This is a genomic window from Zobellella taiwanensis (assembly GCF_003012795.1).
Lineage (GTDB): Bacteria > Pseudomonadota > Gammaproteobacteria > Enterobacterales > Aeromonadaceae > Oceanimonas > Oceanimonas taiwanensis.
In genome coordinates this window covers 169,456-227,126 of record NZ_PXYH01000003.1, presented here as the reverse complement: position 1 = coordinate 227,126, position 57,671 = coordinate 169,456, and the positions used below count along the sequence as shown (strand labels likewise).

Genomic DNA, 57,671 nt, shown 5'->3' with positions numbered 1-57,671 from the left:
CCTTCATGTGCAGCACGTTCGGCAGAATGTGGAAGATTTCCTGAAAGAACTTGATGCCCAGCGCCAGCAGCACCAGGCTCAGGCCCAGGTAGATGGGCGCCATGATCCAGCGCGCCCCGTACATCAGTTTTTCTATCAGTCTTTCCATGGTCGTGGCTCGCTCCGCCGTCAGTCTTCGGCCAGGTTTTTCAGCCGGTGTTTCCAGCGTCGCTTGGCATAGCGGCGCATGTTGGGAATGTCGTCGGTTTCGTCCATGATCGGCTTGCCGATAATGGTTTCAATCACGTCTTCCATGGTCACCAGTCCCAGCCAGCTGCCGTATTCGTCATACACCAGGAACATGTGCTGGCGTTCGTGCATGAACTGGGTCATCAGGTTTTCCACGTTGATGGTATCGCTGACGATGGTCACCGGCTTGGCCAGGGCAGACACCGGCAGCGCCGGATCGGCATTGATGATGTCGTAGCGGAACACCAGTCCCAGCGGGTTTTCGTCCTTGTCGATCACCGGGTAGCGGGAAAATTGTCCGCTTTGCACATGGAGGGCGAACTCGCCTATGGTCATGTCGGGCGGCAGCACCTCGCACACGGTGCGCGGGGTCATGATGCTGCGTACATTGATATCGTGCAAATCCAGGATATTGGCAATCACCCTTTGCTCGTCTTCGTCGAGCTTGTTCAGTTCGCGGCCGAGGATAGACAGGGCCTTTATCTCCTGGCGCAGGTCGTGCTCGGGAGCGTGGCCGCCAAACACCTTCATGATCTGATCGGACACCCAGATAAAGGGCTTGAGCACAAAAATCATGCCGTTGAGCAGGCGCGGCAGCGTCGGGGCCAGGCTGCGCCAGTAACGGGCGCCGATGGACTTGGGCAGGATTTCGGACAGCACCAGGATAAGCAGCGTCATCACCGCCGAGGCCAAGCCCAGGTAGCCGTCGCCAAACACCACCGTCACCTGGGCACCCACGCCGGTGGCTCCCACTGTATGGGCTATGGTGTTGAGGGTCAGGATGGCGGCCAGGGGCTGGTCGATTCTGTCCTTCAGCTCTTTCATGTTTTCGTGCAGCCTGGGGTTGCTGAGCTTGAGCTGGGCAATATAGCTGGGGGTGATGGAGAGCAGCGCGGCTTCCAGGATAGAACAAAGAAAGGAAATACCGATGGATAATATAGCGAACGCTATTAACAGGCTCATTGAGCGGATGGTTACCTCTGTGGCTTAGAAGCGCTCATCATAGCCGGGCCGGTATCCCGCGGGCAATAAAAACCGCACCCGGCATCGCCGCTCCCCTGGCGGCATGGCGTGTAAAAACATAATCATGCAGCCGCCCCGGGCACTTCTCCCGCCGCCCTTTCTGTGCTTTGCTGTGGCCATGTCGGTACCGCGAGAAGCTTCCATGTCCCAGAATCCCTTTGTTTCCTACCGCCAGGCCCTGCTGGCGGAAATCCGCCAGCACCGGCTCACCGCCTACAGCCTGTTGGCCACCCTGGTGGTAATGCTGGCACTGTTGCTGTTCAACAGCCTGTCGGCCATCGGCTCCTGGCAGGACCCTCGCCTGCAGCACGCCATCGGCGGCGGCCTGGGCGGGTTCGGCTCCACTGCCGTAGGCGCCTTGCTGGCCCTGTTGCTGGGCCGGCTCAGCACCCGCTCCGAAGATACCCTGCTCGGCTTTGCCGCCGGCATGATGCTGGCGGCCAGTGCCTTCGCCCTGATCCTGCCCGGCATAGAGGCGGGCCAGCGGCTGACCGGCAGCCCGGTGGGCAGCCTCGCTCTGGTGTTGCTGGGTCTGGCGCTGGGCGTGGCGCTGATGCTGGGGCTGGATCGCTTTACTCCCCACGAGCACATGGAAACCGGCCCCTGCGGCCCCGACTGCGAGCGGATCAGCCGGGTCTGGCTGTTTGTGCTGGCCATTGCCCTGCACAATTTGCCCGAGGGCATGGCCATCGGCGTCAGTTTCGCCGACGGCGACAACGCCGTGGGCATTCCGCTCACCGCCGCCATCCTGCTGCAAAACGTGCCCGAAGGCCTGGCCGTTACCCTGGCATTGCGCACCACAGGGCTGGGGGCCCTGCCCGCCGCCCTGACCGCCGCCGCCACCGGATTGATGGAGCCCCTGGGCGCCATGCTCGGCATCGGCGTGGCCGCCGGCCTGCCGCTGGCCTATCCGGTGGGCCTGGGGCTGGCGGCGGGAGCCATGATTTTTGTGGTCTCCCACGAGGTGATCCCCGAAACCCACCGCAACGGCCACCAGACCGCCGCCACCCTGGGCCTGATGGGCGGTTTTGCCTTGATGCTGGTCATGGACACCCTGCTGGGTTGAGGAAGTAAGGCGGGCCAGGCAGGCCCGCCTTACGGGGGATTAGTGCAGCTTGAGGCGCGGGCGCAGGTAGCGGTTGATCTGCCCCACCAGCATCATCAGGCCGGTGCGGGTATAGCCGTGCAGCGCCACCTGGTGCATGCGATAGAGGGAAATGTACACGGTGCGGGCAATGCGCCCTTCCACCATCATGGAGCCGCGCATCAGGTTGCCCATCAGCGAGCCGACGGTGGAGTAGCGGCTCAGGTTCACCAGCGAGCCGTGGTCCTTGTACACATAGGGCCTGAGCGGCTTGTTGCCCAGGCTGGCGAGGATGTTTTCATAGGCCAGGCTCGCCATCTGGTGGGCCGACTGGGCCCGGGGCGGCACCGGCTTGCCGTTGTCCTGCAGGCAGAAGGCGCAGTCGCCAATCACGAAAATGGCGTCGTCGCGGGTGGTTTGCAGGGTGCTTTTCACCGCCAGCTGGTTGATGCGGTTGGTTTCCAGCCCGGCAATGTCCTTCATAAAGTCCGGCGCCTTGATGCCGGCGGCCCATACCATCAGGTTGGCGGGGATCAGTTCGCCTTCCTTGGTTTTCAGCCCCTGGTCGGTGGCCTCCACTATCATGGTGTTGACGCGCACGTCCACGCCCAGCTCGCGCAGCTCCTTGTGGGCCATGGCGGAAATCCGCTCGGGCAGCGCCGGCAGTATGCGCGGGCCGGCTTCCACCAGGGTCAGCCGCAGGCAGTCCCGGTTGAGCTTTTTAAAGCCGTAGGCCGCCAGGTGTTCCACCGCGTTGTACAGCTCCGCCGACAGCTCCACCCCGGTGGCGCCGCCGCCGACGATGGCGATGTCCACCTTTTCGTCCACGGTGTCGCTCTCGGCGTACTGCAAAAAGCGGTTCATCAGCTCGTCGTGGAAGCGCTCGGCCTGCTGGGGGCTGTCGAGGAAGATGCAGTGCTCCCGCACGCCCTGGGTGCCGAAGTCGTTGGACACCGAGCCGATGGCCAGCACCAGCATGTCGTATTTAAGGTAGCGCTCGCCCACCATGGGCTGGCCCCTGTCGTCGAGCAGGGGGGCCAGGGTGATGGTTTTGGCTTCCCGGTCGATGCCGGTGAGGGTGCCCAGATGAAAGCTGAAGCCGTGGTTGTGGGCCTGGGAGCGGTAGCTCAGGCCGTCGATGCCCGGATCCATGGCGCCGGTGGCCACTTCGTGCAGCAGGGGTTTCCACAGGTGGGTCCGGTTGCGATCCACCAGGATCACCTCCGCCTTGCCCTTGCGTCCCAGTTGCCGTCCCAGCTTGGTCGCCAGTTCCAGTCCGCCGGCGCCGCCGCCGACCACGATAATCCTTGTCATATTCGACCTCATTCAAAGATAAAAAACCTGCGGCTATGGCGCCTCCATAGCGGCAGATTTTCTGCCCGGCGTCGCCCGGGCCAGGCGACGCCTATTGTAAAAGTCGTGATGATAATCACAACTTCATTTTCACATAAAAATAACCACCGGCTCAGTGCCAGCCCTGCCCGGCACCAATGCGGTGCAGCCGCTCGCTCGCCTCGCGCCAGCGGCGGCTGCCGTAAAGGTGGGCGGCGCCGGCGTTGTCGCGCTTGCGCAGGGGCGCCAGATCCCGCTGCAGATCATGGGGCAGGCTGTCGATGATGCTCACCGCCCCGGCCCTGTGGTTGCAGGCCAGCAGCAGGTCGCAGCCCGCCGCCAGCGCCTGCCGGGCCCGCTCGGGATAGTCTCCGGCCACCGCCGCCCCTTCCATGGTCAGGTCGTCGCTGAACACCAGGCCGCCAAAACCCAGCCGCTCGCGCAACACCCGCTTCAGCCAAAATTCGGAAAATCCCGCCGGCCGCTCGTCCACCCGGGAATAGATCACATGGGCCGGCATCAGGCCCTGCACCAATCCGGCCTTGATCAGCTCGCGAAAGGGCACCAGGTCGGCCTGCTCGATCTCGGCATAGTCCCGCGTATCCACCGGGCTTTCCTTGTGGGAGTCGGCGCGCACGCTGCCGTGGCCGGGAAAATGCTTGGCCACCGCCGCCATGCCCGCCGCCTTCATGCCGCCGATATAGGCGCCGGCCCTCGCTATCACCTGTGCGGGGTCGGTGCCGAAGCTGCGATCCCCTATCACCTCGCTGCCCCGTTCCAGATCGAGCACGGGCGCAAAGCTGAGATCGATGTCGTGGGCCAGCAGCTCGGCCGCCATCAGCCAGCCGGCGTCTTCCAGCAGGGAGGGCAGCTCGGGATGATCCAGGCCCGCCAGCCGGCCCGGCGCCGGCAGCGGGAAAAAGCCCTCGCGAAAACGCTGCACCCGGCCGCCTTCGTGATCCACCGTCAGCAGCAGGCCCGGCCTGGCCTGGCGCACCGCCTGTACCAGGGCCGTCAGTTGGCGGCGATCGTGGTAGTTGCGGCTGAAAAAAATCACCCCGCCCACGGCCGGATGGGCCAGCAGCTCGCGCTCTTCCGCATCCAGTTCGCAGCCGGCCAAATCGAGAATAAAGGGACCCATAATCGTTCGATACTCCACGGTCGCCAGCGCGACCCTTGCTTGTTCACAGGGAGGACAGACTCAGTGCCAGCCGCCGCCGGGCCTGTTCCAGCAGGCCGCCGTAGTCCGGCGTACCATGATATTGGTATTGCAGCGCCGCCCACAAGGCCGTGAGCAGGGCCACCCAGGGCAGCCGGGCCCGCAGCCGGTCGTCGTCCAGCACGCCGCCCGCCGCCCGATAGCAGGCCAGCATCCGTGCCCGACCCGCCCGGTCCAGCCCCCGGTCGTCGGCAATCACCGCCAGGTCGAAGGCCGGATCGCCCAGCCCGGCGTATTCCCAATCCAGCAGCCAGGGCCGCCCGCCCAGCAGGTTGCCGGCGGTCAGGTCGTGGTGGCAGGGCACCGGGCTGAAGGGCGGATTGAGCGCGGGAGCGGAAAACGCCGGCCACGCCTCGGCCAGCCAGCCGGGCACCGGTGCCAGCCGGTCCAGGTATCGGCCGGCATGGGCCGCCAGATCCAGCGGCGCCAGCCCGGCGGGCAAGCGGTGCAGGGCCGCCACCCTCGGCATCAGCGCCGCCAGCGGCCCCGGCGTGCGGCGCCAGTCCGGCTGATCCAGCCAGTCCAGCACCAGCACACCCGAGTCCGGGCAGGCAAACCGGATGGGCGGCGCCAAACCGGCCTCGGCTGCGGCACTGTGTGCCTGCAGCTCCCGCCGGCGGTCGATGCCGAGCGCCTCGGCCCGGGCACAACCCAGCCGCAGCCAGAAGCGGCCGTGGGTGTTGTCGAGCCGGAAACTGCGATTGGTGTGGCCGCCCGCCAGCGCCGTCAGCCGGCCGCGCCAGGCCTCGGGCAGGGCGGCCAGCAGTGGCTCAGCGTCCACTGACGCTGTCGGACCAGAGCACCTCGCCGCTGGCGAGCTCCATCAACTGGCCGCTCAGGCTGAACCCGGCACCGCCCCGGCTCAGGTTGCCGGACAGCAGGTAGGCGGCACCGCTTTGCTTGCCCAGGCGCACCAGCGAGGCCATGTCGGCCCGCCCGCCCTGGTAGGCCAGTTGCTGGCGCAGGCTGCTGACCTGGGCGCCGCCGACAAAGTTCAGGGAGCCGGCCAGGGCCGCCTGCAGGCGTTCGGTCAGGCCACGGGTGTCCACCGGGCTGCCCGCCTGGTTGCGGATATCGTCGAGCAGCACGGGGCCGTTGACCTCGGCCAGGGCCGGGCTGGCCCTGAGCCTGGCCGCCAGGCTGTCGGCCAGGCGTTCCAGATTGGCATTGCTGGCCTCGGGCAGCGGCGCCACCGGCGCCTCGGGCAATTCGATCACCGGCGGCGTCGGGGCCGGGGTGGCCGGCGGCGGCACCGGCGCGGGTGTAACCGGACGCACCGGCGCCGGCTGGGAGGAATAGGGATTGGGCAGGCTGCAGGCACTCAGTACCACAGCCGCCGTTGCCAGGGTGGCAAAACGGAATAGGGACATCGCGGTTTCCTCAGTGGGCCAGCAGGGGTCCGAGCGGCTGGCCGCCCAGCAGGTGCAGGTGGATGTGGTACACCTCCTGGCCACCGTGGCGGTTGCAGTTCATGATCAGGCGGTAGCCGTCCTCGGCGATGCCCGCGTCGGCAGCCAGCTTGCGCGCTACGGTGAACAGCCGGCCCAGGGCCTGCTCGTGTTCGGCTTCCACCTCGTTGACAGTGGGGATCAGCACGTTGGGCACGATCAGGATATGGGTGGGCGCCTTGGGAGAGATGTCGCGAAAGGCGGTGACCAGTTCGTCCTGGTACAGGATATCGGCGGGAATTTCCTTGCGGATGATTTTGCTGAAAATGGTCTCTTCTGCCATGGCCTGTCTCCTTGAGGTAAATCGCCGGGTCGCCTGTCGGCCCCGGACAAGATTCGCTATTATAGCCTTGTTAGCCGCCAAAGGAATGAAGTCACAATGAATAAACTATTGATTAAAAACGCAACCCTGGTCAACGAAGGCCGTGTCCAGGTGCAGGATGTGCTGATCGCGGGCGAGCGCATCGAGCAGATTGGCTTCGGCCTGTCCGCCCCCGCCGACGCCCGGGTGCTGGACGCCGCCGGCAAGCACCTGCTGCCGGGCATGATCGACGATCAGGTACATTTTCGCGAACCCGGCATGCCCGACAAGGGCAACATAGCGTCGGAATCCCGCGCCGCCGTGGCCGGGGGCACCACCAGCTTTATGGACATGCCCAACGTCAATCCGCAAACCACCACCCTGGAGGCGCTGGAAGCCAAGTTCAAGCTGGCCGAGGGCCGGGCCGCCGGCAACTACAGCTTCTACCTGGGCGGCACCAACGACAACCTGGAGCAAATCCAGCGCCTGCAGCCCAACCAGACCTGCGGCGTCAAGGTGTTCATGGGCGCTTCCACCGGCAATATGCTGGTCGACAGCGAAGCCGCCCTGGCCGGCATCTTCCGCGACAGTCCGGTGCTGATCGCCACCCACTGCGAAGACTCGCCCACCATCAAGCGCAACGAAGAGCTGGCCCGGGCCAAGTACGGCGACGCCGTGCCCTTTGGCGAGCACGGCCATATCCGCAGCGCCGAGGCCTGCTACCTGTCCTCTTCCCTGGCGGTGAGCCTGGCCAAGCGCTACCAGTCCAAGCTGCACGTGCTGCACCTCACCACCGCCCGGGAGATGAGCCACTTCACCGCCAGCCACTCCCTGGCCGAGCTGAAGGACAAGAACATCACCGCCGAAGTGTGCGTGCACCATCTGTTCTACAACGAGGCCGACTACGAGCGCCTGGGCGCCCAGATCAAGTGCAACCCGGCGATCAAGACCGCCGCCGACCAGCAGGCGCTGATCGACGCGGTCAACCAGGACATCATCGACATCATCGCCACCGACCACGCGCCCCACACCTGGGTCGACAAGCAAAACTCCTACTTCGGCGCGCCCTCGGGCCTGCCCCTGTGCCAGCACGCCCTGCCGATGCTGATGGAGTTCTACCACAAGGGCATCTTCAGCCTGGAGACCATAGTGCGCAAAACCTCCCACGCGGTGGCCGAGCGCTATCAGATAAAAGACAGGGGCTATATCCGCGAAGGCTATTTCGCCGATCTGGTGCTGTTCGACCTCAACGACCGCATGGCGGTCAGCAAGGACAACCTGCTCTACCACTGCGGCTGGTCGCCGCTCGAGGGCACCACCCTGAAGAGCCGGGTCGACACCACCCTGGTCAACGGCCACATCGCCTACCAGAACGGTGTGGTCAGCGAGCAGGCCTTCGGCCAGCGGATGCAATTTACCCGCTAGTGCGTAAATAGCAGGCAAACGCACCACAGTGGCCGGCACGGGTGTTGACAGCCTCCGGCCACTTCCCTAGAATCCGTCCCCGTCGACACAACGACGATTTCGGCGTGTAGCGCAGCCTGGTAGCGCACTGTCATGGGGTGTCAGGGGTCGGAGGTTCAAATCCTCTCACGCCGACCAAATCATCCTGAAAAGCCCACCGCAAGGTGGGCTTTTTGCTTTCCGGCCTTCTCTGTCTGGCCACGTTCAATGGACCATCCCAACCCGGAGCGCAGGCGGCCCGCCTGCATTCCCGCGAAGCGGGACCCCCGGGCCCGGCACCACCGCCAGACCACAGGCGCAACACCCCATGCGGGCGAGCCGCCCGCGCCCCAAAGGCTCCTTGCAATGCCACCACCCGGAGCGCCCGCGCGCCAAAGGCTTCTTGCAACACCCCTCCCCGGCGTCCCGTACTACACTTTAGGGGCTCAACCACACGGGAGGACCCCATGGCCAGATACAGCGAAGCCACCAAGGATGCCTGGGACGAACTGCAGGAAAAACGGGCAAAACTGAAAGCCGCCAGCGAGCGCTACGATCACCGGGTACAACAGTTCCGGGAAGACGCCTGCTCCCTGGAGGCCGTCACCCAGGCCTTCGACGACAAACAACAGGCCAGCCAGGAGCATGCCGAGGCTTTCCACCGGCTGTTCAAGGCATAAACGTCCGCTAACGTAAGGTAGTCCGCCTTACGTTAGCGTTTTCCCCGGCGCCAGCCGCTGTCACACCGCCGCCGAAACGGATTCAGATAATACCGTTATCGTATAAAATGCAGCTGTACCCTCCCTTATTCTCACAGAGGCAACATCATGGCAGGATTCCGGAAAAAATCGCTGGCCCTGGTACTGGCCGGCGTCATCACCACCCAGCTGGCCGCCTGCGGCACCGTCTTCTACCCCGAGCGCAAGGGCCAGATCAGCGGCCGTATCGACCCCGTAGTGGCCATTGCCAACGGTATCGGCCTGCTGTTTTTCATCGTGCCCGGGGTAGTGGCCTTTGCCGTCGATTTCTCCAACGGCACCATCTACCTGCCCGGCGGCCGGGCCGAACAGCATCCCGACCTCAACCCAGACACCCTTAACGCGCACCTCTACGCCGCCACCGGCACCCGGGTAGACTGGCAGCAGGACGAGGTGCTGGTCGAGCAGCTCCACTCCGTCGACGAAGCCCGGCTGCTGGTCGCCTCCCTGTCCCGTAGCGGCGATTACGCCTCGCGCTGAGCGCGGCTGCGCCAGTGAACCCTGGTCGGCACCACGTGGGCGGCCTGGACCGGGGTTTCCCCCTGCAACAGCAGGCTGCACAGTTCGAAGGCCGCCCCCGCCAGGGCCTCGCAGTCCTGGGCCACCGCATCCACCGCTATCGGCAGGCAGTCGAGCAGCTCGTGATCGTCGAAGGTGCCGAGCCGGATGGGCTCGGCCAGCAAATGATGCTCGTTGAGGTAGCGCAGCACCCCCTCGAGCAGGGTAAAGGAAGCGGTAAACAGGGCCCCGGGCAGCCGGCCCAGCTCCCGGTGCAGCTGCTCCATCATGCAATACCCCGACACCGGGCGATAGTCCGCCATCCAGATCCACTCCGGCCTGGCTTCGATCCCGGCCCGCTGCAGACCCAGCTCGTAGCCCGCCAGGCGGTGGCGGCTGGGCGACAGCGCCAGCTGTCCGCCCAGGAAATACACCGCCTCCTGCCCCAGGGCCATGGACTGCACCAGCTCCGCCGTGGCCCGGCAGGCGTCGGAGATCACCAGCGGCAGGGTCGACTGGCCGATATGGCGATCGAGCTGGATCACCGGCAGCCGCTCGGTCAACTGGCGATAGGCGGCGTCGTCGCTGGCGCTGGAGGCCACGATCAGGGCGTCCACCTGGCGCTGGACCAGCCCCGCCACCACCTGTTGTTCCAGTTCGGGATCGTCGTCGGAACAGGCGATCAGCAGTTGCAGCCCGGCCTGCCGGCAACGGGATTCCAGCGACTTGGCGATGCTGGCAAAGCCGAAGTTGGTGAGATCGGGGATCACCAGCCCCAGGGTATGGCTGCGGCGGGAGCCCAGGGCGCGGGCATGGAGGTTGGGCTGGTACTGGTAGCGCCTGGCCACCGCCATCACCCGTTCGCGGGTTTCGTCGGCAATGCGGTACTGGCCGGCCTTGCCGTTCATCACCAGGCTGGCGGTGGCCTTGGACACGCCGGCCAGCTCCGCCAGCCGGGCGATGGTCAGTTTCTTTTTATCCACGGGCTTGTCGTTATGTCGGCTGTTGCGGTCATTCTACCCAAGCCGAGCCCAGAGGCCAGTAACAAAAGCGGATTTCTCCCGCCCCGCCCCAGCGGATCTCGGGATTGGCCCCCGGGAAATAACGGGCCGACATCGTCGCCTCCCCGCCGTTGATAAAGAGTTCGATGCTGGAGCTGTCGAGCAGCAGCCGCAGATCCGACACCTGTCCGCGCCAGCGCCGGCTTTCCCATTCGCCGCTGCGCCAGTTCAGCCGCCGGAGCTCCAGGCCGTCGGCGTTCAGCGTCAGCACCGCCGCCTGCCCCAGGTAGATCCGCACCTCGCCGCTGACGTCGAGTTCCAGCTCGGCCCGGCCGCCCTGCAGCCGGGGCGCCTGCACCGCCAGTCCCTGCCAGCGGAGCACCTCGCCGCGCAGGGCGGCCAGCTCGGGCACCGGATTCTGGTACAGGTGGCCCTGGCGCCAACTCAACACCCGCGGGCAACTGAGCTGGTTCATCCAGCCATAGTCCCGGGTCGGCTGGGCCGGCTCGTTGTCGTCGGGCAGGCCGAGCCAGCCGATCAGCAGGCGCCGGCCCTGGTCGTCCAGGGTGGTCTGCGGGGCATAGAATTCGAAGCCCAGATCCAGCTCGTGGAAGTCGCCGTGGGCCAGGCGGCCGCTGTGCCAGTCCAGCTCGCCGGCCAGCCAGCCGCACTGGTACAGGTTCTGGTAGCGCTCGGCCTCGGCCGGCAGGCCCTGGGGGCAGCAAATCAACACCTGGCGTCCGCCGAGTTCGAACAGATCCGGGCATTCCCACATATAGCCGAACTCGCCGATATTCCCCTCACCGCTGCCGGCCAGCACCCCGGTTTGCTGCCAGTGGTGCAGATCTGGGCTCCGGTAGAGCAGCACCTTGCCCTGGCCGTCTTCGCTCTGGGCCGCCAGCACCATCCACCAGCGCCCGTCGTGCCACCATACCTTGGGGTCCCGCACATGGCCGCTATAGCCCTCGGGCAGATCCAGCACCGGGCCCAGCTTTTCAAACTCACCGAATTCCCGCTCCACCGCCAGGCACTGGAAGGCGGTGCGCCGTTCCCGGTCGTATTTGACGTTGCCGGTGTAGATCAGGGTCAGCTCGCCGTTGTTGTCCACCGCCGAGCCGGAGTAGCAGCCGTTGCGCTCGTAGTCCTCGGTGGGGGCCAAGGCCAGGCCCAGGTGTTGCCAGTGCACCAGGTCGTCCGACACCAGCTGGCCCCAGGTCTTGGCGCCGTGGGCGCAGGCCAGCGGGTTCCATTGGTAGAACAGCCGGTAGCGGCCGTCGAACTGGATAAAGCCGTTGGGATCGTTGAGCAGGCCCACCGGGGCGGCGATATGCCAACCGGGCCGATGGGGATCCCCCTCGGCCCGGTTCAGCCCCCCAAGCAAGGCCTCGCTCAGCCTGTTCAGCCACTGCTGTTCGGTCATTGCCATATCTCCTCTCAACTTGATGACCAGCCCGCTCCTCGCTCCTGTAGCCGGCGCTTTAGCTGCCGGGAAACGCAACGGCGGGCCCGCAGGCCCCGCCGTTTATCGCCTTGCGCCACGTAAACGGGCGCCTACGGACTATGGGAAGAGCCGGCACGAAACCTTGTCGGCCACCCGACTTTCTCAGTCCAGCTTGTACTTCAGCAGGGTGGAGGCGGTGAAGGCCGCGCCGAAGGCGATGACCATGCCGATGCCGTAGTTCAGCAGCGAGGCTGGCTGCACTATGGCCAGGCCCGGCAGGCCGGTCAGGCCCACGGCGGTCATGCCCACCTTGGAGGCCACCACGTAGGCGCCGCCCAGGGCGCCGCCGAACAGGCCGGCCAGGAAGGGCTTGCCGTAGCGCAGGTTGACCCCGAAGATGGCCGCTTCGGTGATGCCCAGCAGGCAGGAGGCACCGGCCGGCACCGTGATGGCCTTGAGCTTGGCGTCCTTGGTCTTGAAATACACCGCCAGGCAGGCGCCGCCCTGAGCCACGTTGGACATGGCCCAGATCGGCAGCAGGAAGTTGACGGCGATGGCCGGGTTGGTCAGCAGCCCGGTTTCGATGGCGTGGAAGCTGTGGTGGATGCCGGTGATCACGATGGCCGAATAGGTGCCGCCGAACACCAGGCCCGCCAGCCAGCCGGCGTGATCATAGAGGGTGCTGAGCACGAGCGAGATGCCGTCACCCAGGCCGCGGCCGAGGGGCCCCACAAACAGCAGGGCCACGAAGCCGGCGATCAGCAGGGTGAGGAAGGGGGTGACGATCAGATCCAGGGCGTTGGGCACCACCTTGCGCAGGCGTTTTTCCACCTGGCTCATCACCCACACCGCCAGCAGCATGGGAAACACGGTGCCCTGGTAGCCGACCATGCCCACTTCCAACCCCATGAATTCCATGGTCTTGAAGCCGTCGGCCACGGTCCAGGCGTTGGTCAGGGCCGGATGGGTGAGGATGCCGCCCAGGGTGGCGCCCAGGTAGGGGTTGCCGCCGAACTCGCGGGCGGCGGTAAAGCCGATCAGCACCGGCAGTATGATAAAGGCGGCCGAGCTGAACATGTCGAGCATGATGAACAGGGCGCTGTCGGGGGACACCCAGCCGTAGGAGCGCACCATGCCGAGCAGGCCCATCAGCAAACCGGCGGAGACGATGGCCGGGATGATGGGCACGAAAATATTGGACAGGGTCCGGGCCAGGCGCTGGGCCGGATTGAGTTTGGCGGCGGCCGCGTCCACCAGCTCCGCCTTGCTGGTTTCACCCAGGCCGGCGACCTTGGTGAACTCCGCGTACACCTTGTTGACCAGGCCAGTGCCAAAGATCACCTGCAGCTGGCCGGCGTTGGCGAAGCAGCCCTTCACCCCCTCCAGCTCCTGGATGGCGCCCTTGTCGACCAGGCTGTCGTCGCTCAGCACCAGCCGCAGCCGGGTGGCGCAATGGGCGGCACTGACGAGGTTTTCCTTACCGCCCAGCAATGGCAGCAGTCCTTTGGCAATGGCTTCAATATTCATAACAGCGAGTTCCCATTACAAAAACAAGGATGGGGACGATCGCCGTCCCCATAAAGATTAGAACACGTACTTAAAGCGCACCCGGGCTCCGTAGCGGTCGGTGGCGACGGTGGACTCTTCCACATCAAAGTCGGACCAGTAGGCGCCGAGCAGGATGCCGAAGTTGTCCAGATCCAGCACGTTGTCGAACCGGTAGGAGGTATAGACGGTGTTGCTCTTCTGGGTGCCTTCGAGGTACTCGTAGCCGGCGGCGGCCTCGTCTATCTTGTTGCGGCCGTAGATATAGCCCAGGCCGAACTTGTCGAACAGCACGTTGGCGCCCAGGGTCAGGTTCTCTTCGTTCAGCGCATCCAGATAGGCGGCGTTGAGGTTGGCCTTGATCAGGCCGGACTGCCAACCGAAGGTGGTGCCGTAACCGGTGCGGCGGGCCACCTTGCGGCCTTCGGCGTCGATGATGGCGTCTTCCACCAGGTTGTGCTCGGCGCCCAGCGCCCAGCTGAAGTCGCCGGCCTGCCAGCGCAGCGCCGGCCGCACCACGATGGAGTCCTTCTCCTTGGTCAGTTCATGGCCGTGGTAACGGCGGGCGCCGTCGACCACGTTGAACAGGTCGCTGCGATCGCCGAACAGGGTGGCCAGCTCCAGGTAAACATCGCCCAGCTGGCGGCTGACCATGACGTGACCGGCGTCGCCGGCGCGGCCGCGGGCTTCCTTGGCCATGTACAGGTAGGCGGAGCCGTCGGTGTAAAGGCCGGAGGAGGTATCGCCGGAGTGCTCCACGAACACGTCCTGGCCCAGGGGGAACAAGTCCAGCGCTTCGAAGCGGCCGATCTTCATCTCGCCCACGTCGCTGCGGCCGAAGGCAAACCAGGCGTCATCCGAGCCCACACCGCCGCTGCTGCCCAGGGTGGGCTGGGCCTTGAACTTGGCATAGGCGCCGGAGTCGGCGACCCGCTCCCCGGAGATGTCGAGCAGCAGCCGGCCGGTCTGATCCCAGCGGTCGTCACGGCCGTCGTTGCGGTAGAGGTTGCTGTCTTCCTGCTTGTTGGCGACGTTGATGTCGAATTCCACATCGCCGCCCAAGCTCAGGCGGCCCTTGTTGCCTTCCCAGGTCACTTCGGCATTGGCGGTGGCCGCGGTCCCTGCCACCAGTAAACCCAACAGTAATGCTTTCCTTGTCATTTTCTTCTCCTGCAATTAAACGGGAGTGAGGTTGTGGGCGATAAAGGCTTCCATCGCCGCCGTGTCCGGCAGGGCCGCCATGGCACCCAGTCGTAGGCAACACTGGGCGCCACAGGCCTGGGCCTGGGTCAGTACGGTGGCAAATTGCGCCTTATCGGCTTGGGGGTAGGTGGCCAGGCCCGCCAGCAGGCCGGCCATAAAGGCATCTCCCGCCCCCGTGGTGTCGACAGCTTCCACCGCGAAGGCGGGCTGCCACAGTCGCTCCCCCTTGAGGGAGGCCAGTACACCTTCTGCGCCCAGGGAAATAAGCACAAAAGGCAACCGGTATTCGTTTTCCAGGGCCGTCATGGCCAGGTTGGGATCGGCGTGGCCGGTGAGCAGTTCGGCTTCCTCGCCGGACAGCTTGAGCAGGTCCACTTCCGGAATAATGCGTTCCAGCGAGGCCTTGAGGCTGGCTTCATCCGGCCAGCGGCTCAGGCGGATATTGGCATCGAAGCTGACAAAGCCGCCGGCCTGACGGATACGGCGCACCGCCATCAGGGTGGTGCCCCGCGCCGGCTCGGCGGTCAGCGCCAGGGAGCAGAGGTGCAGCCAGTCGCCGGCCTTGAACTCGGGCAGGTCGGCCGGCGCCAGCAGTTGATCCGCCGACTGCTGGGCCAGGAAGAAGAAGCTGCGCTCGCCGCGGGCATCCAGCGCCACCAGGGTGGAGCTGGTGGGCAGCCGCGCATCCTGCCGTACCCAGGAGGTGGCGACGCCCTCCCGTGCCAGGGTGTCGATGATCATGTCGCCGAAGGGATCCTGGCCCAGACGGCCGACGAAGGCGGAGGCCCCGCCCAGCCGGCGGATGCCCACGGCCACGTTGGCCGGTGCTCCACCCACACAGGGCAGCAACTGGCCGCCTTCGGCCGGCAGCAAGTCCATCACACCATCACCCAGGCAATAAATCACAGACATCATTCTCTCCGCTCGTGCTTGATGGATGCACCATAGCTAAACCGATTTAGCCAAACAACGACTTCCAGCTAAAACGTTTCAGCTTTGTGATCCAGCTAAAAAAAGCGGGGGCAAAAAGTGCCAGATGAAGCTTTAAGAGACAAAAAACTAAGCTTTGCCCGGGCAGTCCGATATGGTTGCTGGGTCAGTACCTACTCGAGTGACGTGCAGGCGTTGCCGGCGTATCTCACGCAAAAAACACCCTGAAAGGAAGCCCGATGATTAAAGCCCCCATCTTTGCTGTTTCGCGACACGGTCGCGGCCGGACCTTAGGCCACCCTCTTGCCACCACCCCCGCTGTTTGAGGATATCTTCATGAATGCTTTACGTTTTATCGTCGATATGAGCGTACGTAAAAAGCTGATCTTCGGGTTCGGGGTGGTACTGCTGATCTCCCTGCTCAGCGCCTGGCTCAGTTACGGGCGGATGCAGACTATCCAGCACCTGATCGAACGCCTGGTGAAAGTCGATGAAATCGAGACCCTGGTGGTCGACGCCCGGATGAATGAAAAGAACTACCTGCTGCGCCATGACGAACAATATATCGGGCAGGCACTTGCCCTGACCCAGCAAGCGGCCGAGCTGAGCGAGGAAACCCGCAAGATACTGCGCTATCCCGAGATAGCGGCCCAGATCGGCAGCCTGCAGCAGTACCTCGGCAATTATCGGGACAGCCTGGCCAGCCTGCGCCAGCACCAGCAGAGCGCGATCGACGCCCAGCAGCAGCTGGAGAGCAGCGCCCGCCAGGCCATAGAGCGGTTCGAGGAACTGGAGTTCAGGCTGAGCAGCGAAGCCATCCGCCAGCTCAGGAGCATCGGCGAGACCAACGGCCTGCGGATGCTGGACGTGGCCGGCCAGGCCAATGTGCTGAGCAAGGCGGTACTCATGGTGCGCCAGGCGGAAAAGAACTACGTCAGCAACCGCAACCCGCTCTATGCCGACGAGGTGTTCAAGCAACTGCAGGATCTGGCGACCAAGGCCAATGTGCTCAAGAACAACTACCAGGGCCGCAACCTGAGCGAACGCCTCGGCGCCGATGCCGCCGCCGCCCTGATCGACGCCGCCCTGGCCGAGCTGGGCCGCTACCGGCAGAGCTTCGAGCGGTTGCAGCAGGGCTATAGCCAGTTGCTCGACACCGAAGACGGGATGACGGAGCATGCGCGCCAGATGATGGCTTCGGCCTCGAAAGCGGCGGAACTGCAGGTCGGCATACTGCAGCAAAACGGCGATGAAGCCCGGCTGATCATGCTGGTGTCCACCGGCATTGCCTTTGCCGCCGGCATCCTGATCGCCCTGCTGATCACCCAGAGCATAGTGGCGCCGCTGCACCAGGTGGTGGCGCTGTCCCGCACCATCGCCGCCGGCGACCTGTCCCGCAATATCCGAAGCGATCGCCGGGACGAGGTGGGCCAGCTGATGCAAGCCATGCAGCACATGACCGACAACCTGCGCGACCTGCTCACCCGGCTGACCTCGGGCATAGAGCAACTGGCCACCGCCACCGAGGAAATGTCCGCCGTCACCGAGCAGACCAGCGCCGGCGTGACCCAGCAGAAAATGGAAACCGAGCAGGTGGCCACCGCCATGAACCAGATGACCGCCACAGTGCTGGAAGTGGCCCGCAGCGCCGAGGCCGCCGCCGGTTCGGCGCTGGAAGCGGACGGCCAGGCCCGCCAGGGTGCCCAGGTGGTGCAGCAGGCCATTGCCCGCATCGAAAACCTGGCCGGCGCCATCGAGGAGTCCGCCGGGGCCATAGAGCGGCTGCGCCAGGACAGCGGCAATATCAATACCGTGCTCGACGTGATCAAGGGCATTGCCGAGCAGACCAACCTGCTGGCGCTCAATGCCGCCATCGAGGCGGCCCGGGCCGGCGAGGCCGGGCGAGGCTTTGCGGTGGTGGCGGACGAGGTGCGGGCACTGGCCAAGCGCACCCAGGAGTCGACGGTGGAAATCGAAGGCCTGATTGGCGCCCTCCAGCAAGGTGCCCAGGGCGCCGTGTCCACCATGGACACCAGCCGCCAGCTGGCCGACGGCACGGTAGAGGCGGCCCGCCAGGCGGGCAGCTCGCTGGACGAGATCAACCAGTCGGTATCCACCATCCAGCAGATGAGCCAGCAGATCGCCACCGCCGCCGAGGAGCAGACTTCGGTGGCCGAGGAAATCAACCGCAGCGTGTCCAACATCCGTGACGTCGCCGAACAGTCCGCCGCCGCCACCGAAGAAACCGCCGCCACCAGCGTCAGCCTGGCCCGCCTCGGCGGCGAGCTGCAGGAGCAGATTGCCCGCTTCAGGCTGGCCTGACGGGCGGGAAGCTGGAAGTTTTTCAGGAGCGCAGGCGGCCCGCCTGCCTTCGCGCGCAGCGCGAGCCTTCGGGTTGGCATAGCCCCCACGGGGTTAAAAAGGCTCGATGCCGCTCTTATGCGGGCGGGCCGCCCGCGCCCCAGGAGGTTTCCAGCTTCAGTAGGCTCCGCCGATGGCCGGGCGCAGGTTGTCGTAGAGGGGAATAACGTCGTTGAGTTCGGCCGGGCTCAGGCCGGCGTCCATCCGGGCCAGCCGCTGGCGGGCCCGCTCCATGCTGGGTTCGCGCAGCAGTACCACATTGGGATAAAGCCGCCGGGCCTCGGCCAGCAGGGCGGCGGCGCGCGCCGGCTCGCCCGCCGCCAGCAAGGCCAGGTAGCTGTTGTAATACAGCCCGGCCCTGGGGGTGTGGCCGACAAAACGCCGGGCCCAGCTCACATAGTCGAGCAGCGCCGCCCGGTCCCCCGCCAGCAGTGCCCGCTTCAGTTGCCAGTGGTGACGGTAAAAGGCCATGCGATCGTGCCAGATCAGGGGATTGACCACCCGGGCCAGGGCGGCGGCTTCGCGTCCCTGCTCCCGGGCATAGGCGGTCAGTTGCTGGGTGGCCACCAGGCCGGTGGCCATGAACAGCACCAGGCCAAGGCCCCAGGCCCGCACCGGCCAGCGGCTCCAGGCCGGCGGCGCCGGCAACAGCCGGCGCTGGCCGTATTCCGCGTCGATCACATAAATCAGCACCAGCACCATAAACCAGTGCGGCTGCGAGTGATAAAAGGGAAACTCGGTCTGGCTGTGGATGAAGATGGGCGTGAGGATGCCGACCCAGGCCAGGGCCCGGGCGAAGGGTACCCGGTGCAGCAGCCGCAGCACCAGCAGGCTGATCAGCAGCAGGCCGAGCAGGGGCGCCAGGCCGCCCTCTATGGCCCAGTACAGAAACTCGTTGTGGGGATGGCCCATTTCGGTGAACAGCGCCTCGGCCCCCGGGGTCTGCTCGCGCCAGTCGGCATAGGTCTGGTAAAACGCCGACTCGAAGCCGCCGTAACCGTAACCGGCCCAGGGATGATCCAGCCACATGCGCAGGCCGTGGGCGTAAATATCGAAACGCCCGTCGGCCTGGGTGTAGATGCTCAGGCTGCGCTTGCTCATTTCGAACACCTCCAGCCCGAACACCCCCACCAGGATGCCGAGGGGGATCAGCGCCAGGGTGGCCAGCAGCCGCTTGGAACGGGTTTGCGCCAGGGTCTGCCACACCAGCGGCAGCATCAGCGCCAGCCCCAGCAACAGACCGAGCTGGCCGGCCCTGGACTGCAGCAGCACCACCAGCATGGCGCCGGCGCCCAGTACGGCGGCAAACCAGCAGGACTTGAACAAAAAGGGCCGCCAGGGCGACTTGGCCTCGTTCAGCCACAGATACACCGCCAGTATCATGCCGGTCACGATAAAACTGGCCATGACGTTGCGGTGCTGGAAAATGCCGTAGGGCGAGCGCACCTCGGTGTTGTAGCCAAAGGGGTTGCCCGGCTCGAGCACAAAGAACTGGGCCAGGCCGAACAGCATCTCCACGCTCACCGCCAGCAGCAGGCAATACAGCAGGTAGCGCCGTCCCCGGCCGTTGAAACGGCATTGTTGCAACGCCAGGTAGAACAGCAGGCCGCCGGCCAGGCCCAGCATGCGCGGCAGCGCCTGGCCGGCCACCGAGTTGTTGTGCCAGTAGAAAAAGGGCAGCCACAGCAGGGCGCTGGCGGCCACCACCCCCAGCCAGAAGCGGCTGGTCAGCAGCCGCCGGCGGTGCCAGTGCCAGAGCCCGAGCGTGGTCATCAGCCCCACCCAGAGCCAGCCGGCCACGTTGAACGGCAGTTGCAGGCCGATGCCGAACAGGTGGGGCAGATAGAGATGCATGCCGAACAGGGCGTAGCCGGCCACGCAGACCAGCATGACCCTGGCCAGGCGCTCCTGTTGCAGCAATTGCATGGACATCATGATAGGACGGAAACTCGCAGGCCGGGGCTCATCGACAGACCCCTACTTTACCAGCACAGCCCGGGGGGCGGAAAGCGGGCCGCCCCCCGGGCCGTTGTTTTCCGTCGCATCGGCGCGCCGGCCGGTTAAAATTCGAACCGGTAGAACAGATCGATGGCCTGGTTCAGGCCGCTGGCCGCCTGCAGATACAGCCGGGGCAGCAGCTCATAGCGCAGGCGCAGCTCGCCGATGGCCGAGAAAACCCCCACCCCGTAGCCTATCTGCAGGCCGGGCAGCACATAGGCGCTGATATTGACCTCGGTGCTCTCGCCCGATCCCGCCGTGTCCAAAGACACATCCTGCAGCCCCAGCGCCTCGCCCACCCCGGTGACGATACCGCCCACCTGACCGACGCCGGCACCGATCAGCATGGACTGCACCAGGGCGTTGCCGTCGGTTTCGCCCCCTTCCATGCCCCGCCCCCGCAACAGCCAGGACAATTGCTCCACCTGCGGCATCTGGGGCTCGGAAAACACCTCCAGTGCCGGCTGGGTGGCGCTACCCGATACCCGCACCCCGGCCACTATGCTGCTGTCGGCCATGGTCGAGGGGTTGCGGATGGCCTCCACCCTGAGGTTGGGCTGATCCAGCGGTCCGCTGAACAGTATGCTGCCTTCGCGGATCAGCAGATTCTGGCCGTAGGCACGGAAGTTGCCGTCCACCAACCGGATTTCACCGTTGGCGCGCAGGCTCCGGCCCGGCGGCTGGACCAGGCGCATCTGCCCCTCGAGCCGGGTATTGAGGCCGAAGGCGGCCAGGCGCACGTCCTCCGCCAGCCGCACCTGCAGGCGGATATCGAGGGGCAGTGCCGGGCCGGTTTCCGGCACCAGGCCGGACGGCTGCACAATGACCACGTCGGCGGACTTGGAGACCGCGCTCTCGGGCAGCTCCTTGACCTCTATCCTGGCCCAGGGGATAAGTATTTCGCCCCGTACCCGGGCCTGCTCGCCGAGGGAAATCTGCAGATCCGGGCTGACCCGCACCCGGCCCATGCCCGGATAGCCCGCTTCCAGCTCGCTGCCCTGCAGGCGGATTTCGCCGCTCACCGGCAACTCGCGCCAGTCCAGCTCGCCGCTGATGTTGAGCGGCCCCTCGCCCACCCGGAGCCGGCCGTCCAGGGTGGCGCGGGTGCCGTCCACCGACAGCCGGGTACTGAAATCCCGCACCCGCACCACATCCGAATAGGTGTCCACCTCGCCGCCGGTGAGGCTGATGTCGCCGAACAGCAGGGGCGCGTCCAGGCTGCCCGCCAGCCGGGCCTGGCCGGCCAGGGTACCCTGCAGCCGGGCCACCTCCGGCAGCAAGGGTGCCAGCCAGTCCAGTTTGAGGTCGACGATGGACAGCTCGCCGGCCAGGGCCCGGCGGTCGTCCAGGTCATCCACCCGGGCGTCCAGCCGCAACCGGCCGAGCGGCGCCGAGTCAAACTCCAGCAGGCCGGTCAGGCGGTTGCCGGCCACCTCGCTGACCAGTTGCAGGGTGCGGTAGTCGAGCCGGGTGTCGCCGCTGACAAAAGTGCCCGGCGTGGTATTGATGCGGGCCTGCAACCGGGGCGGCGCGCCGGCCTGCCAGCGGGCGTCCACCCGGCCGCCGAGGATGGCCTCCCAGGCAAAATCCTCCGGCAGGAAGGGCGCCAGCCGGGCCAGATCCAGCTCGCGGATATCCACCCCGGCGCGTCCCTCGCCGCCCTCGCTGACCAGGTCGTCCAGGCACAGCGCCGCCTGGCCGGAACGCCAGCAGTGGGCCGAGACGGCAAGGCGCGCGCGGGCCTGGCGCCAGCTCAGGGCCACCGGCTGCTGCAGGGCCCAGCGCTCGAGCGGCGTGTCCAGGCTCGCCTGGGCCAGCCGGCCCTGCCAGCCCTGCTCGTCCCGCCGGCCGTCCAGTTGCAGCGCCAGCGCCAGGGGCTCGCCCTGGGCCGTCAGGCTGAGCCGGTGGGCCGCCTCGGTGCCGCCCGCATCGAGCCGCAGCGCGCTGAATTCCAGGCCGCCGGCCCTCAGGCTGTCCAGGCCCAGCGTCAGTTCGCCGGCGGGCGCCGGGCCCAGGGTCAGGTCGGCGTCGAGGGACAGGCCGTCGGCCCGGGTCTCGTTCATGCCGGCCCGGACCCCGCGCAGCCGGGCCTGGATAACGGGTGCCGCCCGCTCGCCGCCGACCCGCACCGTGCCGGCGATATCGCCGAACAGGCCGGGGGCATAAACCGACAAATCGGGGGCCTGCACCTCGCCCTCCAGTTGCCAGCGCTCGTCGATGCGGCCATTGACCCTGAGCCGGTTGTCGCCGTTGTGCAGCACCAGATCGTGGATATCGCCCCGCAGGTCCTGATCCAGCGCCACCCGGCCCTGCAGCAGCAGCGGATAGTCCCGCAGCCGGCCGCTGATGTCCGGCTCGGCCTGCAGTTGCCAGCGCTCGCCCGCCAGGGTAAAGCGGCTGTCGAGCCCGCCGTTGAGCCGGCCGTCCAGGCCCGCCACCAGGGCGCCGGGATCGACCTCGTCGAGGGTCAGCCGGCCCTGCCAGTCGATCCCCCCGGCCCAGCCCAGGCGGCCGTCCAGCCGCACTTCCCCCTGGGGCAAGGCCAGGGTCAGGGGCGCCAGCCGGGCCTGCTCCAGATCCCCCTCGGCCTCCAGCCGGATGGCAAAGGGCGGCAGTTCGGGGCCGGCGGCCTCGCTGTCCAGCCGCAGTCGGTAGCCGGCAAGGGAGCCGCTCAGGTCAAGCCGGCCCTGCTCCAGCCGCCATTCGGGCTCGGCCAGGGGCCAGCCGAGCCGTTGCCAGTTCAGTGCCAGGGTAAAGGGCAGATCCGTTTCCAGGGGCTTTGCCGTCAGGCTGGCGGCGGCATTGACCGGCCCGGCCAGGGTCAGTTCGGCCGCCAGATCCGCCAGGCTGTCTTGCAGCGTCAACCCCAGGCTCTGGCCTGCCAGTTGGCCCTCCAGCAAGGGTTCATGCAGGGTCGCCTCCAGCGCCAGATCCAGCGGATAATCGCCGCTTAGGGTCAGCTCTCCCGCCAGCCGGGCATCCAGCAGCTCGTGTTGCAGGGTGATATCGTGCAGCCGCAGTGCACTGTGCTCGCCCTCCAGCGCCAATTGCAGCAACGACAGCTCCCGGCTCACCCCGTCCTGGATCAGGCGGCTGTCGCTCAGCCGGAATTCCTGCAGGGTAATGGGAAACGGCAGTATCACCTCCGGCAGGCTGAGCGGCCCGGCCGGGGTTGCCGGAGCGGTATCGGGGGCCGCCCCGTCCTGGGCCGGCAGTAGGGTGATGGTCAGCCCGGCCATGCGCGGCCCGGTGATCACCATGCCGTCGTCGTCCCAGTGCGCGGCCACCGCCAGGCTCTGCCAGGCGATGGTCTGTCCGGGCAGTTCGATGCGCACCCGGTCGGCGCGGATGTCGTCCAGATCGATGCGCAGCGGCGGGGTCAGGTCGACCAGGGGTTCGCGCTCGGCGGATGCCTCCCCCTCGGGCAGGGAGCGGATGCTGACCTCAATGTCGGCTGCCTCCAGCCGGCGCAGCCAGAAACGGCCGTCGAACAGGGTGCCGAGCTGCCAGTCGATAGTGACGTCGCGGGCACTGAAGGCGAGCGAGTCCTGCTCGTAGCCCAGCTCGGCGAACTGCCAGCCGGTGCCCAATTGGCCCGCCACCAGGGTGCCGCTCAGGCCAGGCACCTGGCGCTTGGCGAGATCCCACAGCCACTGGTTGCCGGTGTGGGTGAACAACAGGCTGACCAGCACCATCAGCAGCAGGCAGAGGCCGACGAAGGTGCCGAGTCCGAGACGTTTCAACCAAATCATAATTCAGGCCCCAGGGTAAAATGCAGCCGCCAGGGGGTATCGTCCTCCGACACCCCGAAGGCCAGGTCCAGGCGAATGGAGCCCACCGGGGTCAGCCAGCGCACACCCACCCCGGTGCCCACCTTCCAGGCCTCGCTGTAGTCGTTGGTGGCGGTGCCGGTGTCGACAAAGGTCGCCAGCCGCCACTTGGGCGCCACCCGGTAGTCGTATTCCAGGCTCAGGGCGCTGGCGTACTTGGCCCCCAGCCGGTCGCCGTTGGCGTCGAGCGGGGTGATCGACTCATAGCCGAAGCCGCGCACGGTCAGATCGCCGCCGGTGAAAAAACGCAGCGAGGGCGGCAGGTCGTAGACCTCGTCGACCCAGACCGCGCCCTGCTCGGCGCGGGCGATCAGGCGGTGGTCGTCGGCCAGGGAGCGCAGCCACTTGCTGCGGCCCCAAAAGCGGACAAAGCGGGTATCCGATCCCCACCAGGGCTCCGAGAACTCCAGGGTCGCCAGTTGGGCATCGCCCCAATGGGGATCCAGGCCGCCGCGCACCCGGGTCCGGCTGTAGGAGATACCGGGGATCAGCAGGAAGCTGTCGTCTTCCTGCTGGCCCTGGGTATAGGATTCGTATTCGGAGCGGATAAAGACGTCCCGGGTCCAGTCATAGGCGTTCTTGTCCCAGCGGTGCACCGAGGCCACCAGCCGGTCGCTTTCGGTGTCGTCCTGATCCAGCCGCTGGTAGCCGCCCTGCAGGGTGTAGTAGTTGTCGAGCGGGTGGCCGCGGGGGATCTTGTAGACGAAGGTGATGTCCTGCTTGGGCGCCGACAGCTTGAGGCTGGTGTTGAAGCTGTGGCCCAGGCTGTTGATCCAGGGTTTTTCCCAGCTCACCGAGGTGCGCGGCCCCTCGTCGGTGGACATGCCCACCCCCAGCTCCACCTCGTTGTCGGCCTTGGCGCGCAGCACCACCGCCAGCGGCACCCGGTATTGCTCGTCCGCCTCGCCGACCTGGGGCAGGACCTCCACCTGGCGGAAATAGCGGGTCGACGACAGGGAGCGGCTCAGCTCGGCCAGGCGCGAGGCCAGGTAGGGTTCGCCCGGACGCAGGTCGACCAGGGGATTGAGCAGCCGCTCGACCGGCCGGTCCGAGTCGACCTTCAGCTCGCCGAAACGGTAGCGCGGGCCCGAGTCGAACGACAGCACCACGTCGGCGGCCCGCTCCCAGGGGTGGACCCGCACCTGGCTCTGGCGATAGCCGGCATCGAAATAGCCCCGGCTCAGGGCCAGGCTGAGCAGGCTGGCCTTGGCGCTTTCGTAGGTTTCGTGGTTGAGCACCTCGCCCTCGCGCAGGGCGAAGCCGTCGAGCAGCAGTTCAAACTGGGCATCGGCGGCGGCGTCGCCATGCAGCAGCACGTCCAGCTGGCGGATGCGTACCGGCTCGCCCGCGGCCACCTCCACCCGCACCTCGGTGGGCCGGTCCGGGTCCTGGACCAGGTTAACCTCGGGATCGTAGTAGCCGAGCGCCTGCAGGCTGTCTTCCACCGCGGCAATGATGTCGCGCCGAAAGCGGGGCAGTTGCTCCGCCTCTATCGCCGGCAACTGGTTGAGGTAGACCCGGGTGTTGTCCGCCAGCGTCCCCTCCAGCCCCGCCAGCCGCAGCCGGACCGGCTCGGCCCTGGCCTCCAGGCCGACGAACAGCATCAGCGCCAGTATTCCCCACCATTTTTTGCTCATAATACCATCCGCTCGTTGTGTTGCTGTTCGGCCAGAGACAGGCCCTTGGGCGCCGGTGCCGGGCGTGGCACACTGGGCGCCCTGATCATTGTTTCGGAGCCAGACCATGACCTCAACCCCCGGCTGCCGCCTGCTGGGCTTTGCCGGCTTCAGCGGCAGCGGCAAAACCACCCTGCTGCGCCAGCTGGTGACGCTGCTGTGCCAACGCGGCCTGCGCATCGGCATCATCAAGCATACTCACCACGACGTCGAACAGGATACCCCGGGCAAGGACAGCTACGAGTTGCGCCACGCGGGAGCCGTGCAATGCCTGCTGGCCGGGCCCGGGCGCAGCATCCTCACCTACGAAAATCCGCTACCCCAGGAGCCCGAACTGGCGCTGTGCCTGTCGCGGCTCGATACCGCCCGGCTCGATCTGGTGCTGATCGAGGGCTTTCGCGACGCCCCCCTGGCCAAGCTGGAAATTCACCGCCCGGCGCTTGGCCGCCCCCTGCTGTGCCGCCGGGATGCGCACATACTGGCGGTGGCCAGCGACCGGCCGGACCTGGAGGCGCCGGTGCCCGTGCTCGACCTCAACGACGCCGCCGCCCTCGCCGGCCTTATCGAGCAATGGTATCGGGCAGGGCGCCTGCCAGCTGTGCCGGGTTGAGCCGCTCTCCCGCCGGATAGCCGCAGCCCCGGCGGTACGCCTGGTACAGCAGCGGCTGGCGGGCGGCAAAGTGCTGGTGGCGTGCCGGGGCGTGCTCGAAGTGCCCGCTAGGCAGGATCCGCACCCGGATCTCGCGCCCGCTTTCCAGCTCCAGGCGGGCCCGGCTTTGCTGGGCCCACTTTTGCTGCAGCGTGTTCTGCACATAGAGCGCCGGCCCGAATTCCCGGCCCCGGTCGCAGTACTGGCCGTCGCCGTCGAACAGGTCGACCGCGTGCCAATAGAGGGTAAGCAGCTCGCCGTAGCCTATCAGGTTGTCGTCGTAGTGCACCCGCACCACCTGGCGCCGCTGGTACTGGCCGCCGCTGTTCATCCAGCCCGCCTCCACCAGCCCCACACCGGGCCGGCCGGCAAACAGGGCCTCCATCACCCAGAAGCTGCCGCCGGCAAACACCGCCTGGCCGGCCCGGGCCCAGCCGGGCGCCAGCAACAACAGGCTCAGCAGAAGGATTCGGTACACGGGCATTACTCCTTTACAAGCGCCGCGCGCTTGCGCATAGTTCTCGCTTCAATATGCTAACCGATTGAAAATGGATGGAAACCTTTTTCTCCATCCGGACCCTGCGATGACCACCACCGAAATCCTGCTGCTGCTCGCCGCCGGCGTCCTGTCCGGCTTTATCAATGTCATGTCGGCGGGCGGCTCCCTGCTGACCCTGCCCTTGCTGATGTTCATGGGGCTGGACAGCGCCACCGCCAACGGCAGCAACCGGGTCGGCATAGTGCTGCAAAACCTCACCGCCATCGGCCAGTACCACAGGGCCGGCTTTCGCGACCTGCGCCTCGGGCTGAAGCTGTCCCTGCCCGCCGTCGCCGGCGCCCTGCTCGGGGCCTGGGTGGCGATCTGGCTGGACGAACGGCTGTTCCAGTGGATACTGATCCTGGTGATGGCCGGCTGTGCCCTGATGATGCTGGCGCCGACCCCGGCCGGGCTGTCGACCCGGCCGCTCGACGAAGGCCACCTCGGGCCCCGGGTCTACCTGGCCCTGGCGGTCATCGGCCTGTACGGCGGCTTTATCCAGGTGGCGGTGGGCATTTTGTTCATCACCCTGTTGTACCGGGTCCTGCACATCGATCTGGTGCAGGTCAACCGGCTCAAGGTGCTGATCGTGCTGGTCTACATGATACCGGCCCTGGCCATCTTCGTGGCCGGCGGCAAGGTGGCCTGGAGCTACGGCCTGGTACTGGCCCTCGGCAGCATGCTCGGCGCCTGGTGCGGCGCCCGGCTCAGCCTCGGCGCCAACGGGGTGCGCTGGATAAAATGGCTGACCCTGGCCATGATCATCGCCATCATCGGTAAACTGGCCGTCGACCTGTGGCGCTAGATCCCGGGCAATCGTCCCCCGTGACGGACAAGGAGCGGACTCCATGACGCTGTTCCGGCAACTGGCCTGGTTCTTCCGGGCCCACTGGCGCACCTACAGCCTGGCGCTGCTGATGCTGGCCGCCGTGGCGGTGATGAACATGGCCATTCCCTACCTTATCGGCCGCGCCGTGGACGCCCTGCTGGCCGCCGAACCAGGACGGGCAGACGGCCGCCTGGCCTGGCTCATCCTCGCCCTGGGACTGGCCATCTACGCCCTGCGCCTGGGCTGGCGGCGCATCCTGTTCGGCACCTCCTACCGGCTCGGCAACCTGCTGCGCCGGCGCCTGTTCGCGCTGCTCACCCGCCAGGGCCAGGGCTTTTTCAGCCGCTACAACACCGGCGATCTCATGGCCAGGGCCACCAACGATATCGACGCCATCGAGGTGGCCGCCGGCGAAGGGGTACTGTCGGGCTTCGACGGCCTGCTCACCCTGCTGCTGGTGCTGGTGATCCTGTTCGGGGTTATCGACTGGCGGCTGGCGCTGGTGGCCCTGCTGCCCTTTCCGCTGATGGGACTGGCCTTCTACCGTATTTCCAGCCGTATCCACCACCATTTTGCCGCCGCCCTGAACCAGTTTTCGGTGCTCAACGACAAGGCCCAGGAAGCCATCGCCGGCATCCGCCTGGTCAAATCCATGGGCCGGGAGCAGGCCGAAAGCGACGAGTTCGCCGCCATCGCCCGCACCGCCGCCGAACGCAACTATGCGGTGGCCCGGGCCGAGGCGCTGTATGAACCGGCGGTGTTTCTGTCCATGTCCGCGGCCCTGCTGCTGACCCTGGGCTTCGGCGCCTGGCGGATATGGCAGCAGCAGCTGACGGTGGGCGAGCTGACCAGCTTTACCCTTTACCTGTCCCAGTTGATCTGGCCCATGTTCGCCTTCGGCTGGCTGCTCAATATCGTGGAGCGCGGCAGCGCCGCCCTGCAACGGGTCGACAGCCTGCTGGCGGAGCCCGACAGCGTGCCCGACCTGGGCCGGGCCGAACCCGCCGGCGCCGCCATCGAGGCCCGCGGGCTCGACTTTTGCTACCCCGGCCAGGCAACCCCGGCGCTGCACCAGGTTGGTTTCAGCCTGGCGCCGGGCCGGGTACTGGGGCTGGCGGGGCCCACCGGCGCCGGCAAAAGCACCCTGTTGCAGCTGTTGATGCGCTACTGGGAAACCGCGCCCGGCCAGTTGCTGCTCGACGGCCGGCCGCTGGAGGACTACCGCCTCGACGCCCTGCGCCGCCAGTTCGCCTATGTCCCCCAGGACGCCTTCCTGTTCAGCGCCAGCATTGCCGACAACATCGCCCTGGCCCGCCCGGACGCCGGCCGCGACGAGGTGATCGAGGCCGCCCGGCTGGCCTGGGTGCACGATGACATCGTGGCGCTGCCCGAGGGATACGACACCCGGGTGGGGGAACGGGGCATGACCCTGTCCGGCGGCCAGCGCCAGCGGCTGGCCATTGCCCGGGCCCTGCTCAGCCGGGCGCCGGTGCTGGTGCTGGACGACGCCCTGTCGGCGGTGGACGTGCACACCGAACAGCATATCCTGCACGGCCTGCGCCGGCGGCGCGGCCAGAGCGCCATTATCGTCAGCCACCGGCTGTCGGCGCTGGAGCACGCGGACCGCATCCTGGTGCTCAACCACGGCCGGGTGCAGCAGGACGGCCACCATGCCGGCCTGGTGGCGGAAGACGGCTGGTACCGGCGGATGTGGACCTATCAACAACTGGAGGCGGGGCTGGATGAAGACTGAGGCGCAGGGCAAGGGCACCTTCGGGCTGCTGCTGGCCTACGTATACCGGGACAGGCCCCTGCTGCTGCGGGCCCTGGCCCTGCTGTTGCTGGCCACCGCCGCCGACGTGGCCGGCCCCCTGCTGGCCAAGGTGTTTATCGACGATTACCTGCTGGCGGGCCGGCTGCCGTGGCTGCCGGTGGCCGGCCTGGCGGCCGGTTATGTGCTGCTGCAGGGCGCCGCCGCCTGGCTCAGATACCGCCAGACCCTGCGCTTTACCGACATGGCGCTGGCGGCGGTGCTGGACATCCGCCAGCAGGTGTTCGCCCACCTGCAGCGCCTGCCGCTGGCCTTTTTCGACCGGGCCATGACCGGCCGGCTGGTGAGCCGGATCACCAACGACACCGAGGCCATCAAGGATCTCTATGTGCAGTTTTTATCGGTGGTGCTGACCAATGTGGTGCTGCTGGCGGGCATCATCGTCGCCATGGCGCTGCTCGACCCCGGACTGATGCTGGTGGCGCTGCTGCTGATCCCGGCGGTGGTGGGCGTGATTTACCTCTACCAGAAGCTGAGCGGCCAGGCGGTGGCCGACAGCCGCCAGCTGCGCTCCGAGATCAACAGCGACATCAGCGAGTCCATCGCCGGCATGGCGGTGCTGCAGGCCTGCGGCCGCCAGCCCGACGCCGCCGCCCGTTTCGACCGCCTCAACCGGCGCTATTACGATGCCCGCATGCGCACCGTCAACATCGGCGCCGCCCTGCTGCGCCCGGCCATCGACCTGCTCAGCGTGCTGGCCCTGGTCGGCATCCTCCAGGTGTTCGGCTGGCAGCAGGTCAACGGGGTGGCCGAGGTGGGTGTGCTCTATGCCTTCCTGAGCTTCCTCGGCCGCTTTACCGAGCCGCTGGCCGAGATCACCCAGCGCTTCAACCTCTACCAGCAGGCCATGGTGGCCGGCGACCGGGTCTACCAGCTGATGCAGGAGCCGGTGGAACACCACGGCGAGCGTCTGGCGGAGATTGGCGCGGGCGCCGTGCGCCTGGAGGCGGTGAGCTTTGGCTACCGCCCCGACCGGCCGGTGTTTCGCGAGCTGGACCTGGACATCCCGGCCGGCGCCTTTATCGGCGTGGTGGGCCATACCGGCAGCGGCAAGAGCACCCTGCTCAGCCTGCTGCTGCAGTTCTACCGGCCCGAGGCCGGCCGCATCCTGATCGACGGCGAGCCCCTGGCCGACTACCGGCAGGCGGCGCTGCGCCAGGGCATGGGGCTTATTCCCCAGGAGCCCTTCCTGCTGGCGGGCAGCCTGCGCGACAATATCGACATGGGCCGCGGCCTGCCCCTGGCGGACATCGAAGAGGCGGCCCGCCAGGCCCACCTGCTGCCCCTGATCGCCGGCCTGGAGCAGGGCTTTGATACCCGCCTGGGCGAGCGCGGCACCCGGCTGTCCACCGGCCAGCGCCAGCAACTGGTGATTGCCCGGGCCCTGGCCGGGCGCCCGCGCATCCTGCTGCTGGACGAGGCCACCGCCAACGTCGACAGCGAAACCGAGCAGGTGGTGCAGCAGGCCCTGGCCCGGCTGCACGGCAAGGTGACCCTGATTGTGGTGGCCCATCGCCTGTCCACCATCGCCGGCGCCGATCGCATCCTGGTGATGCACCATGGCGAGCTGGTGGAAAGCGGCAGCCACCGGCAACTGATGGCCAGGCCCCAGGGCCGCTACCGGGCCATGTACCGGCTGCAGCAACAGGCCCGGCAGGTGGCGATGGCCGAGGCCGGCGCCAAATAATTTTTGCCCGCCATCCCCCAAGACGGCCCCGGCGGCTAAGCTTTTGTTATAAGAAGCCCTATCCAGTGGCGCTGAGGGGACCGATATGAGCGCAATACCGCATTCAGAGCATCCTCGACTCCGCCTCCCCGAACAGGAGCCGGCCATCATGCCGTTACCCAAACCCGCCCGGCGCCGCTGGCGCCTGCTGCTGTGGTTGTTGGTGCTGCTGTTGCTGATTGCCTCGGGCGTGCTGGTCGCCTTCGAGATGCGCACCTCCTGGCTGCAGTCCCGGGAAATTTCCCGCTATGCCGGCACCCTGACCTGGCAGCTCGAGCCCGGCCCCAGCGCCGCCGTGCACTATCCCAGCCATGGCCCCTTCGACCAGCGCCTGGGCTACACCCGTCTGCCCGGGCTGCTCGAACGGCTGCAGCAGCAGAATTTCATCATCGAGCAGCAAGTGCAGTTTTCCCCCGCCCTGCTCGAGTACAGCCGCCACGGCTTTTTCACCCCCTACCAGGAAAAGACCCAGGCCGGCCTGTTCCTGAGCGACTGCCGGGCCGAGCCGGTTTATGACTACCGCTATCCCCAGCGCCACTACCCGGACTTTTCGGAAATACCGCCGCTGGTGCTGAGCACCCTGCTGTTTATCGAAAACCGCGAGCTGCTCAACACCGAGCAGCCCCTGGCCAACCCGGCGGTGGACTGGCCACGCTTTGCCAAGGCGGCCATGAGCCAGGTGGGCAAGGCACTGGATATCCAGGACGACTCGGCGGGCGGCAGCACCCTGGCCACCCAGATTGAAAAATACCGCCATTCCCCGGGCGGCCTGACCCACTCGGCCGGCGAAAAGCTGCGCCAGATGATCTCCGCCAGCGTGCGCGCCTACCGGCTCGGGCCCGAAACCCTGACCGCCCGCAAGCAGGTGGCCCTGTCCTACCTCAACTCGGTGCCCCTGGCCGCCGCCCCGGGCCACGGCGAAGTGCACGGCCTGGGCGATGGCCTGTGGATCTGGTTTGGCGCCGAACTCGACGAGGTCAACCAACTGCTCGACCCGACCCGCAGCGCCGGCCTGGCCATTACCGACCAGGGTCTTGCCCTGCGCCAGGTCATGGCGCTGATGATCGCCCAGCGCCGGCCCTCCTACTACCTGTTCCGCGGCCGGGAGGATCTGGAGCGGCTGACCGACAGCTACCTCAGGCTGCAGGCCCAGGCGGGGCTGATCAGCCCCGCCCTGCGCGACGCCGCCCTCGGCCAGCGGCTGCGTTTTCGCGACTTCGGTGCCGCGCCGGTCACCCAGTTCATCGAGGCCAACAAAACGCTGCAGGTCACCCGCGGCCGGCTCGCCGGCCTGCTCGGCGTGTCCTTCTACGAGCTGGACCGGCTGGATCTTGCCGCCGGCACCACCCTCAATGCCGAACTGCAACAGCAGGTGAGCGACTACCTGCAACGGCTGGCGGATCCGGAGTTTGCCCGCGACATCGGCCTGTACGGTGAGCGCCTGCTGTCGCCGGAAAAAACCGCCGAGGTACGCTACAGCTTTACCCTGTTCGAGCGCACCGGCGACAGCTTCGACGTGAGGGTGCAAACCGACAACACCCAGCAGCCCTTCGACATCAACGAAGGCAGCAAGCTGGAGCTGGGCTCCACCGCCAAGCTCAGGGTGCTGGCCACCTACCTGGAAGTGATCGCCGAGCTGCACCAGAAATACGCCGGCGAATCGCCGGACACCCTGCGCCGGCTGACCCCGGAGCGCAACGACCTGCTCAGCCGCTGGGCCATCGACTACCTGCTGCGCAGCCCGGACCGGACCCTGCCCACCATGCTCGCCGCCGCCCTGGAGCGGCGCTATTCCGCCAGCCCCGGCGAGCGCTTTTTCACCGGCGGCGGCATGCACACCTTCGGCAACTTCCGCAAGGAGGACAACGGCCGCAACCCCACCCTGATCGAGGCCCTGCGCGAATCCATCAACCTGCCCTTTGTACGGTTGCTGCGGGATCTGGTGCGCTACAGCACCTACCAGAGCGAAAACCGCGCCCAGCTGCTGGAAGACGACAAGGATCCGCGCCGCCAGGAATACCTGAGCCGGTTCGCGGATCGGGAAGGCCAGGTGTTTCTGCTGCGCTTTTGGCGCAAATACCAGAACAAAACCACGGAAGAGCGGCTGGATGCCTTTTTCGACGGCCTGCGCCCCACTCCGGTGCGGCTGGCGGCGGTGCACCGCTACCTGGTGCCGGGCGCGGATCCGGACGCCTTTGCCGCCTTCCTGCGCCAGCGCCTGCCCCAGGAACGGCTGACCGACAAGCGCCTGGCAGAACTCTACCTGGGCTATGGCCCGGGCGCCTACAGCCTGCCGGATCAGGGCTATATCGCCCGGGTGCACCCGCTTGAGCTGTGGCTGCTCGGCTACCTGCAGCAGCATCCCGAGGCCAGCTTTGCCGACGCCGCCGAGGCCAGTAAGGAGGAACGCCAGGAAGTCTACGGCTGGCTGTTCAAAACCCGCCATCGCAGCGCCCGGGACAGCCGGCTGCGCATCATGCTGGAGGTGGAGGCCTTCTCCGACCTGCACCAGCGCTGGCAGCGGCTGGGCTTTCCCTTCGACCACCTGGTGCCGTCCCTGGCCACCGCCATCGGCAGCTCGGGCGACAAACCCGCCGCCCTGGCGGAGCTGGTCGGCATCATCCTCAACGAAGGCGTGCGCCTGCCCACGGTACGCATCGACCAGTTGCATTTCGCCGCCGGCACCCCCTACGAAACCCGCCTGATCCGCAATCCCAACCAGGGCCAGAGGGTCATGGCCCGGGAAGTGGCGGCCGCCCTGCGCGACGCCCTGTCCCAGGTGGTGGACGGCGGCACCGCCCGGCGGCTGCAGGGCAGTTTCCAGCTGGAGGACGGCACTCCCCTGGTACTGGGCGGCAAAACCGGCACCGGCGACAACCGCATCGAAACCGTGACCCGCTACGGCCAGGTGATCAAGTCCCAGGCCCGCAACCGCACCGCCACCTTCGTGTTCTTTCTCGGCGACCGCCACTTCGGCACCCTCACCGCCTATGTGCCGGGCCAGGAGTCGGACCGCTTCCGCTTTACCTCCGCCCTACCGGTGCAGGTGCTCAAGGGCATGGAGCCGATACTGCGCCCCTACCTGCAACCCGGCGCCCAGAGCCGCTGCCGCCAGCAACTGGCGGCCGGCCCCGAACCGGCCCGGGACGAGGACGCCGAGACGCCCCGGCAGGGCTGAGGCTTACTGGCCCAGGGCCCACTGCCCGGGCGGCGGCAAGGGCTCGCCCAGGGCACGGCGCCACAGCCAGTCCAGCCCCAGGGACAGCGCCAGCCGGTCGCTGCGCTGCTCGGGCACCGCCAGCGCACGGGCCTCGCCCGCGCCCCGCTCGGCCACCACGAAGTTGAAGCTGTAGCCGGGCTCCTGACCCATGCGCAAATCGGTGATCAGCAGGCGTCCGTCCTGCTCGCTGAGCCGGAAAAATCCCTTGCTGAACCAGGCGATGCGCGCCACATAGGGATTGCTGGCCAGCTCCGGATACAGCGCCATGCCCCTGTCGTAGGCGCTGAAGGTCAGTTCGCCCCGGGCATCGAGCAAGGAGTGAAAGCCTTCGAGGTAGCCGTCGGGCGTGATCACCAGCACCCGCCACAGCAGGGTATTGAAGGCGGTGGGCGTTACCAGCCGCCGCTCCACCGTCATCCCCTGAGCCGCCAGGGCATCGTCCACCTTGAGTCCCACCTGCCACTGGGCCAGCATGCTCCAGCCCAGGTACAGGGTGCTCAGCCCCAGCCCCAGCCGGTTGCCGGCCAGCCCGCGCCCGCCGCGCCGGATCAGCGCCACCGCCAGGCCCAGCAACAAGGGCAGGGTATAGAGGGGATCGATAATGAAGATACTGCCGATGCCAAAAGGGTGATCGGTGAAGGGCTGGCCCAGCTGGGTGCCGTATACCGTCATGTTGTCGAGCAGCACATGGGTAATCAGTATCAGCCAGATGGCGGCCATCCAGCCGCGCCAGTGCCCGCCCTGGCCGGGCAGGCGGCACAACAGCCAGGCAAAGAGCGGCGACAGCAGGCTGAGGTAGAACAGCGAATGGCTGGCTCCCCTGTGGTAGGTCATGTTGCTGACCGGGTCGCCGTAATCGATGAACACGTCCAGATCGGGCAGGGTGCCGAACACGGCGCCGGCCAGCGCCGCCTTGCCGATGCCGGCGCGCCGCCCCATCACCGCCACGCCGATGGCTGCCCCCAGGGTCAGTTGTGAAAGAGAATCCATAGGCAGGAATACCTCGCTGGCTGAAAAGGAAAGGGCGGGATCCCGGCCTGGGCCGTTATCTGATAGCATACGAGTCCTGATTCTCTGCCCGCGATAGCCATGTCTCCTCACCCCGAACAATGCGATACCCTTATAGTGCCCCCCATTGCGGCGCCGGCCAACCCCGAACTGAGTGCCCGGCTGCAGGCGGCCCTGGACAACAAGACCAAGCCCAGGGGGTCGCTCGGGCGGCTGGAAGGGCTGGCGCTGCGCCTGGGGCTTATCCAGGGGCGCCTGCTGCCGGCACTGGAGCAGCCCCAGATACTGGTGTTTGCCGCCGACCACGGCCTGGCCGCCCAGGGGGTCTCGGCCTATCCCAGTACGGTGACCGCCCAGATGGTGCACAACTTTCTGCGCGGCGGCGCGGCCATCAATGTGTTTGCCCGCCAGCACGGGCTGGCGCTGCAGGTGGTGGATGCCGGGGTGGACGCCGACTTCGCCCCCGCCGCCGGCCTGCTTGACCGCAAAATCCGCCGCGGCACCCGCAACGCCCTGCACCAGCCGGCGATGACCGCCACCGAGTGCCGGCAGGCGCTGGCCCGGGGCATGGAACTGCTCGATACCCTGCCCGGCAACCTGCTGGTGGTGGGCGAAATGGGCATCGGCAATACCTCCGCCGCCAGCCTGCTGCTGGCCCGGCTGGGCCGGGTGCCGCTGGCCGAATGCACCGGCCGGGGCACCGGACTCGACGACGCGGCCCTGGCCCGCAAACACCGGGTGCTGGAACAGGTGCTGGCCCGCCACGAGCCGGCGCGCACCCCGCTGGCCGCCCTCGCCGCCCTCGGCGGCCTGGAAATCGCCATGATGGCCGGCGCCCTGATCCGGGCCGCCAGCCAGCGCCGCATCCTGCTGATGGACGGCTTTATCGCCGGCGTAGCCTTGCTGGTAGCCGAACAACTGGCGCCGGGCACCCGCCAGTATGCCATTTTCGGACACCGCTCCGCCGAGCCCGGCCACCGCCACCTGCTGCGCCTGCTCGACGCCGAGCCCTTGCTCGAACTGGATCTGCGCCTGGGCGAAGGCAGCGGTGCCGTGCTGGCCTACCCGCTGTTGCAGTCGGCCTGCGCCCTGCTCGGCGAAATGGCCAGTTTTGCCGACGCCGGCATCCGGCCAGAGGCCTGAGCCATGGCTCATGAACTGCGCCTGTTGCTGGTGGCCATCCAGTTTCTGACCCGGCTGCCGGTGCCCGCCCTCCGCCACTACCAGCCCGACTGGCTGCACCAGAGCAGCCGCCATTTTCCGGCAGTGGGCCTGCTGGTGGGCCTGCTGTGCGCCGCCGTTTACTGGCTGGCCAGCCTGCTCTTTGGCCCGCTGGTGGCGGCCGTGGCCAGCACCGCCGCCGGTGTGCGCCTGACCGGCGCCTTTCACGAAGACGGCCTGGCGGACACCTGCGATGGCCTCGGCGGCGGCCTGACCCGGGAGAGAACGCTGGAAATCATGAAGGACTCGCGGCTGGGCACCTTCGGCACCCTGGGCCTGGTGCTGGCGCTGTTGCTGAAAATCGCACTGCTGGCCGGCCTGCCCCTGCCCCAGGCCGTGGCCGCTCTGGTGATCGGCCACGGCGCCTCCCGCCTGGCCTGCATCAGCCTGCTGGCCCTGCTGCCCTATGGCGGCGACCCGGACCATGCCAAGGCCAAGCCCATGGCCCAGCAGCTCACATCCGGCCAGGGCATGGTGGCCGGACTCTGGTTATTGCCGCCCCTGGCGATACTGTGGTCCGGCTTCCATCCGCTGCAGTGGCTGCTCGCCCTGGTGCTGGCGCTGGCCGTGGTTCGTTACCAGCAACAACTGCTGCGCCGCCGGCTCGGCGGCTATACCGGCGACGGCCTGGGCGCCACCCAGCAACTGAGCGAACTGGCCATCTACGCCGGACTGGCCGCCCAGTGGCCGCTGTGAGCCTTTATATCTGGCGCCACCCCAGGCCAAAGCGCATAGAGGGACGCTGCCTGGGCCGTACCGACGCCACCGTGGACCCGCGCAGGCTGCGCCGCCTGGCCGGGCGCATAGCACGCTTTGCCCGCCGCCACCGGCTGCCCAGGGAAATCCATGTCAGCCCCCTTGCCCGCTCGCGCGAGGTCGGCGAATTGCTGCGCCGACAAGGCTGGTTGTGCCGGGTGGAGCCGGACCTGGCGGAAGTGGACTTTGGCCATTGGGACGGCCGCCCCTGGTGTGACATCCCCCTGGCCGAGCTGGACGCCTGGTGCGCCAATTTCGCCCGCCATGCCCCGGGCGGCGGCGAAAGCCTGGAACGGCTGTTCGCCCGGGTTGGGCACTGGCTGGGCACCCGCCCGCCCGGACCTGTGCTGGCGGTGGGACATGCCGGCTGGATCAATGCCGCCCGCCTGCTGGCAGGCGGCCACCCGCTGCCGGCACAGCCGCAGGACTGGCCGGCGCCGGTGCCTTACCAGGCACTTACGGTGCTGACAACAACTCCAGGCGCACCATCACCACACCGTCGCGGATCATGCCAAGCTCCCGGGCTGCCTGCTCGGACAAATCGATGATGCGGCCCCGGGCATAGGGCCCGCGATCATTGATGCGCACCACCACCGCACGCTGGTTGGCGAGATTGATGACCCGCACCCGGCTGCCGAAAGGCAACGTCTTGTGGGCGGCGGTGAGGGCATGTTTATCGAACCGCTCGCCGTTGGCGGTTTGCCGGCCATGATGGCGGCTGCCGTAAAACGAGGCCTTGCCCTCGGCCTGATACCCCGCGGGCGCGGGCTGATCGGGCACCGGATCGGAACTGCACGCCTTGAGCAGCAGCAGCCAGGGCAGGCACCACAAAAACAGATATTTACTCATGTTGACCTTGTTAACCATCACTGCCGTTCGAGCCAGGCGACCAGCGCCACGGCCTCCGGCGCCGAACGCACGTTCAGCTTGGGAAGACAGCAAATACCCAGCCCGGCCGCAAAGTGCCGCAGCCCCTCGTTCAGTTGCGCCAGGCATACTAACCCCGGCTGCGGGCACCAGTACAGCCCGCCCGACGGCCGCTGCGACAAAACATGCATCCGCCCCCGGCTATCGATAAGGCCGTCCCCCTCGTGCGGCCCATAAGCCGCCAGCGAGGCATTATCCGCCACCCAGGCATACCCCTGCCCGCCGGCAAATTCAATGATCGCCGGCCACGCCACTTGCGCGTTCACCCAACCTCCCTCGTCCAGAAAAAAGCCCCGCCGGCAACCCGGCGGGGCCATCATGAGCCGGTCCGGCTCAAATGCCCAGGATTTTCTCGGCTTCCGCCAGCAGGCGCATGGACTCCGCGTGATCACCGGCCAGATGCCTGGCCTCCCCCTCGGCCCTGAGTTCGGCCACCCGGGCCGCTTCTTCCTCCGACAAAACGGGGTTTTCCGCCAGCCGGGCGTCGATGGCCGCCATGTGCGCCGGACAACTGCTGGCCAGCACACCGCCACTGCCCAGCATCAACACCCCGGCCAACAGCATAGAAAACAAAGCTCGCATAACTCTCTCCTCCAGTGGTTGACTGCTTATTAAGGGTAGTGCAGCGAAGGGGCTTAATCCCGGCCTGACTGACGGTGTGACAATAGGGATTAGTTCATCCCCGCGCCTGCGGGGAACGGTCACCGTCGGCGCCGAAAACCTCAATCTAATCCGGTTTATCCCCGCGCCTGCGGGGAACGGTCCAGCTCTGCCGGGCCGAGCATGACCTCGACCGGTTTATCCCCGCGCCTGCGGGGAACGGCTCAACAGCCGCAAGCTGCTTTTTAGCTGCCTCGGTTTATCCCCGCGCCTGCGGGGAACGGAACATATAACCCACTCACAGCCTCACCTCTCGCGGTTTATCCCCGCGCCTGCGGGGAACGGACGTCCAGACCCTCAACGGCGCGATTCATCACCGGTTTATCCCCGCGCCTGCGGGGAACGGGGCTGATGGTGTAATCGTGAACAAGGATCGCGCGGTTTATCCCCGCGCCTGCGGGGAACGGTCGACCGTAACGGCCAGACGGGCAACTAAACACGGTTTATCCCCGCGCCTGCGGGGAACGGTACACCGGAAAGATCCAGCAACAAGATCCTCTCGGTTTATCCCCGCGCCTGCGGGGAACGGGGCATATCCCTTTTCATCATTAGCCAGGGAAACGGTTTATCCCCGCGCCTGCGGGGAACAGTCGATCATGCGCTCGATGGCGATGATGGAACGCGGTTTATCCCCGCGCCTGCGGGGAACGGGCAATCCCAGTCGCTGGGGCCATCTCGATAATCGGTTTATCCCCGCGCCTGCGGGGAACGGGTGACAGGACGCCATGGAACGGGAATACCCCATCCTTTATCCCCGCGCCTGCGGGGAACGGGTGGATGATGACTGATAACACCGGAGGAAATGCCGGTTTATCCCCGCGCCTGCGGGGAACGGCCACAATGACCACAGAACATAGAATCACCAATCGGTTTATCCCCGCGCCTGCGGGGAACGGAGGTTAACCGACCTGACCACTCCGTCAGTACCCGGTTTATCCCCGCGCCTGCGGGGAACGGGCAACCCCATCAGTCAGCACCAGTGCAAGCTCCGGTTTATCCCCGCGCCTGCGGGGAACGGGATACAGCACAGAAGAAGGGCGAGCACAACGACGGTTTATCCCCGCGCCTGCGGGGAACGGTTAAGTTGCGCGACCGGGCAGGGCAAAATGCCCGGTTTATCCCCGCGCCTGCGGGGAACGGACCGCCAATCTGAAAGGCGCGATTCAAGTAGGCGGTTTATCCCCGCGCCTGCGGGGAACGGGCCGTGGTAGCGCTTGTTCGGCTCGATCTGCTCGGTTTATCCCCGCGCCTGCGGGGAACGGCCGGTCGAGCTGGGCAGCGGTTTGCGTCGCTCCGGTTTATCCCCGCGCCTGCGGGGAACGGGGATGACGGTGAAACTGCACGGTGCATTGAAACGGTTTATCCCCGCGCCTGCGGGGAACGGGGGGGATCGTTGTTCAATCATCGCGTAATCCTCGGTTTATCCCCGCGCCTGCGGGGAACGGCAAAGTCATAGCCTTGCCGTCTGTCTCAATAGCGGTTTATCCCCGCGCCTGCGGGGAACGGGGACACCAACGCGGAAGCGGCAGCCGTCAGCGAGGTTTATCCCCGCGCCTGCGGGGAACGGTTGAACATGAAGAATTCCAGGGTATGACTTAACGGTTTATCCCCGCGCCTGCGGGGAACGGTTTCTCGCAGTGCAGATCCCCCAGAACCATAGCGGTTTATCCCCGCGCCTGCGGGGAACGGTGTTGCTCCCTGCGTAGCGCCAAGCCATAAAGCGGTTTATCCCCGCGCCTGCGGGGAACGGACACCGCACACGAGGGACCAATGGGTCGGAAACGGTTTATCCCCGCGCCTGCGGGGAACGGTGATTTGAAACTGATACATGGTGCGATCCTCACGGTTTATCCCCGCGCCTGCGGGGAACGGGCAATCCTAGTCGAATAAATCGTCTTGATAATCGGTTTATCCCCGCGCCTGCGGGGAACGGAATACCCTGATTGTAACCTTTTGGGCGTCTATCGGTTTATCCCCGCGCCTGCGGGGAACGGCCGACCATCTGTTCGGTCTTTTTTTTAGCCTTCGGTTTATCCCCGCGCCTGCGGGGAACGGTTCGCCCAACGCGATTTCGTGCAAGTGTAGCACGGTTTATCCCCGCGCCTGCGGGGAACGGTGACCATCGACACCGCCAAGGCCATATACAAGCGGTTTATCCCCGCGCCTGCGGGGAACGGTCATAGAAACCCGGCGCAAGGGCATCTTGAGGCGGTTTATCCCCGCGCCTGCGGGGAACGGAAACGGAGCCCAAAAATACACAGCAGCAGACGCCGGTTTATCCCCGCGCCTGCGGGGAACGGCAGCTCGGTTTCGGTGTAGGCCATGTCGGCTCCGGTTTATCCCCGCGCCTGCGGGGAACGGTCGGTGATGGTAGGCCCAGCGAGGGCCGCAGACGGTTTATCCCCGCGCCTGCGGGGAACGGACCATGCTGCCGACAATGTATAAAAGCAAAGTCGGTTTATCCCCGCGCCTGCGGGGAACGGAGAATAAAAACCAAAATATAAGCGACGTGAACCGGTTTATCCCCGCGCCTGCGGGGAACGGGCGCAACAGCAACACGCTGACGGCTAACAGGTCGGTTTATCCCCGCGCCTGCGGGGAACGGTTTGTGTTGTTGGGTGGAAGACTGCGAAGACGCGGTTTATCCCCGCGCCTGCGGGGAACGGTACCCAGCGGCTTAGGCTGCTCATTGAGCAGCCGGTTTATCCCCGCGCCTGCGGGGAACGGTCAGTCCCGCCACGTTCGCGGAATTCCAGCAGCGGTTTATCCCCGCGCCTGCGGGGAACGGCTGCAGGGCCAACATGCCGGCCAGCACTTTTTCGGTTTATCCCCGCGCCTGCGGGGAACGGTACTGGATCACCCGCTCGCGAACGGCTGGGTCCGGTTTATCCCCGCGCCTGCGGGGAACGGTAATGAACGGCGGATTGGTGCGGAGTGCTGTTCGGTTTATCCCCGCGCCTGCGGGGAACGGTCGAGAATAAGGCCGCCCGGTCAACATATCAGCGGTTTATCCCCGCGCCTGCGGGGAACGGGCCGCCTCCCTGTTCCGGCTCTATGCCGACGCCGGTTTATCCCCGCGCCTGCGGGGAACGGACATCCCGGCGAATGGCGGCAGCGCTGGCATACGGTTTATCCCCGCGCCTGCGGGGAACGGGAACTGCACCGGCAGATCCTGTCTGACCAGATCGGTTTATCCCCGCGCCTGCGGGGAACGGTTTGCTTCTCAGCTGATCCACCAAGATCATCGCGGTTTATCCCCGCGCCTGCGGGGAACGGGCCCGTCCAAGCTGCGCAAGCAGTGGAACACCCGGTTTATCCCCGCGCCTGCGGGGAACGGGCCGGGTAACTGTAACCCTTGGTGTCGATATGCGGTTTATCCCCGCGCCTGCGGGGAACGGCTGGGCCAGCGCCTGGCGGTTGGCGTCGTGCGCGGTTTATCCCCGCGCCTGCGGGGAACGGAGCAGCATACCGGTGTATCCGCAAAGCATCCGCGGTTTATCCCCGCGCCTGCGGGGAACGGTATTAGTTGCGAAGTCGATGGTCAAGTTGTAACGGTTTATCCCCGCGCCTGCGGGGAACGGGCATGGTAAGCAATTTTGGCAACTGAGTACCGCGGTTTATCCCCGCGCCTGCGGGGAACGGTGGGGAAGGAAAGGAAGCGCCGAGGCCTGTCCCGGTTTATCCCCGCGCCTGCGGGGAACGGTCATAAATCCATCAAAATATCCCTGCATTTTTCGGTTTATCCCCGCGCCTGCGGGGAACGGTCATGCCCCTAATATTATATCATCAAAGGAAACGGTTTATCCCCGCGCCTGCGGGGAACGGCCAAAAGAGACAAGATTACTAGAGCGATTCGTCGGTTTATCCCCGCGCCTGCGGGGAACGGTTTCCCCCGTGGTGAATGGCCGTAATATCCTGCGGTTTATCCCCGCGCCTGCGGGGAACGGCGATGCCGGCATCCAGATCCACGCTGTACTGGCGGTTTATCCCCGCGCCTGCGGGGAACGGGCCACATCGGCCCCCAGCCAGGCCAGGTCGATCGGTTTATCCCCGCGCCTGCGGGGAACGGAGGCCATCCCCCGGCGCGATGTGCTGATTGCGCGGTTTATCCCCGCGCCTGCGGGGAACGGGACTCCCGGCGCGGATGGTATCAAACATTTCCCGGTTTATCCCCGCGCCTGCGGGGAACGGTAGTTTTGTACGCTGCCCAATCCCAATTGGGCCGGTTTATCCCCGCGCCTGCGGGGAACGGAAGGGCTGGGGGCTGAGCGCCAGAATGGCCTGCGGTTTATCCCCGCGCCTGCGGGGAACGGATCCGGCCAGAAGCCGTCATTGCTGACGGTGGCGGTTTATCCCCGCGCCTGCGGGGAACGGATCTCCAGCTCGGGGATAAACTGCTCGTTGACCGGTTTATCCCCGCGCCTGCGGGGAACGGGTGATCTGCAGCTTGACGCCAAACACCTCCACCGGTTTATCCCCGCGCCTGCGGGGAACGGTTCTATCTTCTCCACTAGCTCCAACATAGCCGCGGTTTATCCCCGCGCCTGCGGGGAACGGCATGGGTTCAGAGTACGGGACTACTGCCCCCGCGGTTTATCCCCGCGCCTGCGGGGAACGGTGGCGGAGCGTCCCGACGATGAACGGGCCTATCGGTTTATCCCCGCGCCTGCGGGGAACGGTTTGAGATTCAATCGTGGTAACAAGCCCAGTGCGGTTTATCCCCGCGCCTGCGGGGAACGGTTTTGACCTGATTCCGAGGGGGGAGTCTGTGACGGTTTATCCCCGCGCCTGCGGGGAACGGTGCACCAGCAGGTGATAATGGATCCTGCCGGACGGTTTATCCCCGCGCCTGCGGGGAACGGTGCTGTGCCCAGTGGATGAAATTTCACCATTACGGTTTATCCCCGCGCCTGCGGGGAACGGGAACTCCAGGGTGACGGGGTTGTGACTACTTCCGGTTTATCCCCGCGCCTGCGGGGAACGGTTGATGTCATGCGGGAAGCCATTTCGGCCATGCGGTTTATCCCCGCGCCTGCGGGGAACGGACCACTGTGACAGACACGTTAGGGCGGCGTTGCGGTTTATCCCCGCGCCTGCGGGGAACGGATTTTCATTAACCCCTGTTATGGTTTCATGTTCGGTTTATCCCCGCGCCTGCGGGGAACGGGTCACCACCGTCAGTTGGTCGAATAAATTGTCCGGTTTATCCCCGCGCCTGCGGGGAACGGCGGTGAACGAGCCCCCAAGAGAACCGGCAGCCCGGTTTATCCCCGCGCCTGCGGGGAACGGCGCTGGTGAAGCTCCACCATGTAAGCCAATTCCGGTTTATCCCCGCGCCTGCGGGGAACGGCCGTTTACCACCTGGACGCAGATCGTGAAGGACGGTTTATCCCCGCGCCTGCGGGGAACGGGTCTGGCTGGTGCTGGCTATGTTTTTTATCAGCGGTTTATCCCCGCGCCTGCGGGGAACGGGTCGATGTTTTTGCGATAGTTGATTTTCATTTCGGTTTATCCCCGCGCCTGCGGGGAACGGGACGAATACCGCTACATTCAGCAACTCATTACCGGTTTATCCCCGCGCCTGCGGGGAACGGGTACTCATGTGCACAAGTAGATTAATGGAAATGCGGTTTATCCCCGCGCCTGCGGGGAACGGACCGTTATGGCTCGCTGGCAATATCCGGGGAGCGGTTTATCCCCGCGCCTGCGGGGAACGGGGCGCGGGCGAACACCGCCTGGCGATAGATCACGGTTTATCCCCGCGCCTGCGGGGAACGGTCGGTGATCGATTACGACGGACCTGCCGACTGCGGTTTATCCCCGCGCCTGCGGGGAACGGATTTGGATTATCAATCATGCCGCAGTATTACCCGGTTTATCCCCGCGCCTGCGGGGAACGGTGGCCTGGAGCTGACCGATAAACAGGAGGTAACGGTTTATCCCCGCGCCTGCGGGGAACGGCTGGCAGTACGGCGGCACCGGCGGCTGGCGCGCGGTTTATCCCCGCGCCTGCGGGGAACGGGTCTCGGTTGCGGACACTGTATCTGCTCTGGCCGGTTTATCCCCGCGCCTGCGGGGAACGGACCTCCCAGGCGTGGTTGGCGATCTCGGTGAACGGTTTATCCCCGCGCCTGCGGGGAACGGGTCAGCGTCCTGCTGCACCTGAGATGCCACAGCGGTTTATCCCCGCGCCTGCGGGGAACGGCTGGCGGTTGATGCGGCATCGAAAACGTACTCCGGTTTATCCCCGCGCCTGCGGGGAACGGAGTTTGCATTCAACTAAAGGTTGAATTATATTCGGTTTATCCCCGCGCCTGCGGGGAACGGGCTTCATCGAGCACCACCGACAGTTCGCGCACCGGTTTATCCCCGCGCCTGCGGGGAACGGCCCATGAGGCCAGCATTCTGGCCCAGGTGGCGCGGTTTATCCCCGCGCCTGCGGGGAACGGGTGCTGGAAAAGCACCACTGGCGGGGGCTCAACGGTTTATCCCCGCGCCTGCGGGGAACGGTTGATCTTGAGGTGCTGCCGCACCTGCCCGGCCGGTTTATCCCCGCGCCTGCGGGGAACGGCGCTCGAAACGGCGGGCGGCGTCTTCCACCGACGGTTTATCCCCGCGCCTGCGGGGAACGGCGGCTGACGGCGTCTACCGTCCACCGCAGCGCCGGTTTATCCCCGCGCCTGCGGGGAACGGACCTTCGGCACCATGGCCGATCTGGCCCGTACCGGTTTATCCCCGCGCCTGCGGGGAACGGTATACCGTCGGCTTTGCGCCGGGCCTCAAATACGGTTTATCCCCGCGCCTGCGGGGAACGGTGAACGGAGTAAGAGTATTACCAGCCACAACCCGGTTTATCCCCGCGCCTGCGGGGAACGGTAGATAAACGTCTGGTCCCCGTCGCGCGGACCCGGTTTATCCCCGCGCCTGCGGGGAACGGGACTCGATCCCGTAGCTGCAGGCGCCGATGGCCGGTTTATCCCCGCGCCTGCGGGGAACGGCCCCATTCCCCGGTTGTTCCGAGGTGGGTATGCGGTTTATCCCCGCGCCTGCGGGGAACGGAGTATCAGCCCGCTGATCAGGTCCACCAGTACCGGTTTATCCCCGCGCCTGCGGGGAACGGACCAGCGGTGGCGTTGAGTACATCGAGGTGCGCGGTTTATCCCCGCGCCTGCGGGGAACGGCTGGGTTACGGCGCCTCCCTGCTGATAACCTACGGTTTATCCCCGCGCCTGCGGGGAACGGTACAAATGATTCCATTAACAATTCAGTTTCTGCGGTTTATCCCCGCGCCTGCGGGGAACGGCGCAGGGTCAGGCGGATTATCTGAATGAGTCGCGGTTTATCCCCGCGCCTGCGGGGAACGGCCATTGCTATTCGTGTCACGGTTATTGGCCTGCGGTTTATCCCCGCGCCTGCGGGGAACGGCGGAGCGCTGAGCGGGTGGCTGTACCTCTTTACGGTTTATCCCCGCGCCTGCGGGGAACGGCGGTGAAGTTCGGGTGTCACTGAATCCCGAACCGGTTTATCCCCGCGCCTGCGGGGAACGGCATCAAAGAAACAAGGTTCAAGCCGTGCCAGCCGGTTTATCCCCGCGCCTGCGGGGAACGGACGTGATTGGTCTGGTTGATCAACTATTAGACCGGTTTATCCCCGCGCCTGCGGGGAACGGCAGCCGCGCGTTCTTGTCGGCCTCCTGACGGGCGGTTTATCCCCGCGCCTGCGGGGAACGGTTGTTTGCCGGTCAGCATTTTGATGAGTTTGCCGGTTTATCCCCGCGCCTGCGGGGAACGGGGTTCGGCCCAGTGGCGGGCCAAGGTAGGCGCCGGTTTATCCCCGCGCCTGCGGGGAACGGCATGAGCAGAGTGTATATTTTGCCGAAAACACCGGTTTATCCCCGCGCCTGCGGGGAACGGACAGCACGGAGTAGCCCCCAAGGGGTGCAGCCCGGTTTATCCCCGCGCCTGCGGGGAACGGCCAACCTTGCTCAGTGAACCCTGAGCGGCAGGCGGTTTATCCCCGCGCCTGCGGGGAACGGAAATAATTGAATCCGAATACCCTGATTGTAACCGGTTTATCCCCGCGCCTGCGGGGAACGGAGCTTTCTCGCAATGGCGACGTTGCCGTTGTTCGGTTTATCCCCGCGCCTGCGGGGAACGGCTGCCGTAGTAACTGGCTCTGCTCATGCTGAACGGTTTATCCCCGCGCCTGCGGGGAACGGCCAGTCCGGCATGATACAGTCCCGGGGCGTAACGGTTTATCCCCGCGCCTGCGGGGAACGGCCCTATATTGCCGGCAATCCGGATGTTGAAGCCGGTTTATCCCCGCGCCTGCGGGGAACGGTCGGGTCGTGTGCAGAGTTCAGTGATACTGCACGGTTTATCCCCGCGCCTGCGGGGAACGGAGCCTACCCAACCTGATATCGTTTTGGCATCACGGTTTATCCCCGCGCCTGCGGGGAACGGGAAGCACAGATCCCGCCAGTAGGTATTGGGCGCGGTTTATCCCCGCGCCTGCGGGGAACGGTATATATGCCAGTTCGAAGATCCGTTAAATGCCGGTTTATCCCCGCGCCTGCGGGGAACGGGACCCCGAGAACCTACCCGCGCCTTACGCCACCGGTTTATCCCCGCGCCTGCGGGGAACGGGACGATATGGCGTATTTGCCATGGGAAAGGCGCGGTTTATCCCCGCGCCTGCGGGGAACGGCATTACGCCGGAGAGATAATACACCTCTAACGCGGTTTATCCCCGCGCCTGCGGGGAACGGCCCTATTTCACCGTGCCGGCCGAGGGCTGGGGCGGTTTATCCCCGCGCCTGCGGGGAACGGTCGATGGCCATGGGGGTCCTTTTTTAGTAAGCCGGTTTATCCCCGCGCCTGCGGGGAACGGTTGTTAACGGAAAGGAGGCGAATCGAGTTATACGGTTTATCCCCGCGCCTGCGGGGAACGGCGGGTGCGCCCGCCAGCCGTCCGGCCTAATCACGGTTTATCCCCGCGCCTGCGGGGAACGGGAGCTGCTGCACGCCACCTGGCACGAGATTGACGGTTTATCCCCGCGCCTGCGGGGAACGGACGGAGGATAGCGCCCGGCGCTCGCTGGAGTACGGTTTATCCCCGCGCCTGCGGGGAACGGGGGGGCGCCTCATGTGGGGTCTTTGGCTCCCACGGTTTATCCCCGCGCCTGCGGGGAACGGGTGGCCGGGTTATCCATGATCATGCGATAACCCGGTTTATCCCCGCGCCTGCGGGGAACGGTTCGAGGGTGGCGAGGGTCGGGGGGATTCCTACGGTTTATCCCCGCGCCTGCGGGGAACGGCAAAATTCTATTTAGAAAATACTCTCGTATTTCGGTTTATCCCCGCGCCTGCGGGGAACGGGGAGGTTTTGGCAAAGACCTTGCCGACGCTGAACGGTTTATCCCCGCGCCTGCGGGGAACGGCAGTTCGGCTCCCGGCTGGTGGGCACGATGATCGGTTTATCCCCGCGCCTGCGGGGAACGGACTAAATGTATATAACTGATTTAGTTGGCTTTTTCCAGGAAAGAAAAAGCCACCAATAATTCCGCTTTGTTAAAGATCACTAACTCATTGATTTTCAATAGGATAGAATGAGACCAACCGCAGGCCATCCAAGTCCACCGGCATACGCCGGTTTTTGCCATGGGTTTGGAACTCAAAGCCCGACTCGGTATTGGTCGCCCAAGCCATCACCACATTGCCCTGCTCGGCCAATTCGGTGCTCTGCTCCCAAATCATCTCCCTGATACGCTTGGATACATCGCCCACATAAACCCCGGCCCTCACTTCCAGCAGCCACACCGCCAGGCGTCCTCTCAGGCGGGGCGGTACATTTTCGGTCACAACCACCAGCATGCTCATTGTCAGCCGCTCCTGTGTCCGTCTTCGCCCAGGGGCTTGGGTTCCGGGATGGCGATGGGCTGAGCATCCTTTGGCGGCGGTGGCGGCTCGATACCCCCTGCGGCCAGAACCTCTTCAACAAGGGGGATCAGCTTCGCCAGGGTATTACTGCTACGAAAAATGTCCCGGCAGGCAACACGTACTTCCCGATCGGGCTCAGCCGGGTGTTTACGCGCTATTTCAAAGGCCTTGGGAACGACGGTCTCGAACTTGATAATGTCGGCGATATCGTAAACAAAGGACAGGGGCTTGCCGGTGTGGATAAAACCGATGGCAGGCGCATATCCCGCCGCCAGAATGGCTGCCTCGGTAATGCCATAGAGACAGGCGGTAGCGGCGCTGATGCACTGGTTGACCTTATCCCCTTTGGCCCAGTCCTTGGGATCGTAGCGCCGACCGTTCCACTTCACCCCATACTGCTTGGCCAGCATGGCGTAAGTGGCCCGTACCCGACTGCCTTCAATCCCTCTTAGCTGATCTACCGAACGGCGACTTGGCGCTTCTTCGCCAAAGCGCAGCTCGAACATCTTGCGTACCACCTTTAGACGCAGCTCTTCATCCAGTGCCAGCTTGGCCTGATAGAGCAGCTTGTCGGAACGGGCCCCTCCCGGCTGGCCACTGGCGTAGAGTCTGACGCCCGCCTCTCCCACCCATACCAGCAAGGTGCCCACGGTCGCCGCCAATTTAGCGGCGGCGTGGGATACCCGGGTACCGGGCTCCAGCATGATGCAAGCTACCGAGCCCACGGGAATATGAGTACGCACACCGCTCTTGTCGATCAGCACAAAGGCACCGTCGAGCACATCGATTTGCCCATACTGCAAAAAGATCATGGATACCCTGTCTTTGAGTGGTATGGGCTTTAGGGGAATAAAAGGCATAGGGTGCTCCTTGATACCAGCAGACTCAGTACGCCACTGGCTTGACCAGCATCAACCCACAGCCAAAGCCTTTTGCTGGACCAATACCTTTACCTAACATATCAAGGAAACGTGCTGAATCGTGAATGACCAACTCCCCCGACATATCCACTGACAGGAAGCGAGCTTTATCTCGCTTTTCCGGTAAGGGATGGGCACGGTAACCATGCCATTCAAAGGCAGGGACTTTGCGCACCTCTCCGCTGTTTTCATCCTCAACTTGATACGTTGTCAGGGAAAATATCCCTTCTCGTGATTGGCTCTGAGTCAGCCAAGTGATCAGACGGCGACTAACCGCTTCCTGAACTGCCAAGTCGAGCAACTCACATACCTCATGGCACCGGTAGACCTCGGCGAAATAGCGTGTCTGGCTCAGATAGCTGCAGAGCCAATCATTGAGTTGAACGGTATAGTTGCCTTGCAACAGGCGAGTTCTTAACTCCGATTTCTTACCCGACTGCGGTAAATGCAGCTCTCCGCACAGGTGACGATAAAACGTCAGTTGTTCGTCCATGGCCAGGTCATGACGCTTTTTATTGCGAGTGACTACGGGATTAGCACGCAACCGAAATGATAGCTGCTGCCCTGCGGCAAAGTCCGGTTTAAATGGTTTGCACTGCACATTGAAAAGTGGCGTCTGGGCTTTGGGTTGGTGAGGGGAAAGCAGATAATACACTGGCTCACCCTTAGCCCCAGGGTGACTTAACTGCTCTTTGGAAACTTCCTCCCGGTAGAGAAAGTCTCGTTTAGGCTGGTCAAATAAGTCCCACAACAACTGGTGAGTACCATAGGTACGCTTAAGCAAAAGCTGCCCTAACTGAGTATTGACACCGATATCCGGCTTGAGGGTAATGCGTGATAAGTACATTTACTAGCCCTCCATGGAGTAAAAACGATGAACCTTCCGCGGGGAAAATTGCCACCGCAGACGCGAAAGTAACTGGTCATGTTGAGTGAGGGTGATAACTGATGACGCATCCAGTTCATCGTCCGCTGCAAACTCCTGAAACTCACCTTCCCAGAAATATTCAACCCCATGTCCAAGCGGTAGATAGCGACTATCTTTATCTTCTTGGTCTCTCCAATGCGGGTCAGCAAAGAATAATCTCCCTGCCGCATAACCCCTGAATGCTTGATAGAACCCATTGGCTTGGGTAACGGTTGGTGCCAATGGTGCTGCCAGCGGACAGGATTTACGCCCCAGGTACAACACAAACTTGGGAGAGTTCAAGGCGCTTGCCAATTGCTCCAGGGTGAAAGGTGCGGCTTCATCGGCCTTGAGGGCAACCCAAGCCAGCGCATCAGTACGATATTCCCGGCTAGAGAGAACCGTCCCCAGACGGTCACGGCCAACCGTTAACTCATCGCGACGCGTACGGTAGCGGAACTTGCCCACCGAATCCGGCGCTTGGACGGTGTGGTAATCACGCAGCAATTGCCCTTTGCTCCACACCGCTGTCGCCATGCTATAGTGACGATTAAAGGCCAAATGCGTGGCCTCTTCTTCACGGCGAATTCCTAAAGCCGCCACCACCAGCCCCATAATGGCGGTTTTAGTCGGTCCTGAGAGGCTATGGCGTGATTCACCCACCGCGATATCTCCCCAGCTGGCCATCGGCCCGTAAAGACGAAACAGCAGATAGTCCATACGACCTCCCTGTCAATGGCTGACATCTTTGATAAATGCCAGCATTTCCACCAGATTACCCTTTCCCTCATTAACACTGAGTTCATAATGACGATCGGCGCAGGGACCATAGACCTGGTCAAAACCATCCCGCTGGGCTCGAATGGCGGCCATTGCCTGGGTCAGGTAATCCTCATCCACTATCCCCCGTACTTCGATGGGCCTGAGGTAAGCCACTGATAAAGAGCGAGGTTGTTGATTGCCAACTTCCGCCAAGACATAACTGGCATAACCCTGATGGGCAAAGCTGTTTTGTTTCCCTGAAGGTGGTACTTTAACAGCAGCTTCAATCAGGGCAGCGATAGCTTTGTCCGCCAGTTCCACATCGCCATTAAGGTTATCACTCAACTGTTCTCGGTTAATACAGAGGTAGGAGTAAAACAGCCCTGCGGCGAAGCCGGTTTCACCGATATGAGCAGAACCAGAGTCAATATTTCTATCACTTAGATCGTCCACAGCAGTAAAGTAATCATCTTCGATCACCACCGGATGAACAGAAATGGCATGGGCAACCTGACAAGCAGCCTCTATATTTTTAGAGGATGTATCTGCCAGCATCCGTCCGAAAAGAGCTATATCTACGGCGTTCGTTTTAGCTCTTAGTAAATCTAGGTCACCTTTTTCTATCTCCCCACCTGAAACTAATTTTTCCGCTAGAGCAAAAACAAGGCTTTCCTCCAACGGAGAGATGAATACTAACTGAGCCAGTTCAACTGCAACAAGCTCATTCAAGTCTTCAAAAGAAAGATTATGTACTACAACACATTCCTTATCCCAAGAAACCCATTTCTTCTTTAGCCTAGCTGAAAGCATAGTTTTGTCTTTATCGGATTTCTTCTTCAAATCAAAAGGTGACTCCAGCTTACCAAATTGATTAACAATCTCCTTTGTCCACTCAAGAGATTTTTTGAACGATTTGCCGTTCTTCATGAAATACAGAAACACACTAACACCAAACAATTTTGTTCTTTTACCCATATAACCAGACATTGATTGTTCAAAGATCTCCGAAGTTCGCCAGTGACGTTTTAAGCTCTGCGATGATACTCGTAAACGGTCTACCCCGCCCACTTTAGCAGTTTTTGGACGGCCTTGATCATCGCGGTTCAGGTTGGCGGGTGGATAGGCGGTCAACAGATGGATCTGGATAAAACGGCTCATAGGATTACTCCTTTTACATATCAGGTTAGGAATTGGATAAATTGTAACCGGCTTTTTTTGGTCTGGGCAGGTAGTAGTCCCTGGCCCACTTCACACTCAGGCGGTTGACCGGATTGCGGTCTGGCCCCTTGGTGTATTCGTCGTACCACTGCAGGATGCCTTCAGTCAGGGATACAATATTTACAGCTCCGTCCAGTAGGCGAACAGCTCTTAACAACCGACGGAAGAATTCCTCCGGAGTCCGGCTTTTAATCAGTTGCTTAAAGCGTAACTCGCTCATCACCGGCTGACCGTTCTCTCCTGACCCCAACTGCCCGGCAAAACTCTGGTAGCCCTGAATAGGGTGAGTTACTTGTGCCAGAATGGTTGCAACCATTACACTGGCGTAAAGATGATTGGGCTCCGACCAACGTAGCGGCATATAAGACAGAAACTGGAAAAAGCTATCTGTTAGTAAAGCATCATCAGGCCGGTCCACTCGACGCAACCGAGCTCTAACACCTCGATTATCATCCAGACTGGCCCACCACTTGATCAGATCTTTTGGGTCGACACCGTGTAGGTAATGCTTTGATTCAATAGACAATGGCTCAGCCATGAGTCACCCCCTTGGTTAGCAGGCCTTTTTCTTTCAACAGTTTGATGGATTTTAGAGTATGAAATTTACTTATCAGGTTTGCCCTTGCTATGATCACCCGACGTAAATCTAGGTCTTCTACACTGCTCTGCAAAGCAAACTGATCGAACAGCTGCTCCACTGAAGAACAAAGGGTTTTCAACCATTTGGCATACACAGTGGAAGGGGCCAGTTCTACCGTCATCGACGCCGTTACCAAAACGTGTAGTTGCTTATAAAAATCCGCCTCGGTTGACTGCCAAAACTCGGTGTCAATAAAACCGATATCACCCTTTACCTTATCAGGTTCTTTACACCAAGCTTCTTTGACATGTTTTCGCAGAATATCCGCACTATCTTTAGCTGCCATCAACATATATTGTGTCCAGGCTTTCACTTTTACAATCTGCTGTGGCTGCAAAGAAAAAATTGGAAAATCATGATCATACCAACATTTAGATTTCGCTTGCCCAGCGACAATATCAAACCCAAAAACCCAGACTCTAAGGTTCGATGAATGCCTTTCTTCTATATAATGTTGCTTTATCGAATAGTATGACTCGATATTTTTTGAGCAACTTACCCTACTCCCCTCATCTTCCAGCAACAAACCCAACCAATTTTTATAACACCCTCGACCTACCGCCCGCCCAGATAAAGCTCGCGGTAATTTTTCATGCTTTTTATCAACTGAATAGGGAGTAAGTGAGTGTCTCCATCCACCGATATACCTAATCCCTTTATTTTTTACAAATACTTTTGAACACCAAGTATTTGTTAAACAACCACAACAAGAGCACTTGGTTTCACCATAAGACATAATCAACCTTATTCTTTTAGGCATTCCCCAAAACTGCTGCAACTTGTTGTTCAATTCAGGGAAAGTAGAGCATCTTTCACAACCATCTGGGCATTTCTTAGTTGTGCAAGACTCTGAGGTTCTTGTTTTCCCTAGCCAAGGAAATGTATCTTCTGTTAATAAATCATAACTAGAACATCTAAGTTCATCTTTACTTAATACATTAAGCCATAAGTTCTTCCAGAGAGTTGCCCCTTCCTTACTCATTTTCAACAACGTAGTAATGGGTCCGTTATCTCTTACTGATGTCATATGCCCACTTCCTCCAGGAGGAGCATATGATTGCAAGGTAAATATTGCTTGGGCGGAACAAGCTGGGCAAAACACTGCATCTTCCAACGGATGATTAAAGAAAACCTCATTGTTATCAATGAGTAAAGATGCAACCGAACTCAAAGATTTAATATTCACTTCAACATCTAAATCCTGTAAAAATGCTGGCTTACCTTTATCAGAAAATAACTCCATCGCAGATGCATATTTGGAGAAAACATATTTTATTTTTTCTTTTGAAATAGGATTTTCGAAGAGATCAGCCCATTCATCTTCACCTTCTGGCGCTATGACTGTTTGTAGGAGCCCAATCAGGAACTGATACAGCGCCCCCTGAAAATCTGGCCTGGGTGCCGCCAACTCCATCACGGGATTATCCCGCTCGGCAATCTGCCAGGGCGCGATACGGCAGTAACTGCCATCCTGGCGAATGGCGGGTATCCATGGGTCATTCATTAGATTCATTGTGCTTCTCCTTTATTCCCTAACCAGCCACGCTCGGAATGATAAAAATCAGAAAGATCACCAACCAGCGGAAACAAAGCATGCCATTTCAAAGCAGGGATACGAGCGCGCAGCTGCTCCATTTGCTCCTTAAGTGATGGCGATATGGCCTTGTCTGCCTCCTGCCATAATGTCTCTCGCATCTGCAGGGTACTTAAATCCCAGCCAAAACGGGGATGCTCCGCATAGGGCTGCCAACCGCCATCAGTCGCGGGTTTTACCAGTACCACAGAGACGGTTTTATCACTCAAGCGGGTGGGGATATTGACTTCCTCGCTCCAGCCCGCATCGCTGCTTTTCTGACTATACCCGGCAGCCAGCTCGAGCTTGTTAAAATTAGCCATGCTTGCTTCGGCCCGACGTTTTCCATCAGCCTCAAAGGATAGTTCCTCCAGCTTTGTTGGTGTTATCAGAGGTGTATCAGGTGAGTAAACAGCTTCAATCAGGTTGCGGGCATCTTCCGGCATGGCATAACCGCCGCACTCAAGCAGCACTTTTGCTGAACGCCAGAGTTGCCCCATATCTCGATAAACCGCCAGGGTACCGCTTAGGGTTGCCAGCCACTGGTCATCGGCCTCCTCGGTTGGCTCAGGTGACAAGACATAAAGGGTAGCCGGCGGGCGTTGCTCTTTACTGCCTTGCGACAAGATATTCCCGGTAACATCACGCACATGGCGATGCAGTCGTCCTGCCCGTTGCAGCAGAAGGTCAATGGGCGCCAGATCGGTGATCAATACATCAAAATCCAAGTCCAAAGATTGTTCCACTACCTGGGTACTGACCAGTACTCGTCCTTTTCGCTGCTGGTGACCACTTTTTTTGCCAAACCACTCGAGCACCTCACCTTCAATTTTCTGGCGATCCACCATGGCAAAACGGCTATGGAAGAGGTGAACATTTGGCGTCACAGCACGCAATTTTTGGCACAGGATATCGTAACTGTGGCGAGCATCGTCAACGGTATTACGAATCCAGCATACACAGCGCTCTTCTTTCACAGCCTTTCGGATCAGAGCATAAGCCTGTTCGCTATCCGAGACACGTTGCACCCTCACCTTGCGCTGCACCTCCATACGGGTCGGCACATGAGTCTCGGCATGAGTTGCCAGTATTGGGAAATGTGTTGCCAAGGGATAATCATTTTTATTCAATATTGGAGCCACCAGCCCTCGGCCCTGGGCATAAGCGGCCATCAACTGCTCTTTCATCTGCTGTGGCAAGGTGGCAGAGAGCAGAATGGCACAGCCACCCTGCCGGGCGTGCATCTCCAACAGGCAGGCCAGCAAGGTGCGCATATAAGGGTCATAAGCATGCACTTCATCCACCAGCAACACCTTCCGCCCCAACCCTAACAGGCGCAATGACTGGTGGCGGGAAGGCAAAATCCCCTGTAGGGCCTGATCGATGGTTCCGACGCCGATATCCGCCAACAGTGCCTTTTTCCGGCTGTCGGCAATCCAGCTATTGCAATAAGCCGAAGCACTGAGTTCCTCTTTGTGGTAGCAGTGATCTTTTGGCTGATCAGCTACGGACTGCAGGAAAGCCTCTGAAAGGTGGCGAGCACCATGAGCCAAGACCAGCGAAACCGGTTGGCCCGGCTGGTATAAATGCTGATAACACTCCGCCATACGCAGATACATGGCGTTGGCTGTGGCCATGGTCGGCAAGCCCACATAAAGGCCATCAGCCAACCCCTGAGCCATCAGGCGGTGTATCAGCACCATAGCGGCTTCGGTTTTACCCGCCCCCGTTACATCTTCCAGGATAAACAACTGCGGTTCATTCAGGATAGGTTGCTCAATGGCATAACATTGCAACGGAGTTGGTTGCTGGATAAAGGGAAATAACTGCTGAAGAGTGCCAAAAGGCATGGCCTGATGGGGCATGATACTCGCGTGCTGCACAGCCTTTCGGGCTCTGGGCAAAGCGTAGGTTTTCCAATATTCCAACAAGGGCATAGCCTTTGCGCAATAACGGAAATAGGTTTGATTCGAACCTTGCCAGTCTGCCAGCACCGCCAGTCCGGCGAGAGTCCAGGATCTGGCTTTAAGCTTCTGTATCAGCTCTTTATCTTGCAGAATGTGAATATCCTCAGGCTGTAGCCACATGGCCAACATTTCGCGTACAAAGTCACAAGCAGCTTCTATGTCAGAACGGTCAAAATGTTCGGAAAGCAGCTGACTCTTCAGTTTAGGCGGTTGGCCATGATGCCCAGTGGTGACTTCAAACCAGATACGCAGTTGAGCATTTACCCTGACTTGCTGAGGAGTTAGTCCAAAAAACTCGGCAAAGGCTGTATGCAACTTCTCAGCATCCCTCCATAGCCAGAAACCCAGTGAGTCGTGTCGCTCGTTATAGACCATTCCCTTGATTGCCGCCACCAATGCCAACGACAGCCCTGTTACCTGCCCCTGAAATGTTCGGGCAAATTTGCCGATATCGTGCAAACAGAGGAAAAAAATAAAGATACGGCGCAGTTGATCCGGCGTCACCCCCAGTTCTTCTGCCAGCGTCTTTACCCAAGGATAATCATCCGATAACAACACCCAACCACAGGCTGCCACATCCAAACAATGATACGGCAGCAGATGGTAGTCCTCTCCAGGCTGCTGATCGTCTTTCCTCGCCTTGCCCCAATACCGGAAATAACTGGCTCTCATCCCTTGCTCCTTTTTCTTGTTCTGCCTCTACTCTTGCCCACATCCCCTCCCCCGCCAATGCTGTGCAAAAACACATGTCGCCTGGGTTTACAGGTCAGAACAGCCACGGCTTAACCTCGTCGTGGTTGGCCAGGATCAGTTGCTGGGCGGCGGGGTTGCCGTCGAGCATTTTCACGCTCACCTGCATTTCGTTGAGCAGGTACTGGGCCAGGGCGGCGCGGGTGGGCAGGTGCAGTTCGCCGTTTGTCATGTCGTAGTCGTAGGCCAGGGCGGCTTGCTGCTCGGGGCTGAGGCGGGGATCGGGTTTGAGTATCAGGGTAAGTGTGGTGCTCCAGGCGGAGTCGTCGGGCAGGGGCGAGCGTTGTGGGCCTTCCGGCGTCGGCTCGCCGT

Annotated in this window: 42 protein-coding genes, 1 tRNA gene and 1 CRISPR repeat array (2 of these 44 only partly in view); of the genes, 14 read left to right on the top strand and 29 right to left on the bottom strand. The window is 63.6% G+C overall.

Annotated features, from left to right (window positions below; all coding sequences use genetic code 11):
- Together C7I36_RS03575 and C7I36_RS03570 are read right to left on the bottom strand one after the other, a co-directional pair.
- Positions 1-148 carry the beginning of a TIGR00645 family protein gene (locus C7I36_RS03575; RefSeq protein WP_106452351.1) on the bottom strand. It extends 344 nt beyond the left edge of the window, so the window shows 148 of its 492 coding nt (coding positions 1-148); it begins with the start codon at positions 146-148; the stop codon falls past the left edge of the window.
- Positions 149-168: 20 nt separating this feature from the next.
- Entirely contained in the window at positions 169-1,191 is a 1,023-nt protein-coding gene (locus C7I36_RS03570) for a CNNM domain-containing protein (protein WP_106452350.1), read from the bottom strand.
- A gap of 202 nt (positions 1,192-1,393) precedes the next feature.
- Here C7I36_RS03570 and C7I36_RS03565 point away from each other — a divergent pair, with 202 nt between their 5' ends.
- The gene (locus C7I36_RS03565) at positions 1,394-2,317 is read left to right on the top strand and encodes a ZIP family metal transporter (RefSeq protein ID WP_219899592.1); all 924 of its coding nucleotides are present in this window, start codon (positions 1,394-1,396) and stop codon (positions 2,315-2,317) included.
- 39 nt (positions 2,318-2,356) lie between these two features.
- Here the strand turns inward: C7I36_RS03565 and C7I36_RS03560 are convergent, their stop codons facing one another.
- The 5 genes from C7I36_RS03560 to hinT all read right to left on the bottom strand — a co-directional run bounded on the left by C7I36_RS03560 (position 2,357) and on the right by hinT (position 6,617).
- A complete protein-coding gene (locus C7I36_RS03560) occupies positions 2,357-3,649 on the bottom strand; it encodes an NAD(P)/FAD-dependent oxidoreductase (protein WP_106452349.1) in 1,293 nt (430 codons plus the stop codon).
- A gap of 151 nt (positions 3,650-3,800) precedes the next feature.
- Positions 3,801-4,808 carry a beta-N-acetylhexosaminidase gene (gene nagZ / locus C7I36_RS03555; RefSeq protein ID WP_106452348.1) on the bottom strand — a complete coding sequence of 336 codons (1,008 nt, stop codon included), beginning with the start codon at positions 4,806-4,808 and terminating at the stop codon, positions 3,801-3,803.
- 43 nt (positions 4,809-4,851) lie between these two features.
- The gene (locus C7I36_RS03550; protein WP_106452347.1) at positions 4,852-5,667 is read right to left on the bottom strand and encodes a choline kinase family protein; all 816 of its coding nucleotides are present in this window, start codon (positions 5,665-5,667) and stop codon (positions 4,852-4,854) included.
- On the bottom strand, positions 5,657-6,256 hold the full coding sequence (locus C7I36_RS03545; protein WP_106452346.1) for a penicillin-binding protein activator LpoB: 600 nt from the start codon (positions 6,254-6,256) through the stop codon (positions 5,657-5,659). The genes C7I36_RS03550 and C7I36_RS03545 overlap by 11 nt, the downstream gene beginning before the upstream one ends.
- Positions 6,257-6,266: 10 nt before the next feature.
- Positions 6,267-6,617 (bottom strand): purine nucleoside phosphoramidase, encoded by a 351-nt coding sequence (gene hinT, locus C7I36_RS03540; RefSeq protein ID WP_106452345.1) that lies wholly within the window; start codon positions 6,615-6,617, stop codon positions 6,267-6,269.
- Between the two features lie 96 nt (positions 6,618-6,713).
- Between hinT and C7I36_RS03535 the strand changes: the two genes are divergently transcribed.
- The 4 genes from C7I36_RS03535 to C7I36_RS03520 all read left to right on the top strand — a co-directional run bounded on the left by C7I36_RS03535 (position 6,714) and on the right by C7I36_RS03520 (position 9,316).
- Complete coding sequence (locus tag C7I36_RS03535) at positions 6,714-8,060, top strand: dihydroorotase (protein WP_106452344.1); 1,347 nt, start codon at positions 6,714-6,716, stop codon at positions 8,058-8,060.
- 100 nt (positions 8,061-8,160) lie between these two features.
- Positions 8,161-8,237: transfer RNA gene (locus C7I36_RS03530), tRNA-Pro, on the top strand.
- A 308-nt stretch (positions 8,238-8,545) separates the two neighbouring features.
- Positions 8,546-8,758 carry a hypothetical protein gene (locus C7I36_RS03525; RefSeq protein ID WP_106452343.1) on the top strand — a complete coding sequence of 71 codons (213 nt, stop codon included), beginning with the start codon at positions 8,546-8,548 and terminating at the stop codon, positions 8,756-8,758.
- A gap of 147 nt (positions 8,759-8,905) precedes the next feature.
- Positions 8,906-9,316, top strand: a complete 411-nt coding sequence (locus C7I36_RS03520) for a hypothetical protein (RefSeq protein ID WP_106452342.1) — start codon at positions 8,906-8,908, stop codon at positions 9,314-9,316.
- On the opposite strand, the gene C7I36_RS03515 is transcribed toward C7I36_RS03520, so the two are convergent.
- From C7I36_RS03515 to C7I36_RS03495, 5 genes are all read right to left on the bottom strand, one after another.
- Positions 9,301-10,317 (bottom strand): LacI family DNA-binding transcriptional regulator, encoded by a 1,017-nt coding sequence (locus C7I36_RS03515; RefSeq protein ID WP_106452341.1) that lies wholly within the window; start codon positions 10,315-10,317, stop codon positions 9,301-9,303. The two genes, C7I36_RS03520 and C7I36_RS03515, sit on opposite strands and share 16 nt — an antisense overlap.
- Positions 10,318-10,345: 28 nt before the next feature.
- Positions 10,346-11,755 carry a glycoside hydrolase family 32 protein gene (locus C7I36_RS03510; protein ID WP_106452340.1) on the bottom strand — a complete coding sequence of 470 codons (1,410 nt, stop codon included), beginning with the start codon at positions 11,753-11,755 and terminating at the stop codon, positions 10,346-10,348.
- A 183-nt stretch (positions 11,756-11,938) separates the two neighbouring features.
- Positions 11,939-13,303, bottom strand: a complete 1,365-nt coding sequence (locus C7I36_RS03505) for a sucrose-specific PTS transporter subunit IIBC (RefSeq protein ID WP_106452339.1) — start codon at positions 13,301-13,303, stop codon at positions 11,939-11,941.
- A gap of 57 nt (positions 13,304-13,360) precedes the next feature.
- Positions 13,361-14,482 (bottom strand): carbohydrate porin, encoded by a 1,122-nt coding sequence (locus C7I36_RS03500; RefSeq protein WP_096779547.1) that lies wholly within the window; start codon positions 14,480-14,482, stop codon positions 13,361-13,363.
- 15 nt (positions 14,483-14,497) lie between these two features.
- On the bottom strand, positions 14,498-15,436 hold the full coding sequence (locus C7I36_RS03495) for an aminoimidazole riboside kinase (protein ID WP_106452338.1): 939 nt from the start codon (positions 15,434-15,436) through the stop codon (positions 14,498-14,500).
- A gap of 354 nt (positions 15,437-15,790) precedes the next feature.
- Between C7I36_RS03495 and C7I36_RS03490 the strand changes: the two genes are divergently transcribed.
- Complete coding sequence (locus C7I36_RS03490) at positions 15,791-17,776, top strand: HAMP domain-containing methyl-accepting chemotaxis protein (protein WP_106452337.1); 1,986 nt, start codon at positions 15,791-15,793, stop codon at positions 17,774-17,776.
- 156 nt (positions 17,777-17,932) lie between these two features.
- Here the strand turns inward: C7I36_RS03490 and C7I36_RS03485 are convergent, their stop codons facing one another.
- The 3 genes from C7I36_RS03485 to tamA all read right to left on the bottom strand — a co-directional run bounded on the left by C7I36_RS03485 (position 17,933) and on the right by tamA (position 25,280).
- A complete protein-coding gene (locus C7I36_RS03485; protein WP_245880024.1) occupies positions 17,933-19,741 on the bottom strand; it encodes a PglL family O-oligosaccharyltransferase in 1,809 nt (602 codons plus the stop codon).
- Between the two features lie 134 nt (positions 19,742-19,875).
- Positions 19,876-23,565: an autotransporter assembly complex protein TamB gene (gene tamB, locus C7I36_RS03480; protein WP_245880023.1), complete on the bottom strand. Its 3,690-nt coding sequence runs from the start codon at positions 23,563-23,565 to the stop codon at positions 19,876-19,878.
- Positions 23,562-25,280 carry an autotransporter assembly complex protein TamA gene (tamA, locus tag C7I36_RS03475; RefSeq protein WP_106452335.1) on the bottom strand — a complete coding sequence of 573 codons (1,719 nt, stop codon included), beginning with the start codon at positions 25,278-25,280 and terminating at the stop codon, positions 23,562-23,564. The genes tamB and tamA overlap by 4 nt, the downstream gene beginning before the upstream one ends.
- A 106-nt stretch (positions 25,281-25,386) precedes the next feature.
- On the opposite strand from tamA, the gene mobB reads away from it, so the two are divergent.
- A complete protein-coding gene (gene mobB / locus C7I36_RS03470; protein WP_106452334.1) occupies positions 25,387-25,929 on the top strand; it encodes a molybdopterin-guanine dinucleotide biosynthesis protein B in 543 nt (180 codons plus the stop codon).
- On the opposite strand, the gene C7I36_RS03465 is transcribed toward mobB, so the two are convergent.
- Complete coding sequence (locus C7I36_RS03465; RefSeq protein ID WP_245880022.1) at positions 25,880-26,446, bottom strand: peptide-methionine (S)-S-oxide reductase; 567 nt, start codon at positions 26,444-26,446, stop codon at positions 25,880-25,882. The genes mobB and C7I36_RS03465 overlap by 50 nt on opposite strands.
- A gap of 106 nt (positions 26,447-26,552) precedes the next feature.
- Here C7I36_RS03465 and C7I36_RS03460 point away from each other — a divergent pair, with 106 nt between their 5' ends.
- From C7I36_RS03460 to C7I36_RS03445, 4 genes are all read left to right on the top strand, one after another.
- Positions 26,553-27,311, top strand: a complete 759-nt coding sequence (locus tag C7I36_RS03460; protein ID WP_106452332.1) for a sulfite exporter TauE/SafE family protein — start codon at positions 26,553-26,555, stop codon at positions 27,309-27,311.
- 43 nt (positions 27,312-27,354) lie between these two features.
- Positions 27,355-29,088, top strand: a complete 1,734-nt coding sequence (locus C7I36_RS03455) for an ABC transporter transmembrane domain-containing protein (RefSeq protein WP_106452331.1) — start codon at positions 27,355-27,357, stop codon at positions 29,086-29,088.
- Positions 29,078-30,853, top strand: coding sequence for an ABC transporter ATP-binding protein (locus C7I36_RS03450; RefSeq protein ID WP_106452330.1), 1,776 nt, complete (start codon positions 29,078-29,080; stop codon positions 30,851-30,853). Before C7I36_RS03455 ends, C7I36_RS03450 begins: the two co-directional genes overlap by 11 nt.
- Positions 30,854-31,001: 148 nt before the next feature.
- Complete coding sequence (locus C7I36_RS03445) at positions 31,002-34,070, top strand: transglycosylase domain-containing protein (RefSeq protein WP_425445026.1); 3,069 nt, start codon at positions 31,002-31,004, stop codon at positions 34,068-34,070.
- Positions 34,071-34,073: 3 nt separating this feature from the next.
- On the opposite strand, the gene C7I36_RS03440 is transcribed toward C7I36_RS03445, so the two are convergent.
- Entirely contained in the window at positions 34,074-35,102 is a 1,029-nt protein-coding gene (locus C7I36_RS03440; RefSeq protein WP_106452328.1) for a metal-dependent hydrolase, read from the bottom strand.
- 99 nt (positions 35,103-35,201) lie between these two features.
- On the opposite strand from C7I36_RS03440, the gene cobT reads away from it, so the two are divergent.
- The 3 genes from cobT to C7I36_RS03425 are packed head-to-tail and all read left to right on the top strand — an operon-like array spanning position 35,202 to position 37,645.
- Positions 35,202-36,263, top strand: coding sequence for a nicotinate-nucleotide--dimethylbenzimidazole phosphoribosyltransferase (gene cobT / locus C7I36_RS03435; RefSeq protein ID WP_106452327.1), 1,062 nt, complete (start codon positions 35,202-35,204; stop codon positions 36,261-36,263).
- A gap of 3 nt (positions 36,264-36,266) precedes the next feature.
- A complete protein-coding gene (cobS, locus tag C7I36_RS03430; protein WP_106452326.1) occupies positions 36,267-37,037 on the top strand; it encodes an adenosylcobinamide-GDP ribazoletransferase in 771 nt (256 codons plus the stop codon).
- The gene (locus C7I36_RS03425) at positions 37,034-37,645 is read left to right on the top strand and encodes a histidine phosphatase family protein (protein WP_106452377.1); all 612 of its coding nucleotides are present in this window, start codon (positions 37,034-37,036) and stop codon (positions 37,643-37,645) included. The genes cobS and C7I36_RS03425 overlap by 4 nt, the downstream gene beginning before the upstream one ends.
- On the opposite strand, the gene C7I36_RS03420 is transcribed toward C7I36_RS03425, so the two are convergent.
- The 12 genes from C7I36_RS03420 to C7I36_RS03365 form a co-directional block, all read right to left on the bottom strand.
- A complete protein-coding gene (locus C7I36_RS03420; RefSeq protein ID WP_106452376.1) occupies positions 37,554-37,946 on the bottom strand; it encodes a septal ring lytic transglycosylase RlpA family protein in 393 nt (130 codons plus the stop codon). The genes C7I36_RS03425 and C7I36_RS03420 overlap by 92 nt on opposite strands.
- Positions 37,947-37,963: 17 nt before the next feature.
- Positions 37,964-38,290: a DUF4144 domain-containing protein gene (locus tag C7I36_RS03415; RefSeq protein ID WP_245880021.1), complete on the bottom strand. Its 327-nt coding sequence runs from the start codon at positions 38,288-38,290 to the stop codon at positions 37,964-37,966.
- 67 nt (positions 38,291-38,357) lie between these two features.
- A complete protein-coding gene (locus tag C7I36_RS03410; RefSeq protein WP_106452325.1) occupies positions 38,358-38,606 on the bottom strand; it encodes a hypothetical protein in 249 nt (82 codons plus the stop codon).
- A gap of 90 nt (positions 38,607-38,696) precedes the next feature.
- Positions 38,697-48,184: a CRISPR direct-repeat array (repeat unit 29 nt; unit sequence CGGTTTATCCCCGCGCCTGCGGGGAACGG).
- 84 nt (positions 48,185-48,268) lie between these two features.
- Entirely contained in the window at positions 48,269-48,562 is a 294-nt protein-coding gene (gene cas2e, locus C7I36_RS03405; protein ID WP_106452324.1) for a type I-E CRISPR-associated endoribonuclease Cas2e, read from the bottom strand.
- Positions 48,563-48,564: 2 nt separating this feature from the next.
- Entirely contained in the window at positions 48,565-49,482 is a 918-nt protein-coding gene (gene cas1e, locus C7I36_RS03400) for a type I-E CRISPR-associated endonuclease Cas1e (protein WP_106452323.1), read from the bottom strand.
- Positions 49,483-49,507: 25 nt separating this feature from the next.
- Positions 49,508-50,389 (bottom strand): type I-E CRISPR-associated protein Cas6/Cse3/CasE, encoded by an 882-nt coding sequence (cas6e, locus tag C7I36_RS03395; RefSeq protein WP_106452322.1) that lies wholly within the window; start codon positions 50,387-50,389, stop codon positions 49,508-49,510.
- 3 nt (positions 50,390-50,392) lie between these two features.
- Positions 50,393-51,169: a type I-E CRISPR-associated protein Cas5/CasD gene (cas5e, locus tag C7I36_RS03390; RefSeq protein WP_106452321.1), complete on the bottom strand. Its 777-nt coding sequence runs from the start codon at positions 51,167-51,169 to the stop codon at positions 50,393-50,395.
- A gap of 12 nt (positions 51,170-51,181) precedes the next feature.
- A complete protein-coding gene (gene cas7e, locus C7I36_RS03385) occupies positions 51,182-52,369 on the bottom strand; it encodes a type I-E CRISPR-associated protein Cas7/Cse4/CasC (RefSeq protein WP_106452320.1) in 1,188 nt (395 codons plus the stop codon).
- A gap of 25 nt (positions 52,370-52,394) precedes the next feature.
- The gene (gene casB / locus C7I36_RS03380; RefSeq protein ID WP_106452319.1) at positions 52,395-52,967 is read right to left on the bottom strand and encodes a type I-E CRISPR-associated protein Cse2/CasB; all 573 of its coding nucleotides are present in this window, start codon (positions 52,965-52,967) and stop codon (positions 52,395-52,397) included.
- Positions 52,960-54,582 carry a type I-E CRISPR-associated protein Cse1/CasA gene (gene casA / locus C7I36_RS03375; RefSeq protein ID WP_106452318.1) on the bottom strand — a complete coding sequence of 541 codons (1,623 nt, stop codon included), beginning with the start codon at positions 54,580-54,582 and terminating at the stop codon, positions 52,960-52,962. Before casA ends, casB begins: the two co-directional genes overlap by 8 nt.
- On the bottom strand, positions 54,579-57,281 hold the full coding sequence (locus C7I36_RS03370; RefSeq protein ID WP_106452317.1) for a CRISPR-associated helicase/endonuclease Cas3: 2,703 nt from the start codon (positions 57,279-57,281) through the stop codon (positions 54,579-54,581). Before C7I36_RS03370 ends, casA begins: the two co-directional genes overlap by 4 nt.
- Positions 57,282-57,375: 94 nt before the next feature.
- Positions 57,376-57,671, bottom strand: the end of a protein-coding gene (locus tag C7I36_RS03365; RefSeq protein WP_106452316.1) for a helix-turn-helix transcriptional regulator. 541 nt of this gene lie beyond the right edge of the window; 296 of the gene's 837 nt are visible here — the last part of the coding sequence; its start codon lies beyond the right edge, outside the window; it ends in the stop codon at positions 57,376-57,378.

Excerpts from the sequence above, each read along its gene's own strand:
- hinT (WP_106452345.1), bottom strand. The coding sequence starts at position 6,617 with ATGGCAGAAGAGACCATTTTCAGCAAAATCATCCGCAAGGAAATTCCC.
- tamA (WP_106452335.1), bottom strand. The coding sequence starts at position 25,280 with ATGAGCAAAAAATGGTGGGGAATACTGGCGCTGATGCTGTTCGTCGGC.
- C7I36_RS03560 (WP_106452349.1), bottom strand. The coding sequence starts at position 3,649 with ATGACAAGGATTATCGTGGTCGGCGGCGGCGCCGGCGGACTGGAACTG.
- C7I36_RS03500 (WP_096779547.1), bottom strand. The coding sequence starts at position 14,482 with ATGACAAGGAAAGCATTACTGTTGGGTTTACTGGTGGCAGGGACCGCG.
- cas6e (WP_106452322.1), bottom strand. The coding sequence starts at position 50,389 with ATGTACTTATCACGCATTACCCTCAAGCCGGATATCGGTGTCAATACT.
- casB (WP_106452319.1), bottom strand. The coding sequence starts at position 52,967 with ATGGCTGAGCCATTGTCTATTGAATCAAAGCATTACCTACACGGTGTC.
- C7I36_RS03505 (WP_106452339.1), bottom strand. The coding sequence starts at position 13,303 with ATGAATATTGAAGCCATTGCCAAAGGACTGCTGCCATTGCTGGGCGGT.
- C7I36_RS03460 (WP_106452332.1), top strand. The coding sequence starts at position 26,553 with ATGACCACCACCGAAATCCTGCTGCTGCTCGCCGCCGGCGTCCTGTCC.
- C7I36_RS03445 (WP_425445026.1), top strand. The coding sequence starts at position 31,002 with ATGCCGTTACCCAAACCCGCCCGGCGCCGCTGGCGCCTGCTGCTGTGG.
- C7I36_RS03420 (WP_106452376.1), bottom strand. The coding sequence starts at position 37,946 with ATGAGTAAATATCTGTTTTTGTGGTGCCTGCCCTGGCTGCTGCTGCTC.
- cas2e (WP_106452324.1), bottom strand. The coding sequence starts at position 48,562 with ATGAGCATGCTGGTGGTTGTGACCGAAAATGTACCGCCCCGCCTGAGA.
- cobT (WP_106452327.1), top strand. The coding sequence starts at position 35,202 with ATGTCTCCTCACCCCGAACAATGCGATACCCTTATAGTGCCCCCCATT.
- C7I36_RS03370 (WP_106452317.1), bottom strand. The coding sequence starts at position 57,281 with ATGAGAGCCAGTTATTTCCGGTATTGGGGCAAGGCGAGGAAAGACGAT.
- C7I36_RS03440 (WP_106452328.1), bottom strand. The coding sequence starts at position 35,102 with ATGGATTCTCTTTCACAACTGACCCTGGGGGCAGCCATCGGCGTGGCG.
- C7I36_RS03545 (WP_106452346.1), bottom strand. The coding sequence starts at position 6,256 with ATGTCCCTATTCCGTTTTGCCACCCTGGCAACGGCGGCTGTGGTACTG.
- casA (WP_106452318.1), bottom strand. The coding sequence starts at position 54,582 with ATGAATCTAATGAATGACCCATGGATACCCGCCATTCGCCAGGATGGC.
- C7I36_RS03450 (WP_106452330.1), top strand. The coding sequence starts at position 29,078 with ATGAAGACTGAGGCGCAGGGCAAGGGCACCTTCGGGCTGCTGCTGGCC.
- C7I36_RS03455 (WP_106452331.1), top strand. The coding sequence starts at position 27,355 with ATGACGCTGTTCCGGCAACTGGCCTGGTTCTTCCGGGCCCACTGGCGC.
- C7I36_RS03520 (WP_106452342.1), top strand. The coding sequence starts at position 8,906 with ATGGCAGGATTCCGGAAAAAATCGCTGGCCCTGGTACTGGCCGGCGTC.
- cas1e (WP_106452323.1), bottom strand. The coding sequence starts at position 49,482 with ATGCCTTTTATTCCCCTAAAGCCCATACCACTCAAAGACAGGGTATCC.
- cobS (WP_106452326.1), top strand. The coding sequence starts at position 36,267 with ATGGCTCATGAACTGCGCCTGTTGCTGGTGGCCATCCAGTTTCTGACC.
- cas5e (WP_106452321.1), bottom strand. The coding sequence starts at position 51,169 with ATGGACTATCTGCTGTTTCGTCTTTACGGGCCGATGGCCAGCTGGGGA.
- C7I36_RS03490 (WP_106452337.1), top strand. The coding sequence starts at position 15,791 with ATGAATGCTTTACGTTTTATCGTCGATATGAGCGTACGTAAAAAGCTG.
- mobB (WP_106452334.1), top strand. The coding sequence starts at position 25,387 with ATGACCTCAACCCCCGGCTGCCGCCTGCTGGGCTTTGCCGGCTTCAGC.
- C7I36_RS03485 (WP_245880024.1), bottom strand. The coding sequence starts at position 19,741 with ATGCAATTGCTGCAACAGGAGCGCCTGGCCAGGGTCATGCTGGTCTGC.
- C7I36_RS03525 (WP_106452343.1), top strand. The coding sequence starts at position 8,546 with ATGGCCAGATACAGCGAAGCCACCAAGGATGCCTGGGACGAACTGCAG.
- C7I36_RS03570 (WP_106452350.1), bottom strand. The coding sequence starts at position 1,191 with ATGAGCCTGTTAATAGCGTTCGCTATATTATCCATCGGTATTTCCTTT.
- C7I36_RS03495 (WP_106452338.1), bottom strand. The coding sequence starts at position 15,436 with ATGTCTGTGATTTATTGCCTGGGTGATGGTGTGATGGACTTGCTGCCG.
- C7I36_RS03410 (WP_106452325.1), bottom strand. The coding sequence starts at position 38,606 with ATGCGAGCTTTGTTTTCTATGCTGTTGGCCGGGGTGTTGATGCTGGGC.
- C7I36_RS03535 (WP_106452344.1), top strand. The coding sequence starts at position 6,714 with ATGAATAAACTATTGATTAAAAACGCAACCCTGGTCAACGAAGGCCGT.
- C7I36_RS03565 (WP_219899592.1), top strand. The coding sequence starts at position 1,394 with ATGTCCCAGAATCCCTTTGTTTCCTACCGCCAGGCCCTGCTGGCGGAA.
- nagZ (WP_106452348.1), bottom strand. The coding sequence starts at position 4,808 with ATGGGTCCCTTTATTCTCGATTTGGCCGGCTGCGAACTGGATGCGGAA.
- cas7e (WP_106452320.1), bottom strand. The coding sequence starts at position 52,369 with ATGAGCCGTTTTATCCAGATCCATCTGTTGACCGCCTATCCACCCGCC.
- tamB (WP_245880023.1), bottom strand. The coding sequence starts at position 23,565 with ATGATTTGGTTGAAACGTCTCGGACTCGGCACCTTCGTCGGCCTCTGC.
- C7I36_RS03510 (WP_106452340.1), bottom strand. The coding sequence starts at position 11,755 with ATGACCGAACAGCAGTGGCTGAACAGGCTGAGCGAGGCCTTGCTTGGG.